At 43.8% G+C, this 57,671-nt stretch carries 46 protein-coding genes and 1 pseudogene (2 of these 47 running past the window's edge); 12 read left to right on the top strand and 35 right to left on the bottom strand.

The window, feature by feature from the left end:
- Together MKY99_RS10625 and sbnA are read right to left on the bottom strand one after the other, a co-directional pair.
- Positions 1–619: the 5' portion of a 2,3-diaminopropionate biosynthesis protein SbnB gene (locus MKY99_RS10625; RefSeq protein WP_339270367.1), read on the bottom strand. The gene continues 347 nt to the left of window position 1, outside the view; only the first 619 of its 966 coding nucleotides appear in the window; its start codon is at positions 617–619; its stop codon lies beyond the left edge, outside the window.
- Between the two features lie 31 nt (positions 620–650).
- Complete coding sequence (gene sbnA / locus MKY99_RS10620; RefSeq protein ID WP_339270365.1) at positions 651–2,924, bottom strand: 2,3-diaminopropionate biosynthesis protein SbnA; 2,274 nt, start codon at positions 2,922–2,924, stop codon at positions 651–653.
- Between the two features lie 104 nt (positions 2,925–3,028).
- Here sbnA and MKY99_RS10615 point away from each other — a divergent pair, with 104 nt between their 5' ends.
- Positions 3,029–3,817 (top strand): YheC/YheD family protein, encoded by a 789-nt coding sequence (locus MKY99_RS10615; RefSeq protein WP_339270363.1) that lies wholly within the window; start codon positions 3,029–3,031, stop codon positions 3,815–3,817.
- 86 nt (positions 3,818–3,903) lie between these two features.
- Here MKY99_RS10615 and cls read toward each other — a convergent pair whose 3' ends face one another.
- From cls to MKY99_RS10590, 5 genes are all read right to left on the bottom strand, one after another.
- Positions 3,904–5,358: a cardiolipin synthase gene (cls, locus tag MKY99_RS10610; RefSeq protein ID WP_339270362.1), complete on the bottom strand. Its 1,455-nt coding sequence runs from the start codon at positions 5,356–5,358 to the stop codon at positions 3,904–3,906.
- A 280-nt stretch (positions 5,359–5,638) separates the two neighbouring features.
- On the bottom strand, positions 5,639–7,519 hold the full coding sequence (locus MKY99_RS10605; protein ID WP_339270361.1) for a DUF2264 domain-containing protein: 1,881 nt from the start codon (positions 7,517–7,519) through the stop codon (positions 5,639–5,641).
- Between the two features lie 8 nt (positions 7,520–7,527).
- Positions 7,528–8,664 carry a glycoside hydrolase family 88 protein gene (locus tag MKY99_RS10600; RefSeq protein ID WP_339270359.1) on the bottom strand — a complete coding sequence of 379 codons (1,137 nt, stop codon included), beginning with the start codon at positions 8,662–8,664 and terminating at the stop codon, positions 7,528–7,530.
- Between the two features lie 45 nt (positions 8,665–8,709).
- Positions 8,710–10,527, bottom strand: coding sequence for a heparinase II/III family protein (locus tag MKY99_RS10595; RefSeq protein WP_339270357.1), 1,818 nt, complete (start codon positions 10,525–10,527; stop codon positions 8,710–8,712).
- Positions 10,528–10,565: 38 nt separating this feature from the next.
- Complete coding sequence (locus MKY99_RS10590) at positions 10,566–11,711, bottom strand: DUF2264 domain-containing protein (RefSeq protein WP_339247062.1); 1,146 nt, start codon at positions 11,709–11,711, stop codon at positions 10,566–10,568.
- A 189-nt stretch (positions 11,712–11,900) separates the two neighbouring features.
- Here MKY99_RS10590 and MKY99_RS10585 point away from each other — a divergent pair, with 189 nt between their 5' ends.
- A complete protein-coding gene (locus tag MKY99_RS10585; protein WP_052404241.1) occupies positions 11,901–12,737 on the top strand; it encodes an AraC family transcriptional regulator in 837 nt (278 codons plus the stop codon).
- A 104-nt stretch (positions 12,738–12,841) separates the two neighbouring features.
- Here the strand turns inward: MKY99_RS10585 and MKY99_RS10580 are convergent, their stop codons facing one another.
- The 4 genes from MKY99_RS10580 to MKY99_RS10565 form a co-directional block, all read right to left on the bottom strand.
- A complete protein-coding gene (locus MKY99_RS10580) occupies positions 12,842–19,504 on the bottom strand; it encodes an S-layer homology domain-containing protein (RefSeq protein WP_339270356.1) in 6,663 nt (2,220 codons plus the stop codon).
- 157 nt (positions 19,505–19,661) lie between these two features.
- Positions 19,662–20,501, bottom strand: a complete 840-nt coding sequence (locus tag MKY99_RS10575; protein ID WP_339270354.1) for a carbohydrate ABC transporter permease — start codon at positions 20,499–20,501, stop codon at positions 19,662–19,664.
- A 15-nt stretch (positions 20,502–20,516) separates the two neighbouring features.
- The gene (locus tag MKY99_RS10570) at positions 20,517–21,455 is read right to left on the bottom strand and encodes a sugar ABC transporter permease (RefSeq protein ID WP_076283100.1); all 939 of its coding nucleotides are present in this window, start codon (positions 21,453–21,455) and stop codon (positions 20,517–20,519) included.
- A gap of 72 nt (positions 21,456–21,527) precedes the next feature.
- Positions 21,528–22,871, bottom strand: coding sequence for a sugar ABC transporter substrate-binding protein (locus tag MKY99_RS10565; RefSeq protein WP_339270352.1), 1,344 nt, complete (start codon positions 22,869–22,871; stop codon positions 21,528–21,530).
- 352 nt (positions 22,872–23,223) lie between these two features.
- Here MKY99_RS10565 and MKY99_RS10560 point away from each other — a divergent pair, with 352 nt between their 5' ends.
- Complete coding sequence (locus MKY99_RS10560; protein ID WP_339270350.1) at positions 23,224–25,002, top strand: sensor histidine kinase; 1,779 nt, start codon at positions 23,224–23,226, stop codon at positions 25,000–25,002.
- A 30-nt stretch (positions 25,003–25,032) separates the two neighbouring features.
- Positions 25,033–26,643, top strand: coding sequence for a response regulator (locus MKY99_RS10555; protein ID WP_339270348.1), 1,611 nt, complete (start codon positions 25,033–25,035; stop codon positions 26,641–26,643).
- Positions 26,644–26,775: 132 nt separating this feature from the next.
- Here the strand turns inward: MKY99_RS10555 and MKY99_RS10550 are convergent, their stop codons facing one another.
- The 5 genes from MKY99_RS10550 to MKY99_RS10530 all read right to left on the bottom strand — a co-directional run bounded on the left by MKY99_RS10550 (position 26,776) and on the right by MKY99_RS10530 (position 30,495).
- Positions 26,776–27,258 (bottom strand): DinB family protein, encoded by a 483-nt coding sequence (locus MKY99_RS10550; RefSeq protein ID WP_042186968.1) that lies wholly within the window; start codon positions 27,256–27,258, stop codon positions 26,776–26,778.
- Between the two features lie 195 nt (positions 27,259–27,453).
- Positions 27,454–28,101: a sugar O-acetyltransferase gene (locus MKY99_RS10545; RefSeq protein ID WP_339270347.1), complete on the bottom strand. Its 648-nt coding sequence runs from the start codon at positions 28,099–28,101 to the stop codon at positions 27,454–27,456.
- A gap of 12 nt (positions 28,102–28,113) precedes the next feature.
- A complete protein-coding gene (locus MKY99_RS10540) occupies positions 28,114–28,497 on the bottom strand; it encodes a VOC family protein (protein WP_339270345.1) in 384 nt (127 codons plus the stop codon).
- 28 nt (positions 28,498–28,525) lie between these two features.
- Positions 28,526–29,878, bottom strand: coding sequence for an MATE family efflux transporter (locus tag MKY99_RS10535; RefSeq protein ID WP_339270344.1), 1,353 nt, complete (start codon positions 29,876–29,878; stop codon positions 28,526–28,528).
- Positions 29,875–30,495: a DapH/DapD/GlmU-related protein gene (locus MKY99_RS10530; RefSeq protein WP_042186958.1), complete on the bottom strand. Its 621-nt coding sequence runs from the start codon at positions 30,493–30,495 to the stop codon at positions 29,875–29,877. Before MKY99_RS10530 ends, MKY99_RS10535 begins: the two co-directional genes overlap by 4 nt.
- Before the next feature lie 141 nt (positions 30,496–30,636).
- On the opposite strand from MKY99_RS10530, the gene MKY99_RS10525 reads away from it, so the two are divergent.
- On the top strand, positions 30,637–31,533 hold the full coding sequence (locus MKY99_RS10525; RefSeq protein WP_339270342.1) for an AraC family transcriptional regulator: 897 nt from the start codon (positions 30,637–30,639) through the stop codon (positions 31,531–31,533).
- Between the two features lie 147 nt (positions 31,534–31,680).
- On the opposite strand, the gene MKY99_RS10520 is transcribed toward MKY99_RS10525, so the two are convergent.
- Positions 31,681–32,592 (bottom strand): DsbA family protein, encoded by a 912-nt coding sequence (locus tag MKY99_RS10520; protein WP_339270340.1) that lies wholly within the window; start codon positions 32,590–32,592, stop codon positions 31,681–31,683.
- Between the two features lie 152 nt (positions 32,593–32,744).
- Between MKY99_RS10520 and MKY99_RS10515 the strand changes: the two genes are divergently transcribed.
- Positions 32,745–33,083 (top strand): helix-turn-helix domain-containing protein, encoded by a 339-nt coding sequence (locus MKY99_RS10515; protein WP_042126439.1) that lies wholly within the window; start codon positions 32,745–32,747, stop codon positions 33,081–33,083.
- Positions 33,084–33,098: 15 nt separating this feature from the next.
- On the opposite strand, the gene MKY99_RS10510 is transcribed toward MKY99_RS10515, so the two are convergent.
- Together MKY99_RS10510 and MKY99_RS10505 are read right to left on the bottom strand one after the other, a co-directional pair.
- A complete protein-coding gene (locus MKY99_RS10510; protein ID WP_339270339.1) occupies positions 33,099–35,087 on the bottom strand; it encodes a translation factor GTPase family protein in 1,989 nt (662 codons plus the stop codon).
- A gap of 360 nt (positions 35,088–35,447) precedes the next feature.
- Positions 35,448–36,407 (bottom strand): methylenetetrahydrofolate reductase, encoded by a 960-nt coding sequence (locus MKY99_RS10505; RefSeq protein ID WP_339270337.1) that lies wholly within the window; start codon positions 36,405–36,407, stop codon positions 35,448–35,450.
- 266 nt (positions 36,408–36,673) lie between these two features.
- On the opposite strand from MKY99_RS10505, the gene MKY99_RS10500 reads away from it, so the two are divergent.
- A complete protein-coding gene (locus MKY99_RS10500; protein ID WP_036689594.1) occupies positions 36,674–37,072 on the top strand; it encodes a cytidine deaminase in 399 nt (132 codons plus the stop codon).
- Between the two features lie 134 nt (positions 37,073–37,206).
- Here MKY99_RS10500 and MKY99_RS10495 read toward each other — a convergent pair whose 3' ends face one another.
- From MKY99_RS10495 to MKY99_RS10485, 3 genes are all read right to left on the bottom strand, one after another.
- Positions 37,207–37,581, bottom strand: a complete 375-nt coding sequence (locus tag MKY99_RS10495) for a hypothetical protein (RefSeq protein ID WP_076283110.1) — start codon at positions 37,579–37,581, stop codon at positions 37,207–37,209.
- 662 nt (positions 37,582–38,243) lie between these two features.
- Positions 38,244–38,735, bottom strand: a complete 492-nt coding sequence (locus MKY99_RS10490; RefSeq protein ID WP_339270335.1) for a hypothetical protein — start codon at positions 38,733–38,735, stop codon at positions 38,244–38,246.
- A 30-nt stretch (positions 38,736–38,765) separates the two neighbouring features.
- The gene (locus MKY99_RS10485; protein ID WP_339270333.1) at positions 38,766–39,191 is read right to left on the bottom strand and encodes a hypothetical protein; all 426 of its coding nucleotides are present in this window, start codon (positions 39,189–39,191) and stop codon (positions 38,766–38,768) included.
- Between the two features lie 196 nt (positions 39,192–39,387).
- On the opposite strand from MKY99_RS10485, the pseudogene MKY99_RS10480 reads away from it, so the two are divergent.
- A pseudogene (locus tag MKY99_RS10480) lies at positions 39,388–39,552 on the top strand (IS5/IS1182 family transposase); the annotation flags it as partial.
- Between the two features lie 787 nt (positions 39,553–40,339).
- Here the strand turns inward: MKY99_RS10480 and MKY99_RS10475 are convergent.
- On the bottom strand, positions 40,340–42,976 hold the full coding sequence (locus MKY99_RS10475; protein WP_339270331.1) for an adenosylcobalamin-dependent ribonucleoside-diphosphate reductase: 2,637 nt from the start codon (positions 42,974–42,976) through the stop codon (positions 40,340–40,342).
- Between the two features lie 415 nt (positions 42,977–43,391).
- Here MKY99_RS10475 and MKY99_RS10470 point away from each other — a divergent pair, with 415 nt between their 5' ends.
- The 3 genes from MKY99_RS10470 to MKY99_RS10460 all read left to right on the top strand — a co-directional run bounded on the left by MKY99_RS10470 (position 43,392) and on the right by MKY99_RS10460 (position 47,388).
- Positions 43,392–45,137, top strand: a complete 1,746-nt coding sequence (locus MKY99_RS10470; protein WP_234541793.1) for an SNF2-related protein — start codon at positions 43,392–43,394, stop codon at positions 45,135–45,137.
- Positions 45,134–46,198 carry a YqhG family protein gene (locus tag MKY99_RS10465; protein WP_339270329.1) on the top strand — a complete coding sequence of 355 codons (1,065 nt, stop codon included), beginning with the start codon at positions 45,134–45,136 and terminating at the stop codon, positions 46,196–46,198. The genes MKY99_RS10470 and MKY99_RS10465 overlap by 4 nt, the downstream gene beginning before the upstream one ends.
- Positions 46,199–46,353: 155 nt before the next feature.
- Positions 46,354–47,388 carry a hypothetical protein gene (locus MKY99_RS10460; protein WP_339270327.1) on the top strand — a complete coding sequence of 345 codons (1,035 nt, stop codon included), beginning with the start codon at positions 46,354–46,356 and terminating at the stop codon, positions 47,386–47,388.
- Between the two features lie 171 nt (positions 47,389–47,559).
- Here the strand turns inward: MKY99_RS10460 and MKY99_RS10455 are convergent, their stop codons facing one another.
- The gene (locus MKY99_RS10455; RefSeq protein WP_042186941.1) at positions 47,560–47,748 is read right to left on the bottom strand and encodes a YqzE family protein; all 189 of its coding nucleotides are present in this window, start codon (positions 47,746–47,748) and stop codon (positions 47,560–47,562) included.
- A gap of 182 nt (positions 47,749–47,930) precedes the next feature.
- Between MKY99_RS10455 and MKY99_RS10450 the strand changes: the two genes are divergently transcribed.
- Positions 47,931–48,683, top strand: a complete 753-nt coding sequence (locus MKY99_RS10450) for an N-acetylmuramoyl-L-alanine amidase (protein WP_231573420.1) — start codon at positions 47,931–47,933, stop codon at positions 48,681–48,683.
- Here the strand turns inward: MKY99_RS10450 and MKY99_RS10445 are convergent.
- From MKY99_RS10445 to MKY99_RS10395, 11 genes are all read right to left on the bottom strand, one after another.
- A complete protein-coding gene (locus MKY99_RS10445) occupies positions 48,670–49,530 on the bottom strand; it encodes a divergent polysaccharide deacetylase family protein (RefSeq protein ID WP_339270325.1) in 861 nt (286 codons plus the stop codon). The two genes, MKY99_RS10450 and MKY99_RS10445, sit on opposite strands and share 14 nt — an antisense overlap.
- Positions 49,531–49,635: 105 nt before the next feature.
- Positions 49,636–50,721: a glycerol dehydrogenase gene (locus MKY99_RS10440; RefSeq protein ID WP_339270323.1), complete on the bottom strand. Its 1,086-nt coding sequence runs from the start codon at positions 50,719–50,721 to the stop codon at positions 49,636–49,638.
- Positions 50,722–50,808: 87 nt separating this feature from the next.
- Entirely contained in the window at positions 50,809–51,552 is a 744-nt protein-coding gene (locus MKY99_RS10435) for an SDR family oxidoreductase (protein WP_339271589.1), read from the bottom strand.
- A 188-nt stretch (positions 51,553–51,740) separates the two neighbouring features.
- Entirely contained in the window at positions 51,741–52,331 is a 591-nt protein-coding gene (locus tag MKY99_RS10430) for a TetR family transcriptional regulator (RefSeq protein ID WP_339270321.1), read from the bottom strand.
- A gap of 244 nt (positions 52,332–52,575) precedes the next feature.
- Complete coding sequence (locus MKY99_RS10425; RefSeq protein ID WP_339270319.1) at positions 52,576–53,487, bottom strand: alpha/beta hydrolase; 912 nt, start codon at positions 53,485–53,487, stop codon at positions 52,576–52,578.
- A 68-nt stretch (positions 53,488–53,555) separates the two neighbouring features.
- Positions 53,556–53,963: a MerR family transcriptional regulator gene (locus MKY99_RS10420; protein ID WP_339270317.1), complete on the bottom strand. Its 408-nt coding sequence runs from the start codon at positions 53,961–53,963 to the stop codon at positions 53,556–53,558.
- Between the two features lie 163 nt (positions 53,964–54,126).
- On the bottom strand, positions 54,127–54,555 hold the full coding sequence (locus MKY99_RS10415; protein WP_042186929.1) for a DinB family protein: 429 nt from the start codon (positions 54,553–54,555) through the stop codon (positions 54,127–54,129).
- Positions 54,556–54,558: 3 nt separating this feature from the next.
- Positions 54,559–55,086, bottom strand: a complete 528-nt coding sequence (locus MKY99_RS10410; protein ID WP_042186927.1) for a pyridoxamine 5'-phosphate oxidase family protein — start codon at positions 55,084–55,086, stop codon at positions 54,559–54,561.
- A gap of 40 nt (positions 55,087–55,126) precedes the next feature.
- A complete protein-coding gene (locus tag MKY99_RS10405) occupies positions 55,127–55,906 on the bottom strand; it encodes an ABC transporter ATP-binding protein (RefSeq protein ID WP_339270313.1) in 780 nt (259 codons plus the stop codon).
- Position 55,907: 1 nt separating this feature from the next.
- Entirely contained in the window at positions 55,908–56,897 is a 990-nt protein-coding gene (locus MKY99_RS10400; RefSeq protein ID WP_339270311.1) for an iron ABC transporter permease, read from the bottom strand.
- A 16-nt stretch (positions 56,898–56,913) separates the two neighbouring features.
- Positions 56,914–57,671: the 3' portion of an ABC transporter substrate-binding protein gene (locus MKY99_RS10395; RefSeq protein ID WP_339270309.1), read on the bottom strand. It continues 280 nt past the right edge of the window; only the last 758 of its 1,038 coding nucleotides appear in the window; its start codon lies beyond the right edge, outside the window; its stop codon occupies positions 56,914–56,916.

Here is a 57,671-nt window from a genome sequence, read left to right as displayed (position 1 = left end):
GTTCGGATACAGTACAAGTAATAAAGATATTCGAATGCTGATAAACGTCCGCCCACGTCTTAGCCACTTCCATCCTATCTCTAAAGAGAGATGAGATTCCTGATAAGTCTACTCCCTTGATATCGAAAATCCGGATACGTTCGACTCGATCCCCGTACAAAGCCGTAACCATTTGACAATGATACTGCCCAATTGGTCCCCAGCCGATAATGCCTAGATGAATCCGCTCCACTGAACGCACCAGCAAAAAGTAACGAATCATCAGTCCGCTGATGGAAGCCGTCCTAATAATACTGGGAAGCGGAGAGTTCAAGACGGCTGAAGGCTGGCCTGTACTTGGTTCATTCAATACAATGATGCTATGCGCGCGAGGAAGATCAGCCTCAATATTATCTGGGAAGCTAGAAATCCACTTTATCCCTGCCGCGTTCACCTCTCCCCCTACGTAAGCGGGCATTGCAATAATCCGGTTTTGTGGACTCTTATACCTTAGGTAGGGCTTTATCGGCTGGACATAATCACCTGAATCGATGATACCCACAGCAGTCTCTACCGATTCCACAAGAATAGGCCAATCAACACCTACTGCCCGTATATCTCGATCATTTAAGTACAGCATACCGTCACCTCCTTATGAAACATATCGTTTCTTACATCTCAGTGAGATCACCACATTCAGCCAACAGCTCCTGACCGAATTGGTTCTGAATCCATGAGTCAGAATATACGGTATCTAGGTAACGCTCTCCCTTATCATGCAGTATGACTGCGCAGACAGCTCCCGGAGTCAATTCTGGCTCCATCTGCTTAACGGCGTCAATGATTCCCCCGGAGGATGCGCCAGCCAGGATGGATTCGTTCTGTGCCAACATCCGGCAACCTTTTACGATATCCGAATCCGAGACATGCACGATATGGTCGATTATATCTGTTCTGCAAAAAGGTGGCACGATGCCTGCACCCAGTCCCGGGAAGCGCCGTGTACTCTTATTTCCGCCAAAAACCGCACTTCCCTCTGCATCAACAGCCACGATCTTGGTCCGAAGTCCGTGATCTCTTGCGTATTCCGCAAGACCCCGTATGGTTCCGCATGTACTAACGCTGCAAAATAAATAATCCACTCGTTCAAGAACAGTCACGATTTCTTTCATTGTCGTATGGTAGTGAGCTAAATAATTATTTGCGTTTGCATACTGATTCGGCCAGTAGCTGCCCGGTATTTCCGCCAATAACTGCTGCACACGTTTCAGTCTAGCAGGAAGAAACTCTCCTGTTACGGGATCGGGATTGGCGACATAGTCGATTTTAGCATCCAACGCCTTCAGAATTTGCAGATTCGTTTCCGTAGTTCTTGGATCAATAACGCTGATAAAACGCATCCCCAAATACTTACAAATCATGGCCAAGCTGATCGCCATATTACCAGAGCTCGATTCAATGATGGTGGTTCCCGGGCCTATTGTTCCTTCCTTCCATGCCTCTTGGATCATCCGCAGGGCGGGACGATCTTTGGCGCTTCCCCCCGGGTTCATCAGCTCCATTTTTGCATAGACGTCAAACTCACTTTTATAGAACAAGCTCTTCAGCTTGATTAAGGGTGTATTTCCGATAGTCGACAAAATACCGTCAGTGAAGGCCATCTCTGCGCGATCTTTATCTTTCTGGTAATATAGCTTTTTGTTCTTAACCTTTCCGCTGTCCATCGGCTCGTCTTTGCCTACTATAATGACCTCAATATCGTCCAGCAGATGGTTTCGAATCATCATGCCGATTTCCGGAATGCATTCCCTAATTTCCTCTTTGATCTTCGGGACAATGGTGTTATCCGCAGATTTACTTTTGATATAAACGGTCAGCGCATTCTTCCTCACTTTGACCCGAATGATCGCATCTTCAAGATGTCGGTATACGACCTGTTCGATATCGTACAGGCTTATTTTCTCCCCGTGCTTCAGCTCCCGACCCACCCGTTTGACGATGGAACTAAAGCTCTGCTTCTCCACACCATCTATCATCACAGACCTAAAGTCCCTTACAACATCATAGGTAACGAAACGAATAGCTGGCAGCATTTTGCGAACCATGGAGGTAAGAACAAGAACACTTTCATCATTACTAAGCGGACTTAGTTCTTCGCCAATCTCCTGCGCCCCGACCCCTTCCGCAAAAATCCCATCAGCAAAAATATACCTGCCAAGATCATGTGAATAATAAGCAATCGTGCCTATTTCAATAGAGCCATACGTATCAATGATGTCGCGCGGTTCAAGACCGAACAGACGGGCCATATTCCGCTGCCAACCTAATGAGGCGATTTCCCCAACCAAAATAATCTTTCGGATTCCAAAAGCCCGCGGATCTCTAGTAGCATGTACGATATGATCAAGGATGGAAGGCATTGTGTAGAGTAAGTCAGGCTTGAAGGTTTGAAGCTGTTCAATATGCTGCTCGATCGGCAATTCGAAGGGAATTGAATGATGTTCCAATCCTAACCGCTCAAAAATGGACAGTGCAGTGTTCGCCGCATGCCCAGTACCCATATCCGCCAAAGCGCTAACACATCCGCTTCCCGCAATAAGATCACCGTACAGCTTCGTTTTAATATCTATATAGTGCTTATCGTCTTCCTTAGAGTAAAGTATAGCTTTTCGACGGCCAGTGCTTGTACCCGAAGTCAAATATACGGTCAAAGAAGGATCAAAAGGTTGATTATAATAATAAGTATCTAGCGTTGTCGACGTCATAAGCGGAAGCGTCTCTAAGCTATAATTCGCTCTTTCGCCGCCGATCAGCCCCTTATACCAGGGAAATGCCTCAATTACTTCAAGTAACTTATCCTGCAATTTGTCTTTGTCGAGCAGCATGATGGCCGCCTCCTGTTGACCGCAAGCTGCAGCCCATAGATAAATACCTACCATAATCATATGTAGAATTCTTTCAGTGTGTTCTACAATTCGGTGGTTGCCCAATCAAAAGCTGAGGCATTTCCGTAATATAGCCTATGGATCTTTTGAGACGGAGGGACAAAATGATGAAGCAGATAAGCCGTATATCCAATAAGCTGACGAAGACAAGGGTGCTGGTTAGAAATCAAGAGTTAAATAAACATGTCCCGCTTACAAGAAAAATGGATAAGAACACTCTCTATGAAATGCTACAAAAATATAAGATGGTGTACATTAAGCCTTGCTGCGGATCTTTAGGACAGGGCGTGATACGGGTTGAACTTACTCGTGCACAATACAGCTATCAGTCCGGTACCCACGTACACAAATTCTCTAATTACGACACGGCATATCGGGCCCTCTTACGAGAAGCCCAAGGGAAGTCCTATTTAGTTCAAAAGGGGATCAGGCTGTTGGTGTACGATGGCCGCCCATTCGATATCCGGGTGATGGTGCAGCGGAATTCTAAGGGTGGGTGGGAAGCAACAGGGGTTGCAGGACGCGTGGCGCATCCTCGCAAAGTAGTTACAAACGGGAGTCAAGGAGGAACGATTTATCCGGTTGAGGAATTATTGAAAGCCTACACAAGCACAGAGAATTGTACAATATTGATCCGATCCCTGAAGCAAATTGGAGTGAAATCCGCCAGACAGCTTAGCACTGTCTATCCCGGCCTTCAGGAAATCGGTGTAGATATTGCCTTAGATCAACGTCTCAAGCCATGGATCTTGGAAGTGAATACGGCTCCTGATCCGTGCCCGTTTACTAAGCTGAAAGACACCCGTATGATTGACCGAATTGTCAGATATGCAAAAGTATACGGTCGCACATACAATCTTAAGTGCATGAAATCAAAACAGGGTGTCGTGTGAAGCATAGTAGAATCCATGTACCGCGGCGAACTGTGAATTTACAAGTCCACAGCTCGCTTTTTGTACGGAGTATAGGGTCTGTGTATTCAGAGGATAGACGAAAAAAGACGAGAAATCCCCTCTTTAAATTTGATTATAAGGGACCTTTCTCTATAACGCTCAGGGGTAAGCTCTGTACTTAACTGGCTATCTTCCTGAAACAATTCTTGAAGCTGTTTAGCAACTTGCTCATCATAAACAATTGCATTAACTTCGAAATTGAGTCTAAAGCTCCGGGAATCAATGTTCATTGTCCCTACGGACGCTACTTCTTCATCTACCACAATCGTCTTGGCATGCAAGAAACCATTTTCATATAACAGAATTTTCGCTCCATAATTCAATAATTCACCTGCATACGCCCAAGTTGCCCAGTAAACAAAAGGGTGGTCAGGCTTATTTGGAATCATAATCCGTACATCCACACCGGATAGGAGTGCAATTTTACATGCATCCATAAAACTACTATCTGGAATGAAGTATGGCGTCTGAATATATACACTCCGTTTGGCGTTCAAGATCAGCTTAATATACATGTTTTTCAGATGCTCAACTAGCGAGTTAGGACCACTAGACACAATTTGAGCGGGACTTGATCCGTCATGACTTCCAGTAGTAAAGGAAAATTGATCGAAGCTTACCTGCTCGTGTTTCCGGGCATGTTTCCAATCCAGAAGAAACCTGCCTTGAATTTGATTAACGGAACCACCCTTCATTCTAAAATGTGTATCCCGCCAATATCCAAACTTTTTATCTATCCCTAAGTATTCATTTCCCACATTAAATCCACCAATATAAGCAATTTCCCCATCGATGATACATAGTTTTCTATGATTTCGATTATTCATTCGAAAATTTATCGGTCTAAGCAGTGATGGAAAGAATACCTCTACTTCTCCACCAGCAGAAAGTAGTTCTTTAAAGAACTTAAGAGAAAGTCTCTTGGAGCCGATTTCGTCATAGAGAACCCTCACTTTTACGCCTTCTTTGGCTTTTTTAGTTAATTCATCTCTTAATTTTGTCCCTAAATCATCAGGCTGGATGATATAATATTGAATGTTGACCTCTTTTTTGGCATTTCTAATATCATTAAATAAAGAGTCAAACTTTTGTTTACCATCGTTAAAAATAGCTATCTCGTTATCTGTTGTCATTAGCGCATTCGATGAAACAAGGTTCATATGAATTAAATCAGCATATTTCGTTAACAAAGCGTTCTGATTCTCGCGTTGATCCTTTAATGTAGCCAATTGATGATCTACAGTTGATTGTAGATATTTACTTTCTTCAGCTGAAAGGCCAAAGAAATTCTTTTTTGCTAAATTACGACCAAGAAAGAGATAAATAATAAAACCCAAAATGGGAATGAAATAAAAAACCATAAGCCACGCCCAAGTATAACCAATATCTCTCCTCTCAAAAAATAAAAAACCAGCAGAGAGCAATATGTTTATAATCATAACAAATGAAAGTATCCACGTGACCAGACTGCCGTTGTCCATAAGGAGTTCCTGCCTTTCTTATCTTTCTATAGATGTCGGTATTTCTAGTTTTGCCAAAAGTCAGTTTATTCATCGTCTGATAAATCAATACTTCTGTAAATGACTAGATAGAGTACTATAGCATAATTGTCCATCTAAGAAAACATTTGATAAAAAACTCAATAATTAAAAGATAAAATCATAAAAATCCACATAAAAACAATAGCCCTAGTGCAGTAGTTCTGCATCAGGGCTATTGTTGTGACTTTTCAATTAGTGTGAGAAATATTCAACCAACTCATTATATATTAAGAACGATTTCTCTCCCAAAATGAGTGACAATGGTTAACGTTCCCTCGCTGAACTTAACTTTCAAATCTTGCTCAGGTGAATGCTTGAGGACCTCATCAGCTTGATCAGCCTGAATATCCAAAGCCCCCTCTGAGGGACAACCATAGACGGCCGAAGCGAGCCAATGAATTCCCGGCTCAAGGGTGCTCGTCAGCATCGGCAGCACCGTTCGAGGGTGAAGCAGGTTCGTATTGGCGTTCGGCCAGACCAGCTCACCCTTCCGACAACCTAGCAAATCCTTGATTGCGCTGGTTCCCCAAGCAGTGGAGGCCATCGCACCAGCCACATCGATCTTCGATATCATTTCATTCTCTTGACCAAGTGCGAATCCACCCTCTGCGGTATCCAGCGACCGTCCAGTTTCGACTCGATGAATCCGAATATGCCAAGGAAGTCCGGCGACAACCCAAGTCTGAACCTCGACATTGGCCCACGGTTTCCAGACGGAACGAAGGACGTTGTCTATCATCTCAGACTCTATATTCTGGCGTCGTACCCGGTATAAGTTGTCTCCGACCTCGCTCATCGCAAGCATAGCGTCGAACGCTCCTTGGGAGAGCCCCCATTCAGAGCGGGGCACGCTGAAGCCGAAGCCTGTTGAATACACGAATTTTTCGTATTTGGCCGAGGTGTGGGTATGTTCATTCGTGTATAAATGTCCGCTATTGAAGGCCGCTACATGACCGGAAGCGTGCTCGCGGACGGTGACAAGATGTGCAGGCTTCTGAACCATGACAGCCGGAATGGACGGTAGCGGCAGTTCCTCTTCCTTCCAGAACGGATGATCCGCCCCTAGAGCCAGCGGCAAGAAAGTCTTTAACGCCCAATACGGAGATCCGGGGGCATTGTAATTCTCCGCCATGACCAGATTCGGGTAAGTATATCCGATGGTCAGTACGCCATCGGCGTCAACAATCGGCTGACTGAACCACCAACGCAGATTTCGCAGCACTAGACCTTTTACCACACCAGCAGAAAATCCTTCAACATCTGCATAGGCAACGGCGCTCCAAAATGCCGACTGGGCAAAGCGGTAAGTCAAGCTACGCCCATAAGGAAGTGCGGAGCCGTCGGGTGCGAACCAGCCGATGAATTCAGCAGCAAACAATCGAGCCCGTTCTTTGAACACACGGGAACGTTCGGGGTCTTCCTGTTCCATCAGCTTTGCGTACAGCAGTGCATAGTAATGAATAGCAAAAGGTACGTAATAATCGCTGTGACCATTAATCCCGTCGCTGTACCAGCCCTCTCCCAAATAGAAATCATCCATGCGCTTTAAATTGCTCTCCAGTTGTCCTGCGTCGTAGGGACGACCGATTTTGCGGAATCCGATATTGACTAGAACGTTAAAGAACAGCCAATTGCAATCATAGCAAGGATGGGCGTTTATTTGATTCAGCCAACGGTATAATTGATCCTGCTCATTCGGAGCAAGTGGCAACCAAATCTGTTCCGGAATGGCTGCCAATGCGAAGCCGAAGACCGCCATTTCGACCAAACGCTGATCGTAATCCTTCACCTCTCCCCAATATTCTTCATGAGAAGGATCGGTGCCATGCCGAATGCCATCCAGCACGATGTCCCAGAGTTCGCTGTCTCCACCACCAATGAGCAGGGGTACCAAACCCCACAACACCCGCGAGAAACCTTCCATTTCAGCAGTTGCTGCCGAATAGCTCGCCCCTGTTTTGCCAATTTTAAGTCGTGAGCCACCTTTGCTGTAGAACGGCCGAAGTGGATCCGTAAGCTGCTCAAGAGCGATCACCAGATCCTCACGGGTCTTCAGCGGATTACCGCCAATACGAGAAAATGATTTCTCATTGTTCATCATAATCACCCCTACTCCCAAAAGAACGGTCCTACGGCTTTAATGCGGGCTAATGCTTCGACATAGAAAAAATCACCGTAGATAAGCGGAACATCTATATTCCGGTCCTCAGGGTAGTTACTTGTACCATGAAGCAGCAACCCTTCCTCGTCCGCATTGTCCCAACTGCCATAATTCTTGTAGAGAGATTCCACTATTCTTATAGCCCCGTTCCGGTACACATGGGACTCCGAATCATCCACCTGGTCGGCTAGCAGCAGCAATCCACTCGCTGCGCAGGAACCAGCGGAGCTATCACGTATCTCGCCGACTTCACCGGGAGCGCGGAAATCCCAATGTGGAACGTGATCATCCGGCAGTCGGGTCAAGAAGAAATGCGCTACCTGCTTGGCTCCATCCAAGTAGCTTTGCTTTCCCGTATGATGATAGGCAAGCGCTAGGCCGTAAATAGCCCAAGCCGTGCCGCGTGACCAAGCCGATTCGGGCGCAAAGCCTTGCCCACCAAGCTTCTCCACCACTTCACCCGTCTCCGGGTTGAATTTGACGATGTGGTACACGGAGCCGTCCGGTCGGATAAAATGCTCCAGCACAGTATCCATATGCGCCTCTGCGATATGACGATAGCGGGGATCACCCGTTGTCTCGGAAGCCCAGAACAACAGGCTGGTGTTCATGCAGCAGTCGATAATAGCAACTCCGCTGTTGTCCTCCCCTTCACTCCATGGATTCCAAGCCCGAATATAATGCCCTTTCAGATTGAAGCGGGCTGCCAGATAGTTGGCCGCCTTTAATGCCCGAATTTGCGACGCTTCGCTACCCGTCAACTTATAATTTGCCACACTGGTAAGAATCCACATGAAGCCTAAATCGTGATCCAGCTTAACGTAGCCGTCCAGTACCTCGTCGAGTCTCTCTTCGCAGCACTCTGCGATCATTTTAAGATTTTCGTCCCCACTTTCAGAATAAAACTGCCAGAGCATTCCCGGCCAGAACCCTGCTGTCCACCAGTTCGGTGCTTCAAGCAAGTATTTACCACCTTGACTCGCGTGTGGAAATTCTGCACCGATCTTTCCACTGTTACATCTTGTCTTTTCAAGTGCCTTGTTCCAAGCATCATCCAGCCAAGTTGGGTTTTCCGTTATATTCATTTCAAACACCGCCTTCTTAGAATGGTTCACTATTTCTTTCATGATTTATATAAATTGAAAGGTGAATACTAATTTCCCTTCAGAACCGGGCTGAAGAGCATGAAAATCTAGCGTATGCCAGACCGTATCCCTGCCAAAATGATCCCGGTACTCACGTGCAGTAATCTCAGGCTCAACGATCTGAACATCATAAGTCACTTCCACTCCGCCTACTCCAGTTCTGGGCAGCAGCACGACACCAGAACGAAGGATCTTCGGACGACGCCAGGTTACGAACCGCTCTGTCCAGCTCACTGACTTACCGTTATACTGGTACTCGTCCATTAACTCCAAGCGAGGATGCTGCCCCTTGTACCAAACCATAGAGCGGATCAGGGATTGAAGCTCTTCCACTTCGTATGCCTGAGACAGCTCCAGCTTCAGTTCATCTTTTTCAACCGCAGCCGACGCGTACAGAACTGTAGCACTATGCTTCCTGCCAGCCAGTTGATACTGGCCGCCGATGATCGGAACCGAATGTCCCTGCGAGCCGTTACAATCATATTGATAACGGCCAGCCCCAAAATATTCAGCCGTATACTCTCCACTGCCGAGATCAGCTGCATAGATTTCGCCTCCACCTGACAGAATGAACTGTCCCAGATCATTATGATTATGAGGTTCAGCGTTATGCCCTCCCTTAGCCGCGAAGCCGAACGAACTTCCTCCGGACTGATAACGCGAGACAAGCCATCCCGCATCAGGAAGATAATAACTGGCGGCTCCCCAATCCTGATCCTGTTTCTCATCGCCGGTCCTTCTCCAGATGAGATTTCGAAAAGCCGGAGCCCAGCGGCTGCAGTGATCCTTAGCGTAAGGAGTGCGAAGCACAGGCGGAGGACATTCTACTTCTGGATAGGTATCAGCTAAATAATGGGACAAGCCCATATGTATGTGAATTCGAGGCTCTGAGTCAGAGAAATTGGCGACAAAATTGCCATCGATGAAAATTTTCTGTTGGAACTGAGCGATACTTCGCACTTTGTCCGTTGCAAACCAGTCTACTCTTCCCTCACTTCTAACCCGGAGAAGATCACTGTAATACGTGAAATAGCCAAATCCGTAGTTCCAGTAACTCAGACCTTCCAGGCAGGCCCCATCATCCCCGAAGCCTTCCAGATAGTAGCTCATGCTGCGCTCTGTCTTCAGCAGGATATTCGTCAGCGCAGCAGGATCATCCAACATCAATAAGGCGGCTGCCCCGATCGACCCTGCGCACACTGCTGCCCAGTTATGACGTGCAGTCTCCCAATCATAAGGACCACATTCAATAAAAGGTCGAAATATTCTCTTTTCTACTTCATGTCTGATTCGGGATCGAAGAAGCAGCGGAAGTCGTTCTCCCAGTAATAGAGAAATTTCGGCAAGGGTAAAAGCGGTCTCCGAGGAGAACAGATCAATAAACTGATCAATATTCTCTGTATTATGATCTGCAGGAAGATGGGCTGGCAGGCACCATGTGTACTCTTCGCATATAGACCATAGGATATTTTCCAGGTTCTCCAGAAGTCTGACATTATCCGGCTCAAGCAAGGTCATAAATACATATGTATTCAGCCTTCTTCTCCGTTCGAAATAGACCCGTTCATATTCCAACCTCGAACCTGTGCGCGCAAAAATTGAAAATAGCGTATCCGTCAGCTCTGATATAGGCTGGCTGTCTAATCTTTGAGCCTCCTCGCGGATTTCGCTGATATCTTCCTTTAATGTCTCGGATGATAAGGCCTGTTTCCAATAAGCATCCGACTCTCCATCAGGATAATACAAGCTCAGATCTGCTGGCTTCATTTCTTGGACAATTCCGAAAAGCTCCTGTCTGTTCATGCTTTTCCCCTCCCTTTGACCGATTAGATCAGATTCCCCTATCTACTTAAGGCATGATCTCTCATAACATCCTCTCCGGCTGCGATTCTTTGTGCTGTCCATTTCAGTTCTGTCCCTGCCCAGAAAGGATCTGAAGGAAGTAACCCCAGAGGAAGAAATACTGAAGCGCATAAATAGAGACTTCCCGTATTGATATAGCTCTCCGCAAGCTCTGGCTGGTAACCATACACCCCCGGACGTAGCCACCCGTCCTCATCCAGCGTCCCTGGAAATCCCATAGTCCGTGTGATTACAGCGGTCAAGGCGCAGCGTACCTGTGCGGGTGATAGCGCATCCTCCAGAAAATGCTGTAGCGCCGCTTGTGATAGCAGCTGAAACGCACCAAAACGGTAAACGATAGAGCGCCCGATAAACGGATACGTTCCGTCCGGCGCAATCATCCGTTCCAGAACAGTTGCGTATCTTTGTGCCCGCTCCAGAATCAATGGCCTCAATACGGAGTATTGCTCCGAGTCCCGTTCAAAAAGTGTAACCACATCCACAAGCATCGGCTGAATGACAAAGCTATTGTAATGATCCCAGTGAAAGTCCTTGCCATCCCCGTAGATACCATCGCCTTTATACCAATCCATGAACATGTGGATCGCATAACCAACACGCATCCGGTCATATTCTGAATCGCCGAGTATATACAAAGCTGCTTCAACCATTGCGCTAAACAGCAGCCAATTGCTCCCGCTGGGTGCAGTCCGGCGTGTTCGCTTTAAAGCTGTTATTAAATTACCTTTGACCCGCTCATTCAGCCGCCCGGCAAGCTGCTTCGGTGCACGCACCAACGCATGAGCGAGGAATGCCGCATCGACCAACGGTTGGCCTTCGGACTTAAAATCCATATAGTCAGGTGATGATGGATCAACAGCAGCATCGATGCATTCCAGCATCAATAGGACATAACGAGCCCTGAGCTCTTCTTCTTCACCCTCCAGCCCTTCAAGCTCTAGCCATGGGGCCATTCCACAGGCCAACCTGGCGAATGCCTCCAAATGCGCAAACTTGCTCCTGTCACTATGAAACTCGGTGGGCAGCCGTTCCTTTAATTTTCTTTGCGACAAAGCGTCAAGTACTGGGTTCCCGATCTGTAGCATCGTATCCAGCCAATATTTGCGGTGTTTCGTACTATTCATACACCATCCACCCTTTCAATTGCGTCTATTCAGCAGATGCAGATCCCTACTACTCATGTTCAGACCAGCTATATACTTGGCTTATTGCGTAATCTTCTTCTATAGTTTAGTGTTGTATTATTGCAATGTCTTTGCGATTAATGATTATTTATTGCGTTTGTTGCTATTAATCTGAAAGGGGTTATCCGGATGAAACATGCCCAGTATTATCAGCCGTTCGAAGGCGACATACTGGCGGGCATCGGCAATTCACCGATCTCACCTACCAAAGATTTTCATATTCATGATCACTTTGAAATCTTCCTATTTTTAGGGGGCACGGTGAACGGATTTGTGGATCAGTACAGCTATCCGCTTCAACGTGGCAATGTGCTCTTATTCAACAATCACGAGATTCATAAAATCATTAATCTATCTCCGGAGCCTTACGAACGATTAACAATTCATTTCAAAGCTCCACTTGTATATCCCTTCTGCACCGCAACCACAAATCTGCTCGCCTGTTTCCAGAACCGTCAGCCCGGAGAGCAGAATCTCGCTCAAATGGATGAAACACTGCTTGCAGAGTACATGACCCTTGCCTATCGCCTGATTGCAATTTTGGAGAATCCTCAATACGGCAGTGAGGTTCTGGCTTTAACTTATCTGATCCAGATTCTGGTCCTCATTAATGAGCTATATAGCCGTACTAGTTCCACCATACCCAGTATTATTTCATCGCATATTCAATCGGCCATGCGCTATATCGATAACCATCTGCATCTGAATCTGTCGCTAGAGCAGATCGCTGGTGAATTAAACATCGATAAATATTATCTTAGTCACCTGTTCAAGCAGCAGACAGGAGGAACGATCTACCGGTACGTCCTGCTTAAAAAAATCGCTTTATCCAAACAGCTCCTATCCTCCGGAAACTCCGTATCCGAAACCTGTTATCTATCCGGCTTCAATGACTATGCCAATTTCATACGTACTTTCAAGAACATCACGGGCATTCCACCTGGAAAATACGGCAAAAAAAGCTGACATTGCCACTTATCGACGACTCGCAATTGTATTAACCCTTCTTTGAACTTATAAAAAAACCTGGCACCCGCTAAATGCAGCTGCCAGGTTCATGGAAGTGCGGCTTACAAATATCCCAGCAGATTGGCGATGACTTGCGCACTTTCGGCACGGGTCATCATCTCTTGCGGTGCGAATTGCATATTGCCGCGTCCTTTTATCAGCCCTGCCTGCTCAGCGAAACTTGCTGATTTCTGTGCCCAGTCATGAATCAGGGAATAATCACTGAACGAGCCTGCTGAAACTTCATTTACCTTGCTGCCTTGTAAATATTCATAAGCCCTAACGATCATTACGGCCATTTCCTCGCGGGTAATGCTGCGGTCCGGTGCGAATGAATCCGAACTACGTCCGAGCACTATGCCCGCTTCGCTTACGGCTGCAACGTACTCTGCATACCAAGCTTTGGAGTCCACATCAATAAACGTTGAATGACTTCCTGCCTCTAAGCCTAGCGCTCTTGCAATCATGGTCGCGAATTGTGCTCTTGTCACTTTCCCTTGCGGGTTAAACTCAGTATCGGAAATACCTTGGATAATATGTTTAGCCGCCATTGTCTTAATAACATCCCTCGCCCAGCTATCCGTACTGACATCCAAGAATGTCTTGTCATATTCTAGGACTGCAAACTGGCTGAAATGCTGTATTTCCGTACTCCATTTTCCATCAGCTAGCATTCCGCCCATAAATTCAAGAGCTCCGTTCCCGGCTATATTGTAGATGCCCAGCAAATTAGGATTGGAATCTGAATCTACTATGAAGGTAAGCGTCAGTGGCTTATCAAAACGGGTTACCGGTACGGCAGTGCCATTCGTACTAATAACTTCCAAACTGAAGTTAATTACATCACTTGCAGCAGATAACTGAACCGAGCCGTTAACAGCTGGGTTATTTATAAGCTGTTCCACGGCAACTCTGGATGCCTTCACGGCCGAGAGTTTGATTCGTGCTCCATCCACTTGACCTCCTGCAGCTTTCTCCTGGATACTCTTTAGCGCTTCTGGGGTCAGTTGGATAGCAAATGTATTCCATACGAGACGCAGCGTGTTCACTCCGATGATATTTGACACTCCCACAGGAAGCAGTACGGAATCAGTAGCTTCTGTGAGCTGAACTGTTATTCCCCCTCCAACCGGAGCCGTGAAATCGTCACTGTTAAGAATCCGCGTGGTCTGCGGCAGCGGTGTTGGTGTTGGCGATACCGTCGGTGCTGTGGTCGACACCGGCCCTGAGGTTACTTCAGGTACAGGTGTTGGTGTAGGATTTGCTGTGGGTTCAACTGTCGGTGTTGGTTCTACCGTTGGTGTTGAAGTCGGCGGTTGCTGTGCTTCTCCCACTGTAACTATTCTTATAACTTCAACAGCCGTATTGCCCGCGGAATCGCTCACATTATAATGATAAATATAAGTGCCTGCTGAAGAGGTATCTAGCGTCTCCGTATGATTCCCATCCTTCGTAATCGTCGCCACAATACGTTCTGTAATATCGCCATCGCGGTTATCCATTGCGGTGGCTCCGGCATCTGTATAGCTTGCGCCATTGTCCAGTTGAACAGATGGTTCTCCAAGCAGTGTAATGACCGGCTTCAGTACATCTGGATCTTCCGATACGATTACTTTTCGGGTGACTTCCGCAGCCGTGTTGCCTGCGGCATCGCTGACATTGTAATGGAAGGTGTAGATATCCGCTTGCGCTGTATCTAACTCCGTCAGACCATACACTTCACTGCTGACCGTTGTATTGATGCGGTCCGTGATATCACCGTCTTGGTCGTCATACGCAGTGGCTCCTGCATCCGTATATTCAGAACCCATCTGCAGATTGACTATGGCTTCACCTATCAAGGTAATCTCCGGCTGCTTCATATCTGGCTCCGGTAGCTTAATCGTTCCGCTGGCCGCAGCTTCTGCCTTCGCCTCGCCCTTGTTCAGTAATACTGTGAAGCTGAAGCTGCCGGCTGTGTCATCATTAGCTTCCTGGAACGAAGATAGGGTGATATCACCCATCGTAACCCCCGTATCACTGAACCCGATTAAACCGTTCATCGTTTGGAGCAGCCAGGTCCGGACTCCATCTTCGCTGTTAGCTGTTTCCTTCTGCACGCTATATGCAGCACCTTCTATAATACTTTTAGCCTCGTTTACAGCCTGCTCATTGACAACGCTGACCCTGTCCTTCGCCACTGCTAAGTAACTAATCACAGATGCCTGACTATTCGTATTGTTTATCGAATATTTCACGACGCCGCTCACCGGCAGCGTAAAGTCATGAGTGATCGTGACGCCATTAGGACCTGCGAGTACACCGGTCTTGACCGTTTCGTTCACTGTCTTCCCTTCAGCATCAGTGTAGCTAAGCGTGATATCCATCGTGCGGTTGCTCATATTCCACCAGTCCCGATGGAACGATGTAATCGTGTACTTTCCTGCGCTCAGAGGGAGGGTGTAGATCAGAGGTGTATTCTTTGTATTCGAGCTGTAGACACCTGTCTGAGTTTTATCCGTGATAACCACGGCACCGCCAAGCCCTTTGAGATTATAATTTGCCCCTGTATTGATATGACCCCACACAGCGCCTGTTGATAGTTGATCCGCGGTGCTATTCAGAAGGCTGTCGCCCACGAAATTCTTGATCACCGTATAGGGTGGTGTGACGACATCCGCCGAAACACCGACATCCAAAAAGTACACGAGACCTTCTGGCACTACTTCCACATTAGCAGTGGTTTTTAGATTGCCATAAGTGCCGGTTACAGTTACTCTTTCATAGGGTGTGTTGAAGCTGACCGCGTCTAAATTCCACTTCACAGACACCTGCAATTTGGATCCATCTTCTCGGGTAGCCTCCAACTTATCTGGAAGATTCGGCAATTTCCCGACATAAGTGGCAATATCCTGAGGAGCAGCAAGCTCCCGTATATCCCCTGTTGTCAATTGGTTCTGGGCAGAGATCAGACGTACCGCGAGTTGCACAGCTCCTTCCTGATCCAGTCTGAAATCAGCAGCATTATCTAGTGCTTCTTGGGCGGTGTTCTGTGCGGCTGCAAAAAGCTGCCAGTCTCTATCCGAATATTCATCCCGTTTGGTAACTTCTTTCGCTGCTATTACCGCTGATTGAAGAGCAGCTGTATCCACAGCACCCTTTACTTCACCGGAAACAACCGCTACCGCGTCCACAACCAAAGTACCGCTTAATACCTTTATCTGAACGTTATGCTGTCCATATTTAAGTCCGCGAAGCGTATACGTTTGGTAGAGTTCTTTAGAGGCCATCGTATCGGCTGACAGTGTGACAATTTCATCATCAACAGTCACTTCTAACTTAGCCGATCCATTATTCGGTCCCAGAATATCTAACCCGGTGCCTTCAAAAGAATATTCCATCGTAGCAGCTGCACCTTGACTGGTAGATAGGGAACGCTGATAAATATACATGCCAGCCCCGTTTTGATGACTCCACAAACCGCCGTATTTTAATTTAGGGTTTGGTGTAGCAGCCAGATCATACATTTCAAGATTATCCAGTAATTCGGAATAGTATGGCGTATAGCCGTCAATCGTCTCGACCTTCAGATTATCGAAACGAACATGATAATATCCACTGGCTAAATCTACCCGACCAGACAATTCAGGGTTCGGATCAGTATAAGAAGCCAGTTTCACATCGTCCAAATAGGCAGTCACTTTATCACCTGCAACCTGAATGGCAATGTTATGCCAGGCATCATGTGCGGTATTAAATCCATCCAGCTTTACTCCACCGGAACCGCTCACTACATTGCCACTCGCTACTGCGCTATTATTGACCAGCAGCTGCCAACCTCCGTCAAACCAGAACTTCAGTACATAAGGTGTGCCGTTTATAGTGTGAGAGCTGCCGCCTCCTTGATACCGTGCGCCAATCGCAGCATAATTAGCTCCGCCCTGCGTACTGTTCGTCTCGAACGAAACATCTACACTTGCCTTGTAATTCGTCCACCGGTTATCACCGATAGCCGTTACGGGATCTCCACCGTTCCAAGTACCACCCAGCCCCATAATTTCCGTATCCAGCTGTTGGCGCAGAACATAGTTGTCAGACCCGTCCGGAAGATACGCCTCAAATGCACCGTTGCGGTCGTGCGTATACCGTGGTATCACACTTTTGGAACCGCCGCGGGATTCTATATAACTTTGGGTGCCAGCATTCTGCCCACCTGCCCCGATCTTCACAACGGATTGATTAGAGTAGTCAAAATCATCGGCATACAGGATATTGTCCGCTGTATTTTGAATCTTCCCTGTGGAGTCGGTATCAAGCACGATGCGGTCGCCTTCTACAGGTAACGGTGTTTGATACGCCTCATTGTCCTTGTTCTTCAGAGTGGTCACAGTCAATGTCGAATATGGTTTGACATGAATGGTATAAACCCCACTGCCATCAACAGCGACATCCCCGAGATATTTCATATAATTGCTGTTGAAAGCTTCGCCCGCGTCTGCTGCACGAGTCTCCCATACTTCCAATGAGGGATTACCCACAAAGTTCATATTTACCGTCTGAAGCTTATAGGTTTTGGCATATTCGCTATCGTTCACGATAACGGTTGAAAAATCGCTTCTGTCAGGTGAAGCAAGCGTCATATAGCTAGGAGAACCGTTGCGACCGCTAACAGGGTTGGTGCCTGTTGCTCCCGTGGAGCTAGCCTTAGGAACTGCTCTCCAAATCCCTGCCGTATTATCCTCGTTCTCCCAGCCCACATTGGCGAACCAGCTGTAATGCTGCAGAGCAACAAGACCTGCATCATAATGAATCCATCCCGACCACGGATCACGTGCGCTAAGTAGTTCCTTAAACGAATATTGTCCACCTTCGTAGAAGGAGCCGATGGCCGGCTGATAAATAAAGTGCGTCCGGCGGGAATTGACGAATCCTTTAATAATCGTATTGCTCATCTCCAGTGGACTGCCAACACCGCCGATGCCGGTTCCTTCCACTGTAGGGTCCTTCACATTATTGTTGGGACGGAAGGCAGAGTTACTGAAGGTGGACTGCGCCTCACTGTTCCATACTTCAATATCATATTGTTCTGCGAGCTTTTTGAAATTGCCTGCGCTGTCGTCGTCAGTGTTATAGTGATATCCGGCGATCGGAGCCGCATCCCTTAGAGAAGCGTCGCTTACCATACTGCCGCCAAATGAACCAATCCCTACTTCATCAGAGATCACAACTTTGATCTGGTTATAGAGCGCTTGCTCTACTGGGCTTGCAAAACCTTCGCTATCTGTTTTAACACGCTCAGCGTACTGTTTGGTCCAGGTCAAATCCGGCGTATGCTCGTTGATATGGGGATTGACGTAGTCGACCATATAGCCATACTCACGGTAAGCAGCAAGAATTGTATCTTTATACCAGGTATAGATTTTATCGTTGTTGCTTGCCCAGGCCGGAGCATTCCATCGCAGGATGCTGACCTTGAGATCCGGATTCGTAGCCTTGGCGTCAGCCGCAAGCTGGAATCCGGGATGCCTAGTGACATTGGCTTCTTCATCGGCCGTACGCATAGTAGCCGGGTCCGGGCCGGTAGAGTTGTTACGGTCATTGCCCATCTCTATTTTCACATGCGTCATGATGGGATGCTCTCCACTGAACAGAATCCGCAACATTTCTGCGTAAGCTTCCGGATGCTCAGCCTTATAATCCATCAACAGGGCACTGGTGCTGTTGGCACTTAGTACGCCAAATCCCTTGAACGTTAGGCCGTTGACATTGTCCGCTTTAATATCGTTGCCGTCGAGTAGAACCTTGACCATGGAAGCTGCGTTCTGCCGAGCATCTTCGATCTCTTTTTGAATCCCGCCCTTGGCAACGGCGAACCAGCTCAAGATTGGCTTCTCACCGGAAACATAGGCATAGGTCAATGTCATAGGGCTACTAGCGTCGATATCACCGGGAATAGTGAATTCGCCGGAAATAAGCGGAGTCACATTAGTATTGAATTGTGCAAACGAGATCGTCTTTGTTGCACCATTTGTATCCTTATATTCGATCTGAGGCTGTATTACTCGAGTGCGGCTGCCATACCAATCATGGAAACCACTACTGAGTGTATAGGTTCCAGCTTCTGGAGCCATTAATTTATATACAATATGATTGCTAGTAGGGTCGGCACGAAGTCCTACTGTCCATATGGATGGATCAGTTGCAGGATCGGTAAGTCCTCCGTCTTTGGAGTTCTTCACCTTGTTTATGGAATCATCAAATCCCCAGGCAGTCGTTCCGCTGATATATTTCTGATCTGGTGACTGGTTGAGCAACGCGCTACCGGACAGCGTATTGACTGCTTCGTACAGTGGCGAAGAAGTAGGACCATTACCTACGGAATCGCCCCCTCTGCCGCTATCCACAAAGTAAACCAATGGATTCCTTGAAGGTGGAATAACTTCTACATTGGCAACAACCGGCCCACCATTCGCTGTACCCGTGACTGTCACTGTGTCATAAGGAACGGCAAAGGTATCTTCACCTATATTCCATTTCACAGTCGCAGACTGGCCTCCAATGTCAATGCTAGCAGGCAAAGTAGTGTCAGCAGATGTCTTCGCCCCCATAAAGGCGGCTGCGAAAATAGTATCCACCGTAGCCGCAGATACAGATGGCATATGGAGTGCCGGAAACATTCCAACTACAAGCGCAGTGGTCATCATCATTGAGAATAGCTTTTTTCTAACGGAGTGTTTTCTGCTCATTCTTTAATCCTCCTTTTGCTATAAATGGTCTCTCGGCATGTTTCATGCTTGATTTGACTTTATCGCCCAGCAAACAAAGAAAGCGCATTCATTTCATTGATAAGCTAAAAAAAAACTGGCAGCATGCGAAAACTGCAACTGCCAGGTTCAAACCTGTCTAGCCTTTAATACCAGATGCTGCGACGCCTTGAACGAAGTACTTCTGAAGTGCCAAGAAAACAATCACAACCGGAATAATGGAAACCACACTTGCAGCCATTATCAGACCGTACTCGGCAGAATATTGCGAAATGAACATTCGTAGTCCAATTTGAATGGTCTTGAGTTTCGTATCCGTCAAATAAATCATCGGCCCCAAGAAGTCATTCCAAGTGGCAACAAAGGTAAAAATCGTCAAGGTGGACAAAGCCGGCTTGGATAATGGCAGCATGATTCTCGCCCAAATCCCATATTCGCTCAAGCCATCGATTCGGGCCGCCTCGCATAATTCATCTGGGACACCCTGATAGAACTGGCGCATCAGAAATACTCCGAAAGCCGAGAATGCCTGCAATAGAATGATTGCCAGATGGGTATTGTTAAGTCCCATGTAACGCATCAAGATAAATTGCGGCACCATATATGCCTGCCAAGGTATCGCGATCGTAGCGATATATCCAAGGAATAAAACTTTTTTCCCTCTGAATTGCAGTTTGGAGAATGCATACGCAGCAAAACTTGAAGTCAATAGCTGCAAAATCGTTACGATAATTGATAATTTCGCCGTGTTATAAATGAAGCGGTCCAGTGGAATACGGGTCCAGATATCCACGAAATTTCCCCAGCGCGGATTCGCCGGAATCCATTGCATCGGGAATGAGAACACATCCTTGTTCAGCTTGAGCGAAGAAGACAACATCCATATATATGGAACAAGCATACAGAGCACCGTAGCAAACAACAAAATATACACTAGCACCATCGTGCCGATTCTAATTCCTTTATTTGTACCCACCATATCTTTTGAATCCTCCTATTGTCCGTATTTCTTCTCGCCGCGGAACTGGACGATGGTGATGCCAAGTACCAGCAGAAACAATACAATGGCCATGGCGCTGGCATATCCGTAATCAAGCGAACGGAACGCCGTATTGTAGATTTGATAAACCATAACCCTTGTAGAATCGTTCAACTGGTTATCAGCGCCGGCAAATAGGTTGATAAAAATATCGTAGACTTTGAACGAATTGATGACTAGAATCATCAGCACAAAGAAGGATGTAGGCGCCAGTTGAGGGACCGTCACATTGCGGAATCTTCTCCAGGCGTTAGCACCATCAAGCTCAGCAGCCTCATACAACTCAGGGTTGATCCCCTGTAGACCTGCCAAGTAAATGACCATATAATAACCCATGTTTTTCCACACAGTGAACAGTATTACTGTGAACATTGCCCAGTGTTTATCCGCCGCCCAGCGGGGAAGATCCTCCAGTGGGATACCGGTAAGAGTATGCAAAATATTGTTGATCGGCCCCATCGTAGGGCTAAAGATAAAGTTCCATACGGCAGCAACGGCTACCAAGGATGCCACATATGGGAAAAAGAATACGGTTCTCATGAAATTGCGGGCCATGATCTTCTGATTAAGCAAAATCGCCAGCGCCAGTGCAACAATCATGGTGAACGGTACTACGCCAATAGTGTAAACAATGGTATTCCATAATGCTTTATGAAATGTTGTATCTTTAATAAGCCGGGTGAAATTGTCCAATCCGATATATTTCATTGGATTGGCCCCATCCCATTTCACAAAAGCTAGGATAAAGGCGAAAAACATGGGTACTAGTGTAAACACGGCAAATCCGATAAAGTTCGGCGCAATGAAGCTGTACGCTACCAGGTTTTCCCGGACACCTTTTGACAAATGACGTTTAGGGATTTTTTTTGTATCCAATATGGTTTCGTTCTGCATTCTTTCTCCTCCAAACCTTTCTATAAAAGGCGGGCTTTCACCCGCCCTTAGAATTCACCAACTCTCTTCAGGTTAATTGTTCAAGAGCTGCTGTACGCGCGTATTCATATCCTTCAAACCTTCGTCGATCGAAGAGTTTTTGGTCATAATGTTATCGTGGGATTCGTTCAGGATTACTTCAATGTCCGCACTCTTTTCATGCATTGGCATTTCCAAATATGTCTGAACCGTAGTCAGTGCCGCCTTACTGTTCTCATCCGTAGGGAAACCGTCAATGGATGTAATGGAACTGATAACTTCATCGTTCTTAATCGCTGGAATGGTTCCGGTGGAAGCAATGACCGTAGCACCTTCTTCACCAGTCACAAAGTTCATGAAATCAAGTGCCGCTTCTTTATTTTTGGATTTCTGATTTACAGCCAGGGAAGTAATTGTACCCAGTGTTGTACCGGCTTCCACACCATCCGGGTGAGGATATTTCACAATTCCCCAGTTGGTCGATTGAGACTCGCCACTCTTCACCTTTTCAATTTGAGTCGCTATAAACCAGCTGCCCATGTTCATCATCGCAACGGAATTGTTGTAGAACACACCGGAATAATGCGTGCTTGAAGTCTTTAGTGTGGCGTAATCCATAACGATACCATCTTCCTGTTCTTTCAAGATCCGTTCATAGGTTGGCTTCAGGAAATCGTAGTTTCCACCGACAACGTTGTTCTTACCGTCAAGAATACCGAACAATTGAACCGCGCTCCGCCAAGTATGATAATGGGCTCCGTATACTTTTTCAGAACCGCTGCCCGAGGTCATTTTTCTAGCAAGTTCATCATATTGGTCGAATGTCATATCATTACTTGGATACGCCACCCCCGCTTTATCGAACAAGTTCTTATTATAGTAGACAACCCAGAAATCACTCCGAAAAGGAAGCGCATACACTTCATCGTTCACTTCGATCTGTTCTACAGTACCGCCATAGACGGATGGATCAATGTTTTTGTCTCCCATGAATCCCTTGAGCGGCTCCAAGTGATTTTGTTTCACAAGGTTTGAGTATCCAGGAATATCCTTAATCGTAAGAACATCCAGATCTGCACCACCGGACAACTGTGTACTTAGCATTGTCATATAGTCAGTGGAACCAAGATCGACATATTCGATCGTTACATTCGGATGCTCAGCTTTATAGGCATCGATCAACGGCTGATAGTATGCTGTGGCTTCCCAATCCCACAATGCCCATTTCAAGGTCACAGGGTCCTGTTTCGGTTCAGCGGAAGCGTTTGCAGTATTGCCCGTTTCTGGAGCAGCTGTTGCAGCACTGCCTTCGTTGTTGTTATTACCGGAACATCCGGCTAGCGCACTTAGGGAGAGTATTGTGGCAAAAGTCATGCCATAGAATCTTTTCAATTTCATATAAAAATCCCCTTTTCCTTCTGATTGTTTACACTGATCGGCTCATCCGATCTATTTCAAAGTTTAAGACTTTCCCATCTAGAATGGCATGTATTTTCAAACTCAGTTCATTCACTTTTCTTTGTTCTTCTCTTCCTCCTTGCTTCAAACCTGTAAAATCCTATTTAAAACATGTAATTTTCTCAGCTCCTCTGCCGTCCACTGTATGGAATCACAGGAATATGCTATGGTGTTAATATGGATATCGGTAAACTAGTTAAGCATATTATAAATAGAAGATTAACTTTGAACATGCATTAATTGAAAGATATTTTTGAAACCGCTTTATATTTTTTCTGCATTTTGTAGAGGAGTGTTCAATACGGTAAGAAAATCAACCATTAAGAGCCGCATTATTCTGATCATGACCATCTTTGCGCTACTAATCGCCGCTCTGCTATCCTTTTTCAGCTATGAATTGATTACCTATTATCAGCGTAAAACAACCATCCAGGCGACTGAGTTCAACCTGCAGCTAGTTTCCCATATTATTGAACAAGATTTGATTAATCTCTCCTCATTAGCGATGACCAATAGCACCAACTCGTCCACCAATACATTACTCACTGATTATTTTGTATCTCCAAAGGCAAGCGCCAAGGATGCTGTTAATGTATTTAACTCCATGCAGGAGGACTTTCGGATCAATCGCTCCAATAGCTATGTCCGCCGCTTGATTGTTACGGGTAACAACGGAAAGTTCCTGCAGGTGGATAATTCCGTCAGCACTTCAATTCCACTTACTGTACACAATATAGGTCAAATTCCCGGACTAAATAAAGATGCTGTGGAGCAGTGGGAACAAGTAATTAAGGACCCGCTCTCCACCACGAACGGAATTCCTTTTGTTCTACCTATTTACGGAGATGGGGCTGCCCGGATTGGAACGGTCTACTTACTCGCCAATACCTCCTTAATTACCGACAAGTTGAAGGGGTATTCCCTGCCAAAGAACTCCCGAATGCTGCTGACGCTCGGCAATCATCATTATCAGCTCATTGGCGATAAAGTGACTGCAATGACTACGCCATATGAACCTGTGGCCTACACCGATGATAAGCCTGTCGGTCCACAAACCGAGCTGTCCATGATCAAGCTGGAGGATGAAGAAAGCCAAATTGTGGTCTCTTATCCCGTGCGGAGTGGAGTGATTCTGTCGCAGACCTTATCCAATGATCAATTCGCTCCCAAAGCAAATATATGGATTCTGGTAATGCTTGGCGTTTGTTTACTAGTCATCGTCTTAAGCGGCATTATTACTTTGTACTTAACCCGTAACATCAGTCTCCCGGTAGAGAAATTAAAGAAGCGAATTGATAAGATTGCCCAGGGCAACTTCTTGCTGGACCGCAATATCGAATGGAACAGTGAACTAGGTGATGTTGGTCGAGGTATCAACCGCCTATCACAGGACATTGTTGCGCTCATGGATAGCCGGCTCGCTGACGAGAAGCAGAAACAGGAGCTAGAATACAGGATGCTGCAAAGTCAGATCAATCCCCACTTCTTGTACAACACACTGAATTCGATCAAATGGATGGCTACGATTCAGAATGCTACCGGCATTGCAGAAATGACTACTTCACTCTCCAGACTGCTGCGGAGCATCGCCAAAGACAACCGGAGACTAATGCCACTGAAAGATGAGTTAAGCCTGCTCGATGACTATTTTCTGATTCAGAAATACCGGTATGGCAGTACAGTCTCGATGGTGAAGGAAATAGAAGATGAGGAACTGCTCTCCGGCCTGATTCCCCGTTTCACGTTTCAACCTCTGGTTGAGAATGCTATCTTTCATGGCATCGAGCCCAAAGGTAGAGGAGATATTCTCATCACGGTGAAAAAAAGCGGATTTGCCGATATCCTGGTCACGATTGAAGACAACGGTGTAGGCATGAAGGAAGAACAAATCTCAACCATTCTGTGTGAATCGGAGGATGGAACTAGGGGAGTTTTCGACAACGTTGGACTCCATAGTGTAAATGAGCGTTTACGGCTAGCCTTTGGGGAGAATTACGGTCTTTCGATTGAGAGTGAAATGGGCCAGTATACTCTAATGAAAATCCTTCTACCATTTATACAAAAAGAGTAGAATGGCAAATCTAGCAAGGATGTGGTCAAATTGATTAAATTATTAATTGCCGACGACGAAGCTCTTGTCTGTATCGGCTTGCAGTCTATGCTGAAATGGGAGCAATATAATATAGAGATTGTCGGTATCGCGCACAACGGTGCTCAAGAAGAAGAGATGATTGACACTCTCCGCCCGGACATCGTAATCAGCGATATCAAAATGCCAATTAAGAGCGGTTTAGAGGTTGCCGCTTCGATACGCCAAAAATATGGTCGACTTCCGCTATTCATTATGTTGACTAGTTATGAAGAATTTCAATACGCACGCGCAGCTATAGAGGTGCAGGCCACGGATTATCTAGTAAAGCTGGAACTTACTCCGGAAGCACTGGCCGAATCCATCCGAAAGGCTATTTCCATTCTAGAGAGTTACCAGACGATGGAAAGCTACCCAAAGCTGGTTCACCGTGGCAACCTTCAGGCGCAGCGTGATAAATTCTTCATTCGTCTGTTCAATAACCTGTTCGAGAATAAGAACCAATATCTCCTGCAGAAAGAGGATTTGGCGTTAGAGTTTTCCGAGCCCGCCTACCTAGTCTGTACTTGCCGCATTCTGGGCCCAGACACTGTTCCTCCCCGTGGAGATAAGCTGGTTGCCTTATGCTCAAGCACTGTGCAAATGGCAAAGGACACGCTTACTTCTATACAACCCTGTTATGTAACCAGTCTTGACTTACGTAATTTCGCCGTTGCTCTACCTGTCCCCGAAGTCGATCCCCGTCACTGGATGTCTGACATTGAGAAGCAACTTACCGACATGGCATCCGTATTACATAACTATTTCAATGTAACGATTATTGGTGCCATAGGGTTTGCCGTCGAGGACCCTTATTTAATGCGGGAGAGCTACCTAGCAGCTCGAAAGGCATTGCCAGTTGCCGTGCAAGAACGGTCTTTTGTTTTCTTCGATGAGAATGAACCTCTAGAGCAGGAACATCCGTTGTTTGATTTCTCTGAATCTCGTTCGGAGATCCGCCGTGCTTTTGAAGAACTAGATACCCTTGCTTTATACACCATCATCTCCAAGATGATTGAAATCTTCGAAGACCGACCTGACTTACTGGTGCCCGCCACTGATGCTGCCTGCAATATTCTGTATATGGCCACTTCGCTTCTTGCGGATGGAGAAAACATTGTAGAGCATATCTTTGAAAATGAACCGGAAGGCTACCGGGCCATCTATCAGATGCATACAATTGAAGAGATCGCCGGCTGGTTGATTCAGTTCCGTGATGGCTGCTCGGAAATTCTCTCTACTCGAAGACAAAGCTATAAAGAACAAATCGTCAAAAATGTCCAGGAATACATCAAAAGAAATCTCGGCACTAAGCTTTCACTGAATCAAGTAGCAGATGTCTTCAATTTCAGTCCAAACTATTTAAGCCATCTGTTCTCCAAAGTCGCTAAGGTCAATTATGTAGAATATATCACGGAGACTAAAATCACTGTGGCCAAGGAAATGATGATGCGCGGTGAAGGTCGTATTTACGAAATTTCCCAAAAACTCGGTTATGAAAGTGCCTTCTATTTCAGTAAGGTCTTCAAGAAAGTGACGGGGATTTCACCCAGAGAATATATGCAACAAATTGAAGCAGGCTGATAGTGATCGCCGGCACCTCCAAAAAGCAACAGCATTCTTTAGCAATAATAGTGACACTCCGTCCGACAACAAAAAATCTCGTTTCCAAGACAAATGTCTAGGAAACGAGATTTTAATCGTAAACACCAGTAACTATTTCATTTGAGCTTGTTCTTCTCTAGTAGGACCAATTACGCCAGGTACACGAAGACCTGCTTGACGTAAGAGAACAGTCATTTGACCACGATGATGTGTCTGGTGATCTATAAGCGATCTAAGCATTGCACCACGAGGCATTAATCCAGCAAAGGTCTGTACACTCTCAACCATTTGCTCGTCCGTTAATTTCTCAACCTCAGAAGCAATATTAGCCGCGATATTCTTATACGCTTCAACAATCACAGCCGCATGAGCCGGAACTTCCTTCGGATTGCCTACTGGAGTAAGTGTTAACCCTACCTGACCACCAAAAAACATCGGACAGGTTGCCAAGTGCCAACCTAACCATCCCAATGAGTTGTGACCTTCAACAATTACCTGATCTAATTTATCATCGGTAAGTGATTCAAGAACGCGAATTGTCCCTGCAGAAGCGCTTGCCCATTCTCCTAGAAAATCTTGAACTGTTCTGTACATTTGAAATCCCCTTTATTGGTCGTTAAATAACGATTACTTAGTCATACCAATTAAATTATAACCTGTCACAGGGTCTGTTACAAATAATCTAAAGGATCATCATATTTTTCACTTAACTTTAGAAAAAGGGGACTTTCGGAGTATTCATGATTTTCGCATAATAAAATCTGGTCTATGGTTTGGGATGCTACATTTCTACTCGATTATATCGCAATCTGAAAGTATTTCCGGTTTATGGCGCATGCTATCCTGATTGGTTATTTTACGGATTACTTTACACGGCACACCTGCAGCAAAAGAATTTTCTGGGATGTCCTGAGTCACGACACTACCTGCACCTATTACGCATCGATCACCAATCGTAACACCTCCACATACCGTTACATTTGCTGAGAGCCAAACATCGTTACCAATGCTAACAGGCTTAGCATAGCATAAAGACGCAGCATCACCATTTTGATCAACCATTTGTCTACGCTCGGAGGCAACGAATGGGTGAATAGGCGTAACAATTGTTACATTAGGTCCAAAACTCACATGATCACCTATCGTAACCTGTGCATCATCTTGGACTGTAAGGTTATAGTTTCCAAAAAAATGATCACCAATTTTTGTATGAACACCATAATGAAAAAAAATGGGACCCTGGATAAAACAATGCTCACCTATGCTATCAAGTAACTGTGACAATATCGCTTCCCGCTCCTCTGTCTGATCCTCAAATGTTCGGCTATATTGACTACTCAAATTGTGGGCGAGAAGCTTTTTACGCTTTAGTTCTATGTTACCTGGATTGTATAATATCCCTTTGAATATTCGTTCTTCTTCTGTCAAATTGTTCACCTCTTTTAGTTTTTAGACAGTAAGTTCAATTTGAATGTTTTCTGGCCCTAAAATACTGCTTTCATAATATCCGTCACCTGTGGTCCGTGGTCCACTTAACGTTCTAAATCCCGCTTCTGCCAATTGCTTGGTCAGCAGATCGACTTGTTCCTTACTGCCTAAGCTGAAAGCTAAATGAGTTAAGCCCGTCCGCAAGAGATCATGAACTCCTTCTATCATATCCGGTCTGCTCATAATCTCCAATCTCGCGCCGCCCTCAAACGTGAGAAAATAGGTTCTTAATCCCGTTTTGGGATTATGGTATTGTCGATTTGACTTCGCATTAAAGAATTGACTATAAAATTGTCTGCAGCTTTCTAAATCTTGTACATACATAGCAATATGTTCAATTTTCATAAAAATCTCCTTTCCGTCCCTACATGTATTAGTTTTGAACATAATTCCTCGTAATATCGTTAAGCCATTTAAATTTAAAATAACGCATTAAGGCAATCGGGGCTTTAATAACCTCGTCTAAATTGATGATAATAAATATCGTTAGAGGGGAGAGATGCCACACAAATGCACTCATGTATCCTAATGGTAATATGATGCCCCACATTACAATCGTATCACACCAAAAGCCAAATCTAGAATCTCCTCCAGCAACAAATATTCCTCCAATCGTCGTGGAGTTTATCGATTTCGGAATACAACAATAAGCACAGACAAAAAGCATCCCACTCAAATATATTTGTGCTTGATCATCCAAATTGACAAGTAGAAACACTATAGGCTTCAGTAATAGCAAAGTAATACCTGCAACGATGCCAAACAAGATAGCATATACATTTAATATTTTCCCAGCTCTTTTAGCCATTTCAATCTCGCCATTGCCTAGATATTTACCAACAAGTACGGAGCCACCACTTGCAATACCTCCACATAATACAATAACCAGATTCTTAATGACCGAGGCAACTGAATTTGCAGCGACCATATCTGCATTGACATGTCCAATAATTGCAGATGTCACAGTTAATGCGCATCCCCAAACAATATAATTTCCTTGGACGGGTAGTGTATACCTCAAAAAATCCTTAATCAAATTACGCTGAACCATGTCACGTAAAGGTAGCCTAAATTTTATATTCGATTTGATCGAGTGGATGATACAGCAACCAAATTCAACGATACGTGCCAAAACTGTAGAGAAAGCAACTGCCACTATAGCCTTTTCTGAATTACCCGGATAAAGTATGAAAATACTTATTACATTCAAGAGAATGTTCAATATAAGACACATAGAACTGATCCAGGCACTCACACGGGCATTTTCCATGCTTCTAATTACACTAAAGTACATTTGAGATATTCCGCTTATCAGATAGGAGAACGAGATCACTCGCAAGAAACTCGATCCATATTGAATTAACTCGACGTCATTTGTGAAAAATCGCATTAATTGATCCGGCATCAACAGCGATATCCCAAAAAAGATAGCGGATATAATAATAGACATCGTACATCCAATACTAAAGACTCGTTCAATTGTCATTAAATCTTTCTTTCCCCAATACTGTGCAGTCAAAATCCCTACACCTGCTGCCAATCCCATGTAAAACAGTGTTAAAACAAATGTAATTTGCCCAGCCAACGATACAGCAGACATTGTAGACTGGTTAATAAAACCTAACATGAATATATCTATTGTCACGGCTAACGATGAAATGAGGTTTTGTAAAGCAATCGGAATGACCAAATTAAGCAATTGACGATTGAAATGCTTATCTCTCATCTCAAGCGTGCTTCTTCATCCAGATCTTCCTTAGTGATCTCTTTGTCTTTGTAATAGTATTTTTGGTCGTGTTCATTAATGGTGCGCATCACCCTGCATGGATTACCAACAGCAATAGAGTTAGCCGGAATATCTTTTGTTACAACACTGCCGGCACCAATAACGGTATTTTCTCCAATTGTGACTCCTGGACAAATTGTAACATTCGCCCCGATCCAACAATTGTTCTCAATTTTCACCGGATCAGCATACATATATCCTCTGTAATCTGGATGGATTGGATGTCCTACTGTAGCAATCGTTACAGATGGACCAAACATAACATTTTTTCCGATAATAATTTTAGTGTCGTCAACAAAATTACAATTAAAATTGATGTACGTTCCATCTCCAATCTCAATGTTCGTACCATAGCAAAAGTAAAAGGGCGGCTCGATCCACACCTTCGTTTCTTTACCAAATATCTCTTGCATGAGTTGTGTACGTTTTTCTAGATTATCTGGCGCTGTTATATTAAAGGCATGCATTCTTCTTTTTGCCTGTAGTCTGTCTTCAGGCAGTCCTTCACAGTAATCAGTAAATAGTTTACCGGAGGCAATACGTTCTCTCATCGTCATATTTCTGGCTCCTTATAATATCTTTTGGATTTTGTATTATTGTCGTGCAATATCAAAATTGTATAATTTCTGAGTAGTCCTATCCACCGAAATCAAATATAATTCTATTAAAATCGTATTTTGTTTGAGGGAGATGTGATTGTGAGTGCAGAGCTGGAAGTATTCTCTGATTTATCGGAAGAACTAAATTATAATCTTCCTGATTTTCCGCTATACGTACGAAAAGGAGCACTTAATCATTTCGATAAATATGCAGCAGCATGTCATTGGCATCCGGACTTGGAATTTATTTTAGTACTAGATGGGGAGATGGAGTATTTTGTAAACGGAGAAATTGTACTGATTGAACGAGGTAACGGAATATTCGTTAATAGCAAGCGTATGCATTATGGTTTCTCCACCAATAAATTGGATTGTACATTCATTGTCGTTGCTGTCCATCCTTCACTACTCGGAATAAACACACATGTAGGTAAAGTATATTGGGATGAGAAATTCGGTTCTAATACTGAAGACTATATTATGATTACTTCGCAAGGCACGTGGGAAAAGGAAATCCTGCATTCCTTACATCGGATTTATGAAGAAATGAACAGTATTCCTTGCAACCCCCTACGCCTTCTTTCACTGGCTACATCACTTTGTGCAGACGTCGGAGATCATATACAGAAGGTTCCTGGGCAGATAAATGATGACCAGTCATGGATTGCCGTTTGGAAAATGACGGGATTTATTCATCATCATTTTGACCTTAGAGTAACCCTGAATGACATCGCTACCGCTGGGTCTGTTTGCAGGAGCAGATGTTGCGAGTTGTTTGGCACATACATTGGCCAAACGCCTAATACTTACCTAGTGCGATATCGTATTCAAAAGAGCTCCGAGATGCTGGTAGGAACTAATCGATCGATTAGTGAAATTGCGATGAACTGCGGATTTCAAAGTGCGAGCTATTTTTCATCAGTTTTTCGTAATGAGACTGGATTGACGCCTCAGAATTACCGAAAGAAATCTCGAATACCTTCCCATTCAAATTAGCTTATTGACGGGTGCTTCCCAAGATCATTCCGATATTTAATTTATCATTTCCCATTATTTTCTCCTCCAATTTGGTTTATCAAAGCGAATGCCAAAGAAGCCAATAAGTCCAAAGATATCTTGGGTTATTGGCTTCTTTCATTATAATTAAGATACAACGTATGATTCACCTAAAACCCGCTTAATACTGTATGACCCCTCTATCATTTCCGTGGCTATAAATGACTCCATATCACTAGATTCAATATCATACAACACTTCAATTTCCTTGGAGAACAAAGTGTTTCCTTCCTTGATAAGTTCAGAGAGAGGTGGAACATTTTCAGCTTTTACATCACCATTGTAAACTTGTTGAAGTCCGTCGACATAGGCTTCTAATGATCGTGCCCCCACAATTTTAACACCTTTATTTTCTTCATTCACCATGATAATGGTTGGAAATCCACGTACACCAAGTCTGCCTGCTAACTCAAAATCCTGCTCTAACAAATCTTGTGCCGACCCAAGAGCAGCATTCGCCACTATTTCTTCGCCATTTAGCCCAATGTTGTTGACTATATCAACTAATGTTTTCTCCTCTCCAATATTCTGATTGAAGGCAAATACAGCTTCTCTTGCCTGACGCAAAAACTCATTTTCTTTACCCGGATATATATTTTGTATAACCTTGTATACTCTAGATGGCGGGTACGAAGAAAGAATCGGATTGTTTTTCCACAAAGAACCATCGATAGGCATACGTGAATGTAAACCGACTTCTCTCCAATGCTCCGCAACATCCGAAGGCTGTTGAATGCCATTGGAGACATCTGCAAAACCATGCCAGCTAGAAAGCAAACCACCCATAATCGTCTTCACATTAAAATATTGACCATACTGCAGAATAAAACGATTGAGTACCGGCTCAAGCGCCCAACAGTGGGAACAGATCGGATCTGTTGCATAGTAAAGTGTGATTTTGGGGGACTGTAGATTAAAGTCGATCATTTCCATTTGCTCTTCATCCCCTGGCCCACAGACACCGGTTTTAAGGTCACACATCATATTTGAATTATTCATATATAAATCACCTTTCGCTGGAGAATCAAAGAAAGTGCCCTCTTGTAGAAGTTCTTTGTATGGGAGTATTATAATACCAATACAAAATCAAACAAGTACGTTTATTTTTAATACTAAGTATCTTTAATAATACTATTAGATTGGAGTTATGTATGAAATACGAATTTAGACTTGATCAATTATGTCCTGCAACCTTCGCATTCCATGTAATCAGCGGAAAATGGAACCTCCCGATCCTAGCCATTCTTAGTGAGAACGACAACATACGCTATAACGAGTTAAAAAGAAGACTGCATGGAATAACAGGGACTACCTTAACCAACTCACTGAGGGATCTTATAGAATATGGAATCATTCATCGGGAGCAGTATAACGAAGTACCACCAAGAGTTGAGTATTCTCTGACTTCATCTGGAAAAGAATTAGTGCCTTTAATTGAATCCGTTGTTGAATGGGGACAAAGAAATATTGGGGTGAAGGATAATTCCTAGAATGCTTTCTCACTCCTATTCCTGAATCTCCAAATGCATATACGAAGGCGCTTCATCCCAAGGAACGCTATATCCCGCTCCCTTTGCACAGAACATAGAACTGGAGGTGTACTCAGGATCAGCGCTGCGGTCGTATCCAATCCTTGCGATGACCTGTTCTGGGTTATGACATGGCTGATAACCGCCTAACTTCATCGAGATTGCTCCCTTGCCCTTTGTGAATGAAGCAAGCTCTACTGCATAATGCATGAACGTCGCGACAGGCGCACGTCCCTGAATAAACATCGATTCACCTAGCATTTCTGGCGGGTCAAATTCACCATGGGCCAGCTGTATATCAGACATTACGCGTCCGATAAGCTCTGCATCGACTTTGATTTTGAATTGATAATAGGGTTCCAGTAGAATCTTGTTCGCTTGCTCCAATCCCTGCCGCAGTGCCCGCAGTGTCGCCTCCCGAAAGTCACCGCCATGAGTGTGCTTCTGATGCGCCGCCCCGGTTAAAAGCGTTATATACAGATCGGTGACGGGAGAGCCGGTAAGAACTCCACGATGGTCCTTTTCAAGTAAATGCTGACCGACGAGATGCTGATACCCTGTGCTGAGCTGCTCCACATGGCATGTACTGCGATATGTAATTCCCTCACCACGTTTCGCAGGCGCAAGCCGGAGATGCACCTCTGCATAATGCTTAAGAGGTTCGAAATGCCCACAACCAATCACAATGTCTGCGATCGTCTCTTTGTATAATATCTCTGGCTTGGAGAACGATACCTTGAGCTGGAAACGGTCTAACACCACCTGCTGAAGTACCTCTAGCTGGATCATTCCCATCACATGAACATGAATCTCCTCCAGCTTGTCCTCCCATGTCACTTGCAGCGTAGGGTCTTCGGCTTGCAGGATCATGAAATAGCGTAGCACTTCTCTGGATGATATCCCCAAATTGAATACAACTTTGGATTTCAACGCTGATACAAGACGGGATTCTACTCGATCTGAATGATTACCTATACCCAGTCCAATGGCTGCATCAGTTAGGCCCGTAACGGCAACAAGCTGTCCCGCGGAGGCTTCATCGCATGAAGTATATTTCCCCCCATGATAGATACGAATAGAAGTGATTTTCTGGCTTAACTCCTCATGTTCTGAAGTGCTATAGCAGAGATCCTCCCGTACCCGTAATTTTCCAGCTAATATCTTCATAAAAGTCAGTCGCGTGCCTTGCGGCTCATGACGCACCTTATATACTCGTGCCCCGAATACTGCGTTTACTTCATAAGTCGATTCCATTAGTAGTTGCATCGTCTGCATCCATTCCGCAATCCCCTGATCCATTAGAGCTGCTCCACTCATAACGGGAAAAACCACCCGTTCTTTAACCATTTGTTTCAGCGTAGCCAATACCTGCCCAGGATCAATGTTGTCTTCGAGATATGCCTCCATCAAGGCTTCATCTCGCTCAGCAACGGCGGTAATAACCTCTTCAGGCAGCATGCTCTGATCTAGACCTTTTGCCAAATACAACATATCCGGCGAAAATTGCTGTCTTAACGCTTTTAGCACACGCTGGACGTCAGCACCGGTACGATCTATTTTGTTAATAAATATAAAAGTGGGTATGCCATATTCCTGTAGCAATTGCCAGACCGTCTCAGTATGCCCTTCAATGCCCTCCACAGCACTTAAGATGACTACCGCATAATCCATGACCTGTAAAGCGCGCTCCATCTCAGCTGAAAAATCGACATGCCCCGGTGTGTCAATGAGCTGATATGATTGTTCGTTATATTTCATCACCGCCTGGTCAGCAAAAATCGTTATCCCCCGTGCCCGCTCCATCTCATGACTATCCAAAAAGGCATCCTGATGATCGACTCTCCCCCGAGTCTTAATTCCGGAAGCATGGTATAGGAGCTGCTCAGCGAAGGTGGTTTTGCCGGCATCAACATGTGCTAGCAGTCCGATGGTGATTGGTGATGCTTCTGACAGTTTACAATACATATTTCTACCATCCATTCAGTCAATCTGTTATATAAGAATCGTAGCCGAAATCTAGTAGCTTGTACAGAATCTCTCAACACCGACAGCATGCGGTAACGCCCGAAGATCCATATTATCCAATGACATAACCATCCTCGATGAAGGATTTAGCTAGAATAATATGCAAGAAAGACACTAGACAAGCTATTGAGATGATGATCATGTCCCTATTAACTTATAAAAAAACGGTAACCCTTAACAGAAAGGATTACCGGCTCAATGAATAGTAAGTTTTTGTGGTTTTTCATTTTAAACGAGAATTCACTGTTAGAAAATTCAATGCGATAACGTTAATATTTCTAATCTCCTTAAAACAATTAATCATCTACTCTCTAGACTCAACAGCTTTTTATCTAGAAATGCCTTTACATCTTTAGCAAGCTGAATGGATGCTTCAATTTCCAACTTAGTTGTTGAAACACTTTCAATGCTGCATCCAATTGGAATTCCCTTCTCCATCCCGAACTCAAATAGTTCTTCAAATATTTTTTGAGATAGCTGAATTGATTTATCCAAAATGTCGTTCGAGTATTTCAACTCGTTTTCTAACCATCCCGGGATACTGATCCCCAACCATTTCATAAATTGTAATGTTTTCGCTGTGCCACATGGTGCAAGATTAAATAAAATAGGAACCATTTCAAAACCCTTATTTGTATAGTAATAATATAAATCAGACAATAAATTCTTTGACGCCTCTACATTATAAGTTGCCTGAGTGATAAAAAAGTTACATCCATTGTTAATCTTTTCGACAACCCGTATATGCTCATCATTCTTTTTTATATGTCTTTCAGGAATGACAACTCCTCCAAAAGTTAAATTACTATTTAACTGTTTGCTTAGCTTATAAGCATCTGGTAAATTCAATTTCACCTCTTGCTTACTTGATGAAGCGCCCACATACACGGAAAATCTGTCTTCACTTTCGTCAGTCTTAATCCAATCCGCGAACGAAGCTCTTGTATCATTACCGACGCACCGATAAATTATTTTCGGGACCTCCACTTGTCTTAGATATTTATCACCATAGATAGCCGGATCAATCGTTGGTAAATATGGGTAAGGTCTTTCATGATCAACTCTTTCTGCTTCCTCCTGGACGTCGTAAAGAATTAAAGCATCTAAATCAACGTTTTTAAGTCTTTCAACCTGTTTCTGTGCAATTTCTGATATCTTTTCTGGTGAATGGCTTGCCTTCGGTGGTGTCATCCCATATGTTAAAATACCAGGTTTCTTGCTCAATATTTTTTGTTTAAATGTACTCCCTGCCGCTCCCAAAATAAAAACTCCTCTACACGTCTCTTTTAAGTTAAGGCTACCATGGCAGGCTTAATTTGTATAACTTCTATTTACTATATCTAGTTATATTTTAAAGCTATGATTCCCTATTGGTACTTATCGAGTAGTTCATCATGGAGGCGGAACTTCTAGATTTTAATGTTGACAACCATTTGGTCTGACTATAATATTAGAAGTCCTGCCAACCTTAAAGTTGGCGATAAGGGGACCGAAAGGTTCATTCTTATTTAAAAAGGGTGAGTATTATGAATAAAGAAGAATTAATGGAAAGCGCACGTAACACAAAGAAAGCTGCTTATGCCCCTTATTCTAAATTTCCAGTTGGAGCAGCCTTATTACTTAAAGATGGAAATGTTATTAATGGAGTAAATGTAGAAAATGTATCTTTTGGTGCTACTAACTGTGCAGAGAGAACAGCAATCTTCACAGCTATTACAAAGGGCTATACTAAAGGTGATTTTCAGGCTATAGCTGTAGCAGGTGACACAATGGATTTTCTGCCGCCATGCAGTATCTGCAGACAAGTATTATCGGAATTCTGTTTGCCCGACATGCCTGTCTATTTAACCAATGAGAAAAAAGAAATCTTAGAGCTGAGTTTAAGGGATTTATTGCCTTACGCATTCAAAAATTTAGATATGTAAAAATAATACCTACCATAGTGGAATATCAAAAACACGCGTACCTGTGTTAGACAAGTACGCGTGTTTTTGTGTTTAAAAGCTTAGTCAGAACACAGAGTTCACAGACCGAACACACCGCGTAAATACGTTGTGACTTACCAAATCGCAATTCCAACCTTATCTTTTTCTTTAAGTACTACCTTTATCATTTCCAAAGCATTTCTTACCCTAAATTCAATAAATTCTTTATCATAGTCTGTATGTAGTTCTATAGTATCTAAATTATCAAGCAAAATAAGGAATTCACTTTCCAGTTTTTCTATTCCTTCATCAAATGCAAAAATATTCGTATTCTTTAAAGAATATATTAACTCACATCCGAGTTCACCAATTAAATCATTTCCCCAGAGAGTTTTTCTGCATGATTCGAAACCAAACAAATTATTATGTGGTGCGGGTACCTGCTCCTCCAAAAAATTAGTATCTACAATTATACTTCCCTTTTGAATTACACTAATTATCAAACTCATATAGTTAAAACCTCTCAATGATTATCTATAATTTTTGAAAAAAAAGCGATCCATTGAGATAAAAGGTTAACACTTCCTCTCGAGGATCGCTTGCTTTTAGTAGCTATTGTGATTTTTCATTTTAAACGAGAATTCACTATTATAAAACTCTTATAGAATAAGGTGGACTGTTTCATTTTAAATGAGAAAATTTAGTTCAAACAGTCAGAATCCCTCTAATATATCAATTTAAGCGAGAAAAAAGACTTTTGTGGTTTATACAGCATTCTTCCATACTATACATTTAATTAAATGTATTTGTAACAGGCTGTTTTGTGCATCAAGTTGAAAAAAAATCACTTACTTCTCCATTAATCTTCATATCCACTCTCGTTTCATTTTCTATAACTTAATTAAGTAAATCCCATTTATTTTTAATAATGATTCAATCGTCATAAATACCTCTCAATTCATGTTTTTTGATCTTTATTTTTGTAAAAGATAGTTAAGTTGCAATTTTGTTTTAAATCGGTAAATTAATCAACTTTTCTCACTTTTCTGTTAAAAGGGAACCCGCATAAAAAGAGCAGACCATTTCATAAGCCTACTCTCTCTTATGTTGAGCTTGTACTGCACCAAGTATCGTTTTCCATTCGTTAAACAGTGGTATAGTGTTCGATATTTTATCCAGCTGTATGATGAATTTTTTGCTTAAAAACTTTCTCCCAAAATGCTGAATAACGAAGGCCCAATCGTATTCCTTCAAACTCGGATTCAAATCGTTCTTCAATAGTATCTTTATTTTCTTTAATAATTGCTTCTATTTTATCAAGCATGTACTGTGCTTGATTTATAAATGAATAACCGTAATCTGGCTTCCAACCGTCATCCCATTCAATGAATCCTTCATTCTCTAAAATATTCAGTTCATTTTTATCTGAAAAAAGCACCAGCAAACCCGTTTTGATGTATATCTTTTCTCCATATTTCACGACAGCATTATCTGGGTATACTGATGTACTCAATATTCCGATCGAAGATTGTTGGACTGGATCATTGCTGTATACAGATTCATGAACTGAATTAGCATATGTATAGTTTTTGAGCTTTCCAGTTGGACTAAATAAAGAAACAAAAACTGTAATAATTATACTTAATGAAAATATTCTTTTCATATTACATTCCCCCTTTATTATTTCTAACGATTAGATTTTCCTTATTTTGATTAGATAATATAGAGTTAAGATAAATTGTATAATAGAAATACTCCAAGGAAGCAGAAAGAGCATTTCCACTTGATATTTTGGAAACCATTCAATAGAAACGACAACTCCATACTCACTATCACTGTCATCTTGTATTGCATTGAAAAATAAAAGAAGTAAGAGGCTGGATAGCATAGTTACCAAAAACCAAATGGCATTGTACTTTATCCTCTGAGTCCTTATAAACAAAAAAGAATTAATTAAACATAATAAAAGCGGTATGAAGTACACCTTAAATGAGATATTTAATAACTCCGTTCCCCATCCCTCTATTCTTATCTTTAAAAAATAGATTAAGATCAGATGCAGTCCAACCACCAGTAGTACATAAAGAATGGCTTGTAGTCCTGTCTTGAATGACTTCATATTTCGTCCCCCTTTTCCATTCGTTCACTTAATGCTCTAATGATATCATCACCCTTCATCGAGATTTTCTTCTTACTTCAAGCACCTATATACCCCCTTAAATTATATGGATTAATTTTAACTAAAACACTAAATATCCTTATAATGTAATTTTAGGCAATTTGAAGGCGAAAATTAATAGTAAACCCCTCTTCCGAAAGAGCGTTATAAAATTGAGGCAAAAAACAGTGAACTCAAACATAGACACGGATATGATGTTGCATCTTCCTCGGGTCTAATTGGCATGCAGATGCAAGGCGCTATGGTGATATTTTCTGTTAATCTCAAACGAATCATTAATTTGATGAAAGAATCGAAGTAAAATATAAAAGCAAAGGCGACATTTCGTTCAAAATCGAACAAAATGTCGCCTTTTTAATTTGAGGGACACTAGTGACAACCTATAATACAACTATCATAAATACAACATTATCCAAATAATCCTCTACATAAGTTTCGAATACCTTATGAAGCGTCTTAAACGCTCTCAAAGCTACGAGAGGCTACTCAATAACATTTTATTTTACTTACATCAAAGACTACGAGGCAGATTATTCCTTCTAGATTGACAGTGAGAATAAAATTGATACCATCCCAGTTATGATGTCATTCTTCAAGGATTTTATAATAGAATTCTAATTTAACATAATTCTCTAAATTTAGTTTTTTGGGTTTGATGCCCGAAGTACACAGGCACAGATAGTGGATATTTTCAAACGTCTTAAACTATATCAGATCTGCAATTCGAATAAGTCAATATCCTTAACGGAAGAGGAATCAAACATTTTAAAGCCAACAAATCGGCTCATTCTTTAACTATTTTTTATTCTTGGATGTTACTTCGTGATGCTGAGAACCAGCTGCAAAATAGTGAAGAATCGAAACCCGAATTGATTGCCCTTTAGCCTGTCATGTTATTAATAAAAAGCCGGTAAACCCTAAGTAATGGCTTGCCGACTTTCTAAGTAAAGACGTGAAACTTGCTGCAATAGCATGTATATATATACATGCTATTGCATGGTGAAGTTTTTTCTCGTTTAAACCGAACTTTTCTCATTTAAAATGAAAAATCATAAGTTTTCCCATAAAACATTTATTGGCTCTACCGTTTACCCGCAACGGCTATACCCGCAATTTCCGCAAGTCTTACAGCCCTCAATATTAATCAGCGAAGCGCCACCGCAAGAAGGACAAAGGTCACGGGAAGCAGAAGTATGGTTATGCGCGCCATGTCCGCCCTGACCATCTTCAATAGAAGCTGCCGCAGGAACACTCGCTTTCAACTCCGCTTTTAAAGCTTCATTGAAATCTTCTAGCTCCAAAGTTGCTGCAATTGGTGCAGGCAAATGATCATCATGAGCGTTATTCAGTACATGAGTCTCCAATGCCTTAGCTACAGCATCTGCAATGGATTCTACTCGATTCGCACCGAAGCCGATTGCACCTGATCCGCCGATACCTTTCAGATGTTTGATCAATAATTCTACCTTCTCACCATGATCTCCATAACGGAGGAACAAGGAGCAGACACGACCGAGTGCTTCTGCCATCGCAAAGACATCAGAACCTGCTTTACCTACATTCAGGAAGATTTCTGCCGGTGTGCCATCTAGATCATTGATAGTAATATACGCCATACCAAAAGGTGTGTTGATTTTATAGGTTGCGCCGCGCAGAACCTGCGGACGTTTCTTGTATTGTTTATCCAGCTCTTTAGTAGGAGCTTGAGGTGCTGGGCTTGCCGTTACAACATTTGCTTCAGGAGTCGTTGCAACTTCAACTGCTGGAGCTACCTCTTCTGCTGCATCTTCCTTCTTCGAGGTTTGCAGAACTTGCACATCACGGCTACCATCACGGTAGATCGTAACCCCTTTACAGCCCAGATCGAAGGCCATTTCATATAGCTCAGCCGTCTCTTCTACTGTGAAGTCAGACGGGCAGTTGGCTGTCTTGGAAATCGAGCTATCTACCCAGCGTTGAATCGCTGCTTGCGCACGAATATGATCCATAGCTGACAAATCCATCGAAGTCACGAAATAATCTGGCAGCTCTTCACCTGGATGAGCTTCAAGCCATTCTTGGGCGATTGGAACGAACTGCTCATCGTAGCCAAGGCGACTTTGACGGAAATATTTAAAAGCAAAATAAGGCTCAATACCTGTCGAGGTGCCAACCATTGTACCTGTGCTACCTGTAGGTGCTTGCGTTATCACTGTAACGTTACGCATGCCATGTTTACGGATCGCTTCACCAACCTCTGGATACGTTTCGAGCATATTTTTCATAAAGCCGCTCATTAAATATTTCTCTGTGTCAAAAGCTAGGAAGGATCCCTTCTCACCAGCAATCTCTGCAGAAGCAAGGTATGCTTCACGAGCCATAAAGCCGTAAAGCTTGTCCAGAAACGCCAAAGATTCCGGGCTACCGTAACGGATGTTCAATTTGATCATCAGCTCAGCAAGACCCATCGTTCCGAGACCCACACGGCGTTCGTTTTTCTGATTCGCTTCATTTTCCGGGAAATGATAAGGCGTCTTATCAATGACATTGTCCAAGAAACGTACGGAATAACGCGTCGTAGTCGCGAGATCTTCCCAGTCTACATCATGATTCTTCTCATCGTAGAATTTGGACAGGTTCACAGCAGACAAATTGCAGACTCCCCAGCCTGGCAGTCCTTGCTCCCCACATGGGTTCGTACAAATGATCGGATTAAAATACCAGCTGTTGGACATCTGATTGTAGTATTCCATGAACACAACGCCTGGCTCAGCGGATTTCCAAGCGGATTCAATAATGGTGCGCCACACATCACGCGCTTTAACGGTGCGATAATGAATAACGTTTTTGCCCGCAGCCTTCCACTTGTCTAGATCGCCATCCCATACATCGTTGTACTCTGGATCTGTTGTATCCGGAAATACGAGATCCCAATCCAGATTTTCTTTTACAGCCTTCATAAAGCTATTGCTCACACATACCGAAAGGTTCGCATTCGTAACTTGACCCATCGTTTGCTTCACGGTAATGAAGTCCTCCACATCTGGATGCCAGTCATTAATCATGAGCATAAGTGCACCACGACGGCTACCGCCTTGTTCAATTAATCCAGTGGTATAGCTAAACAGACCGCCCCAAGATACAGAACCACTGGAAGAACCATTAACACCTCTCACAATTGCCCGGCGTGGACGTAGAGAGGATAGGTTAATCCCTACACCGCCACCACGAGCCATAATTTCTGTCATTTCAGCCAACGTCTGCATAATGCCGCCACGGCTATCTTTTGGAGAAGGAATTACATAACAGTTGAACAGGGTTAGTTCTTCACTAGCGCCTGCACCAGCAGCAATTCGTCCACCCGGTACGAGCTTCCAATCATCCAGAATCGAACGGAATTTACCCGCCCATTCTTCTTGAAGCTCAGGCGTCTTCTCCACAGAAGCCATAGCTGTAGACAGACGATCCCACATTTCCTCTGGTGTTTTTTCTATATTAAGCGTCAGCTTTTCAACATCTGATTTCACAAGTTCGCCGCTGCGCGTCTTCACGGTTACGATTCTGCCGTTACGTTCTACGATCTCTCCGACTTCCTTCGTGGGAAACTTCGGATCATCTTTTGTTAGAACGAGTACAACATCGCCCACTTTAGCATTATTGCTGTCGGCATCCTTCCAAGCATAACGATCCAAAAATATTTTTTCACTTAGCCCTTCAAGGCGTTGCTTACGTTCCACTTTACCCAATAGAAAAACCTCCCGCAATGTAGTAAATATTAGTTCCAGTTCAGGTGTGGGCGTACATTTTGTGACCCACAACAAAAACTTCCTTACACTTATCTTCCGTCTTACGGGTGTATGTAGGAAGTTCATCTTGTCAATAACAAATAGCAGCTACGCACTTTAAAAAAATAACATTTTCATGCTTTTGTCACAATATATTGTGTGCGTCAGCTTTTAAACTATACCACATATTGTATCGAAGGTCTTTTTCGAAAATAGAGTTAAGCAGCCGAAATATCGCAAACCTTGCCGCGTTTTCTCGCTTTTACTCTCTTTTTTAAAGGCTATCAAGAAAAATAGAAGGTTATGAATTCTCTTGTTTAAGAGCATACTACTCCTACGAATGATGATATGAAATAGCACCTGAGGAGGCTGTACCATGACGCAATTATTCCGTAATTCTCTACCTCACAAAGGTGGAAAGTCAGCGCCTATACTGCCTGTTCCTCTTTCTTTTGACCGGAATTGGCTGCAGGATCTAGAACTCAAACTAGATAAAGGTGGTCCATGGGGAGACTACCGTCTGTCCAAGCTTGCTGTGCAAGGTGAACAAACGGGTCTAGTAACCAGCTTCGATGAGCTGCAATGCATGAAGCATTTATCCGGATTATCCCCGCTTCCTCATCAGCTCGATACCGCGCATAAGGTTTTGTTTGAGATGTCGGGCCGCGCGATTCTTGCAGATGAGGTTGGACTAGGAAAGACGATTGAAGCAGGACTTGTACTCAAGGAATATCTTGTCCGCGGTCTAGTCTCTAAAGTGCTTATTCTGGTACCCGCTTCCCTCGTATTGCAGTGGGTCCGCGAGCTGAATGCCAAGTTTGGCATCTCTGCTGTTGCACAGAAAAAAGCATATTCCTGGGGGAATGCGATTGTCGTCGCATCTATGGATACCGCGAAGCGCGATCCTCATAAAGAGATGCTGCTGGAAAATGAATATGACATGTTGATTATTGATGAAGCGCATAAGCTGAAGAACAAGAAATCGACCAATTATCTATTTGTACAGCAATTACGCAAAAAATATTGCCTGCTCCTAACCGCTACTCCCGTTCAGAATGATCTGGGCGAGCTATTTAATTTGATCACTTTACTGAAACCGGGGCAACTAGGAAATCAGGGTGATTTTGCTTCGAATTTCGTCGTTGATAAACGCCAACCTAAGAATGAAGGTCAGCTAAGGGACGAGCTATCGAAGGTGATGATCCGCAATCGGCGTGGCGAAGGTCCAGTTAATTTTACGAAACGAAAAGTCCGTAATATTCCGCTAGTTCTTTCACAGGAAGAGAGAGTATTATATGACGCTGTCACTTCTTTTGTTAAAGATCAGTATCAGGAATCAGGCGGCAATCTTAGCAGCATGCTTTCCTTGGTAACGCTTCAGCGTGAGGTGTGCAGCAGTAGGGATGCCGTCTTCATCACTTTAGTTAATCTGATCAAGAAGCTGCCTGCTGATTCGCCGAAACGCGATCGGATGATGGAGCTATTGCAGACACTTCGTACGGTTAAGACCAATACCAAAGCCGAAACAACACTATCTCTCATTCAAGAAATGAATGAAAAGGTCATCGTTTTTACAGAGTATCGCGCGACTCAAGAATATTTGCTTCAGTATTTCCGCGAACATGGGCTAATGTGTGTTTCTTATTCCGGCGGGATGAATCGTGGTAAAAAGGACTGGATGATGGACCTCTTCCGCGGTCGTGCTCAAGTCATGATCGCTACTGAGGCGGGTGGTGAGGGCATTAACCTGCAGTTCTGTCACCACATGATCAACTTCGATCTGCCTTGGAATCCCATGAGAGTAGAACAACGGATTGGGCGGGTGCACCGGTTAGGTCAGGAAAATGACGTGGTTATCTATAATTTGTCCACACAAGGTACGATTGAAGAACATATCCTTCATCTGCTACACGAGAAGATCAATATGTTCGAAATGGTCATTGGCGGGCTGGATGTGATTCTGGAGCGTTTTGAGAAGAAAGAATCACTGGAGAAAAGTTTATACAAAATCATGCTCGAATCCCGCTCCGATGAAGAGCTGCGACATGAGTTAGATCATATCGGTGAATCCCTAAGTGAGTTGACTCAGGGTATTAAAAAGGAAAGCGAGACTGCGACATGACCCTCAACTCACAGGAAGTACGCAAACATGTAATGGATTATCTGGAGGCGACAGAATGCTCCATTATTGAAGTATCGCCCATTCACGTAACTGTAAAGCTATCGCCAAGAGCTGACAGAATGCTAACAGATCGACCTTATTATTGGGGGTTCGTGGAACGTACTGGTGTTGATCCGGAGACACTCTCTTTCACTTTTGTATTTGATCCGGAAAAATACGATAGCCAGGCAGCTATAGAAGTTCCGCCAACGGTAAATCACAGCATCGGAGCATTGAATCCGCCAATTACCGGAAACCCAGCGATGGGCGCCACAACAGATGCTGAGGCTAGCGCAGATCTATTGAATCCAACATCACCTGAATCTAATGTGGTTCATGTCCCCTCCTCAAATCCAGAAGATAGCATCCTAGCCCGCTACTTCGGTATTGTACCTGCATTGCCCCGAATTGGGCCCGGTATGATAAGACGTGAAGATATCATCTATGGTAGCAAGCGCCTGCAGCAAATTTGGAGTGCGGCGCAAGATGAAGGGAAATGCCTTTACTTATTTGAAGATCCCGGTAGCAGGCAGCGGAATACACTCTTCTCTGCAGCTTATGAACCGTGGCTCGGCGTCTGCTATAAAGTGGAGATGAGCTGCGATTTGAAACGGGAAGAACTGCATTATCTTGGAATATCGCTGACAAAAGGGACCATCATTGATGACTTTAACACTAAGATAGCCTCGCGGGAGATGATCCCCCGTTTACCAGAAAACGTCCATATTCAGCCTTATGAATTAACAGTGACAGCCGCTACAGATTTATTAGAGGCTCATCTTACCTCTCATCTTGCCGAACTCGATTACACTTGGGCAGAACAGGCACGTGAGCGTCTTAGAATCGAGCTGGCTATCATTGATATTTATTACGGAGAGCTGCTGAAAGAGCCTGATGAAGAAAAACGTTTAGGCACTCAAGAGCAGTATAACCGTCGTCGACAGGAGACCATTTGGCAATATGAGCCGCAAATTGCAGTTTCTGCGATAACCTACGGACTGTTTCATCTGCGAAGCCTATAGAATGCGACCCTACTCGCTAAAAGCAGGCAAAAAAACAAGAGAACTTCCGCCTTGAGGCGCGACAGCAAGCAACAGCCTTTTTATAGCCTGTCCACTACAATAGAGTAAAGCTTAACTTTCCTGACATTTCTTAACAAAGAAAGGTGATCGACGCCATGAAAATAAGTTTGCGGCGGAGGCTGAAACTTGCGGGTCAAGGATGCCTCCTCCTGCTTCTAAGCTTTGGACTGTTTGTATCCAGTTCTGTTTCCCCTTCAGCGCTGGCGCTGGCTAGAGTAAGTGTGATCCAGTCAGTCACGCAGGATGCAATTCCTGTATTGAAGATGAGTACCTTACCTTCTCCGAGTACGGTCCAAGAATTCGCTAAGGCTACACTGAACAAGCTCGCTGCAGAAGCTCCATTTACAGCCTGGAAGGATGCAGCAAGGATAGAATATTATCCTCTTGGTCCAGGTACACATGGCTGGCTTGTAAATGTAATGAAGGGTGAAGAGCGGATCGGATACATGATCATTTCCGCTACCGATACAGGCGGATATATGTTAAGTGAATATGGAGCCGGCACTTACGGACTCCCATACAGTTTAAATGATCTGCGCCAGTTTTTGGTGCAGAAAGGTCTCATTACATCATCTTTTTCAGGAACAATAAACCTTACTGCTTTATATGCACCACTTCTACCGGTCTGGAAAATAACCATTGACGAAAAGACGGTTTACATCAATGCTTCCGTACCGCAAATTTTACCTTGGACACTGAGCAAGGCGGAAGAAGTCCTTAAAGAGCAGCCTCCAGCAACAGATGTAATTACTAATCTTAATCCTGACGTATCACCGTTATCGGCCTACAATAGTGGAGGGTCAGATGATCCTTACGAAGATATCCTATGGCTGACTGCTCCTAAACTAACTACAGTGAGCGGCGACAATATCGCACTTCTGATCAGACCTAAGGAAAGCATCGCTTATCAAGCTGCTGGGCGAAACGACCTTGTCGGGGCACCATTTATGATTACAGGCTATCAGAGCTGGCAGTCTTCTCAAGGTCAAGCTGAGAACAATAAAACTACCGTATACGCGGCCTCAGGCCCTGAAGGAAAACGATACTTACCACTCACTGCACTACAAAATAATGGAACACTGCATAAGCTGCCAGACAAAACGACCAAAGCACTCGGATATAATCGTTAACACAAGCATAAACGCCTTCGGCGTCCTTATGAGTACGGTAAGTGTTTATGCGAGAAATAGAAGGATAATTTATAACGTAAGCATATAAATTCTTATATTTAAACAAATGCAAATAACCTTCCACTGCCACCCATGAATAATGGCACTGGAAGGTTATTTGCTATTTAACCTTTAGTCTTTTTTATCATGACTCCACTTGCTTCGCCAGATAGACCACCCAAGCGGGAGCATGCCAAACCATTTCTGTGACCACGGCTGCTTCGTAGCCGCTCTACGAGCATGAATGGCACGCGGATCCTCGATATATACGACTACCTTCTCCGTTATATACTTTACAAGCTCATCGCCACCGGAAGCCATTTAAACACCTCCTAAAATGTAAGTGAATTCAGATTATCAGTATCCGTTCCATGGTCTTAGTGTGCACCACTCCACTTGGATCTAAACTACAGACTTCTGATTTGTCGAATAGGTTTACCTATTAAAGCACAATCTAACAAAGAATCCATAAGACGTTATTCACTTGCAAGGAGGCGTTTCACTTGAACAACTGGAGAAAACAATCCTTTTCCAGAACAGCAGCTGCTCTATGTGGCTTTCGAATCACTCTAACTACCCTAGGACTACTAATGTTGTTTATGGGCAGCTCCTTAGCCTCTGCGACACCAGAGAAACCTGTGATGAAGGATGACCGTCAGCATTTATTAGGACACGGACATCGTATGATCCTAATTGATGCGGGACACGGAGGCATCGACGGTGGAACTTCCTACGGTAATATTCTTGAAAAAGATATCACCTTAGATATCTCACGTCGATTATTTCTACTTCTGGGTAGCGATGGCTTTGACGTTGCTTTAAATCGCAATGGAGATTATGCCCCAAGTGATGAGAACCGCTGGCTGCGTAGTAAATCTCGACATCTTCGGGATCTTGCACAGCGTAAAGAGCTCGCTGAGACATTACCTGCTACTGTAGTGGTAAGCATCCATATTAACTGGGCGCCTTCCCCTTCCAAACATGGTCCACTTGTATTGTACCGTCAAGAGGGCCGTAGCTTCATGCTTGCTAAGTCCATTCAGCATCAGCTAAACAATCTTTACGATGTCGAGGCTCATCCAAGACCAGGCAAGCCCTTTTATTTACTCAACAAAATAACCGCCACAACTGTTATCGTTGAGGCGGGTTTTGTAAGCAGTCCGACTGACCGCGCAAAGTTATGCACCCCTAAAGGGCAGCAACAAATCGCTGAAGCCATCGCTGATGGTATTGTAGCTTATCTTATGGAAGTTTAAGTTGGGAGCTCCATTTCATCTCTTTTTTAACCAGATCAGAAATCCCTATAAACTCAACATTGTCTTTCATCTGTTCAATACCGCTGCGGATTCCTGCGGCGGTCTCTTTCCCAAATACACCAACATGACCAATCGTTACACAAAATCGTTGATCCTTCGCCATGTCTTTGACGAGACCCATTTGTTTCAGAACATGACTTGCTGTATGTGTGTCATCTAAAAAGATATGGTTCTCTACGCGTGGCAACCCCATCCGATAAGCCATATTGCCAGCAACGGAACGGTAGTTGGTCTTGCTGTCTACAAAAAATAATCCTCGTTCTTTGCATACAGATAAGATCACTGCCATAATCCGCTCATCTCCGGTAATTTTCGAACCCATATGGTTATTTATCCCGATCGCATAAGGAACATTATCGAGTGCTGCCTCAACCTTTTGTCGCACTTCCTCATCGGACATTTTGGCCAATATGGCTCCTGGTCCAAGCCATTTAGGATTACCTTGGCGCGGCTCCATCGGCAAATGAACCAGAACATCATCTCCGCGTTCATGGGCGCGGGTGGCATCCTTTACGGATGTAGGTAAAAAAGGCATGACGGCTACAGTAAGCTTTATCGGTAACGAGAACATTTCATCTGTCCCCTTCATGCCATTGCCGAAATCGTCAATAATGATAGCGACCTTATCACGTTTGGGTGCACTCTCTTCAAGCTGCGTATTTGTAGCGTTGTCTTTAGACGTGGCAGCAGAGACAGCCGGCGTAGCCGGAACAATTGTGGTAATCAATACTGCAGCAACAGCAAGCCAATTCAGTAAGTAACGTTTAACCTTTCGACTGTCCTTCATCAAGAGGAACGCCTCCTTCGTCTTAAACAATTGTTCTCATTGTTTGGTTCAAGAAGGTTAAATATGTACGGGGAGGGTTCGCAATAATTTACAATCGAGCTGTTGCTAATGCCCGCGCTTGTCTGTGGCAAGGATTGCTTCCAGCACATCCACAGATTGAACTTCAAATGGCATATTCTTCATTGGGCTCTCTTGGGAGCAGCTAGCTTCTGCCACCACCATTAATTTATCCATATCGCTACTGGTAATCCCAAGCTCCTTAAGTGTGACGGGAAGGCCGACTTTTTTGCAGAAAGCAATGACCTGAGCGATCTCATCTTCTGAAGCCTTCTCCAAGACCAACTGCACGATCGTAGCAAAGGCAACCTTCTCACCATGTAGGACATTCCTGCATTCCTCATGCAGGGCCAGTCCGTTATGAATAGCATGGGCTGCAGCAAGCCCACCGCTCTCAAAACCAACGCCGCTCAAGTAAATATTAGCTTCAACAATATGTTCCACTGATGAAGAGGTGATCCCCTGTTTAACATCCATGAGTGCGGATTCACCTTCAGCAAGAAGTGTGTCCAGACAAGCACGTGCTAAAGAGAACGCTGCGATTGTGCTAGTCCCGCCTGCATGAGTAACCGCTCCAGATTCACGGCAAGCTCTTGCTTCGTAATAGGTGGACAAAGCATCACCCATTCCAGCCGCCAGCAATCTTGCAGAAGCTTTAGCGATGATATCGATATCTGCGATCACCATATCAGGATTTCTTTTTAATGGAAGATAACAGTCGAAGTCACCTTCGTCCGTATACAACACTGATATTGCGCTGCAAGGTGCATCCGTCGAGGCCACTGTGGGTACAATAACTACCGGGAGATCCGCCATGTGGCTTACTGCTTTTGCCGTATCTAGGGTCTTGCCGCCACCGATTCCTAAGATAACTTCAGCGTCCTTCAGGCCAAGTTCTAGCACTATCTCATCCACCTGATTACGGCTGCACTCACCCTTGAATTCGCGCATCATAAGGGGAATATCGTTCACTTCAAAGCTGTGTAAAATATCCTCCTTGTACATGGAAAAAATATAAGGATCTACAATCGCAAAAGCTCTGTTCGATCCTAGCTGCAAACAATAATCTCCCAGCTTACGAATCTCGCCATACCCCTGAATATATTTAGTCGGTGAACATATGATCTGCGTCATGGTTTCACTCCTCTTTTTGTATATTCTTTTATTCTAAGGAGTGTTGCTTCAGACTGGCTATAAAAAAAGATGCTATAGACTTTTGTCTTAAATAAATCCGCCGTTCACACGAATCGTCTGGCCCGTAACCCACTGTGATTCCTTACTAGCTAGAAACAAAACTACACTCGAGATGTCCTCAGGCTCACCCAAGCGTCCAAAAGAATTCATACTCCCAACATTCGCAATCTCTTCAGCTGACTTCCCAACTGTGAAAAGTTCCGTATTAACAGGACCTGGCGAAACCGCATTAATCGTGATTCCTTTTCGTCCAAATTCTTTAGCTAGCTGACGAGTGAATTGTTCCACTGCTCCCTTTGTTCCCGCATAAACGCTGTAGGTTGGGAACATCTGGCCTGTAACCGATGTCGAGAAATTAATGATCCGTCCGTTCTCACTCATATGTTTAGCCGCTTGCTGGCAAGCAAAAAAGGTACCCTTCACATTGATAGCGAACTGTTTGTCGAAGTCTTCTTCCGTCATACTCGCAATCGGCTTTGTGATCATAATGCCTGCGTTGTTAACGAGAATATCGATTTGTCCATAAGCTTCCAATGTGGCTTGGAATAATTGTTCTAGCTCTGCCACTTGGCTGATATCCGCTCGGATAGCGATAGCTTCTCCACCCTTTTGCTTAATTTCGTTCACAACTTCCTCTGCCTTGCTTGAACTGCTTGCATAATTAACAACAACCTTCGCACCATGTAACGCCAAGTTCTCCGCAATTTCCCGTCCCATACCTCTTGAAGCTCCAGTCACTAATGCAACTTTTCCAACCAAATTCTGATCCATCATTTATTCCTCCTATTCGTTTGCCTTTCTTGTTGGTCTGATTATAAATCGAACACTCGCAAATAACAAGTGACAATTATTATTTTTTGTCATTCGATATAATTGTTCTCCAGACGCAAAAAAACCTTCCGATCTTCATCAAAAGGTTTAGTCCATCATTTTTTTATTTTGAAATATGCTATAACAATTTATGACGAAATTCCGGAAAGCATCAAATCCCAAACAGAGGCAAACTCCTGATCAATCGAACCCGACTGCCACTCTTTCGCATGAGCAGGATGATGAAATCGTGATGTTGCATTAAAAATAGCTCTTGCCGTAACCTCTGATTCCAATGCTTTAAACTCCCCGGTTTGTATACCTTTTTCAAGAATGCGTGCGAGTTGCCCAATTAATTGATCTACGTGTTGGGTAATCATATCTACGGCTTCTAAAGTTACGGAGGCGTACATAGCAAACATTTCGGAATCATCTACAGCATAGCTCCGTTTACTGTGAATTAGAGTATCTAACCACAGATGTAGCTGCTCTTTGGCATTCCCATCAAATTGCTCAGTAACGTCCTTTAATGGGGCTAAAATATTTTGATGCAACCATCTTTCGGTTACCGATTCGCGCAAAGCTGCTTTACTGGAAAAATGTCTATATAGCGTACCATGACTAACCTTCAGTACCCTCGCTACATCAACAACTGAAGTCTTATCCGGGCCAAAACGCCGGAGTACTTGTTCAGCCGCATCCAAAATGTTTTCTTTAGATAATGGAAGATCATTCGACATCGGTATTTCCCCTCACTCTATTTCTGATGGTTCTTATCATAGCATATAATATTCAAAAACGAACTGACAATAATCTTACTTTGTCATTTGTAAAATCATTATCAGTATATACGTGCACAAACTTATCAAACTAAGATCCACATTTTAGTATCCAATTCTCATCAGCCGCTGAGTACTTACCATACCCCAACAACAAAAAACCTCCTTGATTTCTCAAGAAGGTTCATTTCTTTCATCTACTTACTCACTCGTCCAACTTCGCCCTAACAAACTTACCAATCTTCGTAATCGCCTGCTCTGCTTCTGGGAGCATATACGCTAAGAAATGAAAAACACTCCACATATTATCCCATATTTCCAGTTCCACATGAACACCCGCTACTCTCGCCCTTTCAGCCAACCTCGTTGAATCGCTTAATAGCACCTCATGGTCGCCTACTTGAACAAGTAAATCAGGCAATCCCTGCAAATTCATTCTTAACGGCGATAATATTGAAGCCCACTCGGTTCGAGTACCTACATATGCTTCAAGTATCCGTTTATTCCCTTCCAAGCTACCTGTCGGATCAAGCTCCGCACGACTCTGATACGATTCACCATCCAAATGAACAAGATCTGTATGCGGCGATATAAAAAAAGCACCTGCTGGTAACTCGCTCCCCTCATCCCTCAAAGTAATCAGTGTCATCAGCGCAAGGCTGGCTCCAACAGAGTCTCCTCCAAATACGATATCACTGGCAGAATATCCATTTGCAAGCAACCACCGGTAAGCCCCTATACAATCTTCATTAGCGGCGGGATAGATATACTCGGGTGCAAGGCGATATTCAATGATTAGCACTTTCATACCACTGGTCTTTGCAATTCGTGCTGCTAGATCCCGATAAAATTCACAGGTTCCTGAAACAAAACCACCACCATGAAAATAAAGAATCACTTTATCATCAGGTGGAGCTGTTTCCACAGGAATGATCCACTCTCCACTTAATGGCCCAACCCTGACCCGCTCGACTGTAACACCCGTATGACTAGGCATATTCGCAGTCACCTCAACCATTTCTTGTCGGATATGCTCTACAGACTTACTTTCAAACCGATTGCTTTGTTTCAGGTAATCTTTGATCGCTGCAAGCTGTTCTATACTCGTCTTTTCCATATCGATAATCCCTCCTACAGGTCTTTTCAACTCAAAGTGTAAAGCCTGTAGGTCACTACAAGGTCAAGTTAAGATTCCATTTTCAGGATTTCTAGCGTTGACTGTACTCCAGGATGTTTATCCGTGGCTAATAAATTTTTTCTCAAGTCTGCGAGAGAAGCAAGCTTTATCTCCTGCTTTGCAATTTCATTGCGGACTCGATCCATTTTTTTATCTACAACTTTCACAAAATCATCTATGCTAATGCCACTGCTTTCCGATTTTAACAATGCCTTTTTAATTTCCTTTAGGGTGAATCCACATTGCTTAGCATTATGTATAAACGTAAGTCGACTTAGCGCTTCTTCAGAATAAAGACGGTAGCCGGCTTCCGATCGTATAGGTGTACTAATTAGACCCAGTTCCTCATAATACCTCAGTGTTTCCATACTCACATTTGCCATCTTAGCCATTTGGCCTCGCAAGTATTCCGTCATGATATACGCCCCCTTGGAATTCCCTATATTATACCAAAATCCAGATAATACAGAGGGTATCAAAATAGAGCCAATAATTAATCGGGATCAATATAAAACTCCTTATCTACACACAAAAAAACGGCATTTCTGCCGTTTCCCATTGACTACTCTACTCTTCTACCTACAACACTTCACTTCGAATCGCATTTTTCTGTATTAGAGAAATCTGTCCGGCATGAATGCCTGTGTGATACATAAGTCTTCCTACCGCTTCAAGCGGAGTAGATGTGCCAAAAGACGACTCTACGCTTACATGCCAAGCATCTTCCGGAAGCTCCCGCATCGCTGCAATCAGATTCTCGTTGGAAGCAGACAGCAGATCCACCAGTTCACTTAATGTAGTATACGCTGCGTCATCGGCTTGAGGTTTAGGTCTACCAAAGAACCACTCTGCAAACATAAATTCTACCTCGGCATTATGAGAAATCAAACCTCCGATGGATGAATTCCCTAATTTAAGATTTAAATCTTCTTCCGGCAATGCCTTCACCATTTTATGAAATCGCTCTTGAACCGCTTGCCAGATGGGCAGTACTGAAGTAATAGTCATCGGCTATTTGCTCCCTTGTACAGCTGCTTCTTCGTCTTTCTTCTTATCAATAACAACGTGATTAAATACATTCGCATCTACATCAATATCGAACGCCAACCCAAAACCTACAACATAACGCCCCTTCAACGGAGTTAGTTCGAACAGTGAAAAATCCAGTCCGCGCAGCAATTTCAGCATGGCCTCACCATGGTCAGCATTGAACAATTCAAAGATATCCTCATATCCATCATTTCCGATATTGCTTGAAGTACAACTCCAGCGCACACGCTCAGTTGCAAATTTATTGTTTGTTTCAGACTCATCCGCAATTAGAAAGGCGTCCACATAATCATTATTTTCCATATAGCCATAGTGCTCTGCGATTTTACTAATATAGATATACAGCTTGCCGTCTTTCTTTACGAAAGGCGCATAACTAATAAAGGGCTTACCTTCATCATCGATCAAACTCAAAATCAAGTTCTTACGTTTATTAATAAATTGCAAGTAGTTTTCTTTATTTTTCTCCACATCTACAGGCTTCTTCATTTAAAATCCCTCCATGAATAGGTTGTGTCACACTATGAATCTATCGAACAGTACTCAACAAATGAATACGAGGTTTCTTCTCTGTAGGCACATACTGGACTTCCGCGTCCATCCGGTATATATCCCTTATCATATCGGTTGTCATGACTTCATTCGGTGTGCCATACATCGCCTTCTCACCCGCATGCACTACAACGATACTATCGCTATAAGTAGAGGCTTGATTGAGATCATGCAGCACCATCACTACGGTCATGCCCATGTCTTGATTTAACTCACGAACAAGCTCAAGCACTTCATGCTGATGCGAAATATCCAAGTACGTGGTTGGTTCGTCAAGCAACATGATGAGTGGACGCTGCGCCAATGCCATTGCAATCCAGGCACGCTGTGATTCACCACCTGACAATGAAGCTACGGCTCGGTCCTTATACTCCATCAAATGTGTCTTTTCAAGGGCCCAATGAACAATGTCCATATCCTCTTGGTTCAATCTTTCAAACCACTTTTTATGTGGATATCTGCCATACGAGACCAGATCGATCACAGTCATATCACTCGGTGCTTGATTCTTCTGGCTCAGCATGCACATTTTTCGTGCGACTTGTTTGGCGCTCATGGTCTTCAGATCCGTACCATCGAGTATGACCGTACCCGTGTGATAAGGAATTAGCCGTGATACCGCTTTGAGCAAAGTGGATTTGCCGGAGCCGTTCGGTCCTATGATGGAGACGATCTCACCTTTTTTTACGGAAAAAGAGAAGTTGTTAATCACGCTTTTCTGCTCATACCGAATCGAAATGGAATCGACAGTAAACATGTTAGAACGCCTTCTTTCTCATCAGGTATAGAAAATATGGTCCGCCAATCACAGCCATAAGGATACCCGCAGGGATATCTAGGGGTGCAAACAGGGTACGTCCACCTGTATCCGCAATTAACAGAACCAATGCACCAAGAGCCATACTCATCGGCAAAAGATATTTGTAATCTGAACCCACGAGCAATCTCGCCATATGAGGTACAACTAGACCGACAAATCCGATCATTCCAATGGCTGCTACAGAAATAGCCGCTAGAAATACTGCCAGCAAGGAGAGCAGGATACGAATTCGGTTCACATTTTCACCCAGATTCGAAGCCACCTGATCACCCATACGAATGATATTTGCCTTACGAATGGCAAAGAAAGATAGGATCCAACCTGCAATCGCATATGGGAAGACCATCATCAACGCATTATTCCCTTTTGCCGCAAGACTGCCGTTAAGCCATTGAACCGCTGCAGGGAGTCTATCGCTGTACATGATTGTTAATAGTCCAATGAGTCCTCCGCAAAGCGCATTCACAGCAACACCAGATAAAATAATAGTAATCGGTGAAATACCGGTTCGTCTCCAAGCTAATGCATATACAATACCAGCAGCAATTAGCCCTCCAACAAAAGCGGCAATCGGAATGAACTCAGTATACTGTGGTGCAGCAAGCATTATAACAAGAACACATGCAGCCGCGCCGCTAGTTACACCCGTCAATCCAGGATCAGCAAGTGGGTTACCCATCACAGCTTGCAGCAGTGCGCCCGAGATCGCTATATTCGCTCCGATGATCATCGCCAGTAACACACGTGGCAATCGAATATCCCATATGATGGTCGCATTCACCGCCTTAGACGATGAACCAAAGATCGTGCTTAGTATGTCTGATACCGGAATAAAAACAGAGCCTAATCCGATGGCAATAATCGCGGCAACGAGCGCTAATAGAACCGTTATAATAACAACTATTCTGCTACGAGATGTATTTATCACTTGCTGTCTCCTTTAATTATTCATAGAAGTATTTTGCGATTTCAGTTAGGGCTGTTTCTGCGTTAATGATCGAGGTTACGCCGAACACACTGTAATCTAAAATCTGAATTTTGTCGTTTTTATAAGCAGAGAGCTTCGTCCAAGTTTCATTTTTCTCTATTTCTTTTTTAAATTTGTCCTTTGTCGCTCCGTGGTCACCTGAAGCCAATACGAGAATGACGTCAGGATCAGCGGCTACGACGTTCTCCATATTAATAGGAGAGTAAGTATCGGTAACTTTAAGTACAGAAGTAGCAATGTTATCAGCGCCAAGCTTTTTCACCAAACTACCTAGATAAGATTTCTCACTCATAACCATGAAGGAATCAGAGGTTCCAATAACGAGCATCACGCTCGGCAGTTCTTTTCCTTCGGCTAATTTACTTAGCTCATTTTCTTTATCCAATATCTTACTCAAAGCCGCATTCATCTCATCTTTTTTATTAAAATAAGTACCTAATACTTTAAGGCTAAGCTTTAAATCCTCGAAGGATTCTGTGCGTAGATATGCTTTTTGCAAATCCATGCCTTCCAGTGTCTTATCCAGTGTGCTTCGAAGTGATTCTGCTCCCAGCAGCAAGTCTGGCTCAAGCTTTGTTACTACTTCAAGATCCGGTGCCATTGGCGAACCAATTTTATCTATCGATTCAAAATCAGCAGGGATTGGATTGGTGGAGGTTGGCACCCCAACTGGTGTGATTCCAAGCAAGTAGAGCATTTCTGTTAATGGTACAG

Origin of the sequence: Paenibacillus sp. FSL R5-0470, assembly GCF_037975205.1 — a bacterium.
Taxonomy (GTDB): Bacteria; Bacillota; Bacilli; order Paenibacillales; family Paenibacillaceae; genus Paenibacillus_AQ.
The sequence above is the reverse complement of the archived record's forward strand: the minus strand, read 5'-3'. Positions and strand labels throughout refer to the sequence as shown.

Bases quoted from the DNA above. Each gene is read 5' to 3' on its own strand.
- MKY99_RS10585 (WP_052404241.1), top strand. From the start codon at position 11,901: ATGAAACATGCCCAGTATTATCAGCCGTTCGAAGGCGACATACTGGCG.
- MKY99_RS10520 (WP_339270340.1), bottom strand. From the start codon at position 32,592: ATGAATAATTCAAATATGATGTGTGACCTTAAAACCGGTGTCTGTGGG.
- MKY99_RS10575 (WP_339270354.1), bottom strand. From the start codon at position 20,501: ATGGTGGGTACAAATAAAGGAATTAGAATCGGCACGATGGTGCTAGTG.
- MKY99_RS10415 (WP_042186929.1), bottom strand. From the start codon at position 54,555: ATGACTATTACTTCAGTACTGCCCATCTGGCAAGCGGTTCAAGAGCGA.
- MKY99_RS10460 (WP_339270327.1), top strand. From the start codon at position 46,354: ATGAAAATAAGTTTGCGGCGGAGGCTGAAACTTGCGGGTCAAGGATGC.
- cls (WP_339270362.1), bottom strand. From the start codon at position 5,358: ATGGACAACGGCAGTCTGGTCACGTGGATACTTTCATTTGTTATGATT.
- MKY99_RS10500 (WP_036689594.1), top strand. From the start codon at position 36,674: ATGAATAAAGAAGAATTAATGGAAAGCGCACGTAACACAAAGAAAGCT.
- MKY99_RS10490 (WP_339270335.1), bottom strand. From the start codon at position 38,735: ATGAAAAGAATATTTTCATTAAGTATAATTATTACAGTTTTTGTTTCT.
- MKY99_RS10550 (WP_042186968.1), bottom strand. From the start codon at position 27,258: ATGTACAGAACAGTTCAAGATTTTCTAGGAGAATGGGCAAGCGCTTCT.
- MKY99_RS10595 (WP_339270357.1), bottom strand. From the start codon at position 10,527: ATGAACAGACAGGAGCTTTTCGGAATTGTCCAAGAAATGAAGCCAGCA.
- MKY99_RS10530 (WP_042186958.1), bottom strand. From the start codon at position 30,495: ATGACGATGAGAGAACGTATTGCCTCCGGTAAACTATTTACTGATTAC.
- MKY99_RS10405 (WP_339270313.1), bottom strand. From the start codon at position 55,906: ATGTTTACTGTCGATTCCATTTCGATTCGGTATGAGCAGAAAAGCGTG.
- MKY99_RS10570 (WP_076283100.1), bottom strand. From the start codon at position 21,455: ATGCAGAACGAAACCATATTGGATACAAAAAAAATCCCTAAACGTCAT.
- MKY99_RS10600 (WP_339270359.1), bottom strand. From the start codon at position 8,664: ATGAATATAACGGAAAACCCAACTTGGCTGGATGATGCTTGGAACAAG.
- MKY99_RS10515 (WP_042126439.1), top strand. From the start codon at position 32,745: ATGAAATACGAATTTAGACTTGATCAATTATGTCCTGCAACCTTCGCA.
- MKY99_RS10435 (WP_339271589.1), bottom strand. From the start codon at position 51,552: ATGGATCAGAATTTGGTTGGAAAAGTTGCATTAGTGACTGGAGCTTCA.
- MKY99_RS10445 (WP_339270325.1), bottom strand. From the start codon at position 49,530: ATGAAGGACAGTCGAAAGGTTAAACGTTACTTACTGAATTGGCTTGCT.
- MKY99_RS10420 (WP_339270317.1), bottom strand. From the start codon at position 53,963: ATGACGGAATACTTGCGAGGCCAAATGGCTAAGATGGCAAATGTGAGT.
- sbnA (WP_339270365.1), bottom strand. From the start codon at position 2,924: ATGATTATGGTAGGTATTTATCTATGGGCTGCAGCTTGCGGTCAACAG.
- MKY99_RS10535 (WP_339270344.1), bottom strand. From the start codon at position 29,878: ATGAGAGATAAGCATTTCAATCGTCAATTGCTTAATTTGGTCATTCCG.
- MKY99_RS10470 (WP_234541793.1), top strand. From the start codon at position 43,392: ATGACGCAATTATTCCGTAATTCTCTACCTCACAAAGGTGGAAAGTCA.
- MKY99_RS10495 (WP_076283110.1), bottom strand. From the start codon at position 37,581: ATGAGTTTGATAATTAGTGTAATTCAAAAGGGAAGTATAATTGTAGAT.
- MKY99_RS10590 (WP_339247062.1), bottom strand. From the start codon at position 11,711: ATGAATAGTACGAAACACCGCAAATATTGGCTGGATACGATGCTACAG.
- MKY99_RS10465 (WP_339270329.1), top strand. From the start codon at position 45,134: ATGACCCTCAACTCACAGGAAGTACGCAAACATGTAATGGATTATCTG.
- MKY99_RS10615 (WP_339270363.1), top strand. From the start codon at position 3,029: ATGATGAAGCAGATAAGCCGTATATCCAATAAGCTGACGAAGACAAGG.
- MKY99_RS10485 (WP_339270333.1), bottom strand. From the start codon at position 39,191: ATGAAGTCATTCAAGACAGGACTACAAGCCATTCTTTATGTACTACTG.
- MKY99_RS10540 (WP_339270345.1), bottom strand. From the start codon at position 28,497: ATGAAAATTGAACATATTGCTATGTATGTACAAGATTTAGAAAGCTGC.
- MKY99_RS10605 (WP_339270361.1), bottom strand. From the start codon at position 7,519: ATGATGAACAATGAGAAATCATTTTCTCGTATTGGCGGTAATCCGCTG.
- MKY99_RS10410 (WP_042186927.1), bottom strand. From the start codon at position 55,086: ATGAAGAAGCCTGTAGATGTGGAGAAAAATAAAGAAAACTACTTGCAA.
- MKY99_RS10510 (WP_339270339.1), bottom strand. From the start codon at position 35,087: ATGTATTGTAAACTGTCAGAAGCATCACCAATCACCATCGGACTGCTA.
- MKY99_RS10440 (WP_339270323.1), bottom strand. From the start codon at position 50,721: ATGACGCAGATCATATGTTCACCGACTAAATATATTCAGGGGTATGGC.
- MKY99_RS10430 (WP_339270321.1), bottom strand. From the start codon at position 52,331: ATGTCGAATGATCTTCCATTATCTAAAGAAAACATTTTGGATGCGGCT.
- MKY99_RS10455 (WP_042186941.1), bottom strand. From the start codon at position 47,748: ATGGCTTCCGGTGGCGATGAGCTTGTAAAGTATATAACGGAGAAGGTA.
- MKY99_RS10565 (WP_339270352.1), bottom strand. From the start codon at position 22,871: ATGAAATTGAAAAGATTCTATGGCATGACTTTTGCCACAATACTCTCC.
- MKY99_RS10580 (WP_339270356.1), bottom strand. From the start codon at position 19,504: ATGAGCAGAAAACACTCCGTTAGAAAAAAGCTATTCTCAATGATGATG.
- MKY99_RS10425 (WP_339270319.1), bottom strand. From the start codon at position 53,487: ATGGAAAAGACGAGTATAGAACAGCTTGCAGCGATCAAAGATTACCTG.